Genomic DNA, 57,671 nt, shown 5'->3' with positions numbered 1-57,671 from the left:
ATGGCTTGTCCGACTTGCTGCGGATATATCGCAATATGGCACTAGAATCGGTTAGCGTTAACTCACCATCTTGTAAAAAAGGCACCCGTTTAGTCGGCGATAACGCCGCGCTGGTGGCGTGATCGGTTTCAATAAATTGGTAATCGAGCGTTGACTCAAGTAGCGCAATTCTACAATGGCGAACAAAAGGTGACGTATAACTTCCGTATAGTTTCATATTGTGTCCTTAGTTGGATTACACGCTTTGCTCTAGTGGACCAAAAGCTTGATTAACCGCATTAATAAACGCGACTAATTCACTGCCCATTAAGGCAAAATCTGCATCTAAACGGGCTAATGGGTCTTCTGTACCGACTTCATCATTACCTGCTCTAAATTCTTCAGAAAACTTAAGACGTTTAATCGTGGCATCAGATTGCATTAAAAAGGCAATCGACTGGCCAAAATGTAAGGCCAGTTTGTGTACTTGCTTGCCTGTTGCAATATGAGCGAGCACTTCATCTTCTTGGAGCACTTGTTGCTTAAAGCGTACGATACCGCCTTCATCAGAGTCAGACTTAAGTTCGGCTTCATCTTGCATCTCAAATGGTGCAGGAGCTTCACCCGCTTGTAACCACTGGGTTAACGTCGACTCGATTGGAGTTGCATAACTTAACGGGATCACAGGTAAGCTGCCTAAGGCTTTACGCAGTAATGCTAATAACTCTTCCGCTTTAGTCGCACTAGAGCTATCGACTAAAATCATTTCCAGTTCAGGCATGATAAGTGCGTGTGTCTGGCTACGACGAGAAAATGCCCGAGGCAACAACGTCGTGGTGATTTCATCTTTAATGGTGTCTTTTTCTTTTTTAGTGACTTTACGGTTCTCTTGATCTTCAATCTCCGCCACTTTTTCATCTAAGGCTTCTTTAATCACTTGGCCTGGGAGAATTTTTTCTTCTTTAGTGACACAAATTAAATGACGGTTTTCAGCACTGTGCACTAATGCTTGGCCTTTTTTACCTAAAGCATTTGAAAAACCAAACTTGCTGATGTCTTGGCTCGAACAAGGAGAAAAAGTGAAGTCAGCTAAGGCATTCTCTAATGTTTCGGTATCTGTCGTAAACGGTTTGTTGAAACGGTACAAGGTGAGATTTTTAAACCACATAGAAGGCTCTCATTAATTAACAGGAAAATTCAGTGACAGCAGTTTACGGTATAGAGGCAAAGTGGTAAACCATCAAAAAAACATCAGTCGCAACACAGGTTCAGTCATCAGGATGAGAATTCATTAAACTGTCACATTACAATAACTCAGCTTGAAACCCTTGCTGTATCGAGGTTTCCTATAGGGTTAAATGGTTTGAAACAGTCAGAATGGGGATTTCATCTATCAGTGAAATATTTCTGAAACATTTGCAAGGCAGAATTCATCTCGTTCCGATACAACTAACCCAGAATAACCATGACGATATATGCGTCGAAAGGATGAAATGATGAACGTTTTTTGCAAAACACTATTAGCCTCTGCAATCGCAGCCTCAGTAGCTTCAAGTGCATACGCCGCAGATCCTCTTCAAGTTTACGGTAAGTTAAACGTAACAGCACAATCAAATGATGTTGCTGATGTCACTGAAACGACAATTCAAAGTAATGCATCACGTTTTGGTGTAACCGGTGCGTTTGAGTTAAGCAAATCATTAGAAGCTTTCTATACTATCGAATATGAAGTCAACACAGGTGATGCAAACAAAGAAAACTTTTTAGCTCGTAACCAATTTGTTGGTTTAAAAGGTAACTTCGGTGCTGTATCTGTTGGTCGTAACGACACAATCCTTAAAGTATCTCAAGGTAAAATTGATCAATTCAACGACCTTTCTGGCGATATGAAAACCATGTTTAAAGGTGAAAACCGCATGGCTCAAACCGCAACTTACTACACGCCAGTATTTGGTGATTTCCAAGCGGGTGTGACTTATGTTGCCTCTGGTGATGCAGATCAAGTTGTTGGTAGTAACGTAGAAGGTGAAGATGGCGTGAGTATGGCGCTAATGTACGGTGATGCTGGATTAAAAAGCACACCAATCTACGCTGCAATTGCTTACGATTCAAAAGTAAAAGGTTATGACACTGCACGTGCTACTGTTCAAGGTAAAGTGGCCGGTTTAGTGATTGGTGGTATGTATCAGCAGCAAGAAAAACTAGACAGCGGTATTAAAGACAATGGCTACTTATTAAGCTCAGCATATGACATCAATGATGTTACTTTGAAAGCACAGTACTTAGACATGGAAAATAAAGGTAATTCATGGTCTGTTGGCGCTGACTACAAGTTAGGTAAGCCAACCAAGTTATTTGCTTTTTACACTGCAAACTCATTTGATTCAAACGATCAAGATGACAGCTACGTTGGTGTAGGTATCGAACATAAGTTCTAAATCTGTCGTTATTTGACGGTTAAATCTGCAATCAATAAAAAAGGGCTTTAAGCCCTTTTTTGTTATATCTAAATAACAGTAATGAATTTTTTATGACAAAATGGCGTATTTAATGCCAGAATCAAGCGTTATATCATAAATCTGTAACAAAAATGTCCAATAATAGTCCCGTGGCAAATTAACGTAGAAACCCAATATGACAGCTAGGATTTTAATAGTAGAAGATGAATCAGCAATCCGTGAGATGCTGACATTTGTGATGGATCAACATGGTTTTACGACAGCTGCTGCTGAAGATTTTGATTCGGCGATTGAGTTGCTTAAAGAGCCATACCCAGATTTAATCTTATTAGATTGGATGTTCCCTGGTGGCAGTGGCATTCAATTAGCTAAACGTTTAAAGCAAGATGAATTTACTCGTCAGATCCCAATTATTATGCTGACAGCACGTGGAGAAGAGGAAGATAAAGTCAAAGGCCTTGAAGTCGGCGCTGATGACTATATAACTAAACCTTTTTCACCTAAAGAACTCGTCGCTCGCATTAAAGCCGTTTTGCGTAGAAGTGCACCAACTCGGTTAGAAGAGACTATTGATGTGCAAGGACTGCAACTTGATCCTGTCAGTCATAGGGTGACTGTCGGTGATGCTGTGCTCGATATGGGGCCGACTGAGTTTCGTTTATTGCATTTCTTTATGACCCATCCAGAGCGAGTTTACAGCCGAGAGCAGTTACTCGATAACGTGTGGGGCACCAACGTGTATGTTGAAGATCGCACTGTCGATGTTCACATCAGACGCTTACGAAAAGCGGTCGAAGAGGGTGGACACGATAAATTGATCCAAACTGTTCGCGGTGCAGGTTACCGATTTTCAACCAGAATGTAATTCGTATTGGCAGCGCTAAAAGTTTTGTCATGCTAGACAGAGCTTTTAGAAACGCTTTTTTTGCTGTCTAGCCATAATAGCCTTTTTAGGCTATCTTGTGCTTCGTTGTTAGCCCTAATAATCAGTAACGGCACTGAATGTGTTGGCGGCGTTACTTTCGAATTTAGGTAGCCTATGTTTATCTCGTATTCTGGATATCGCTTATTTTTTCGCTTAGCGATGTTGCTTGTTCTATTTATGCTGGTCGGGGCTTTATTTGACCATGTTGTCGGCGTTATGCTTACGGGGACAATTGTATTGCTCGTGTGGCACTATCGCCAAATCGCTCGGTTAAACTTCTGGTTATGGAAAGATAAAAAGCTTACACCTCCTCAAGGTAGAGGAAGTTGGGAAGGGGTGTTTAATGGTCTTTATCGTTTACAAGGAAAAAATCGTCGTCGTGTAGGTCAACTTGCTACCTTATTGGGCCGCTTTCGCCAAGGAGCAGAAGCATTACCTGATGCTGCCGTTGTTCTGGATGCCGAGCACAATATTTTATGGTGCAACAAATTGGCTCAGCTAATCTTAGGATTTGTTTGGCCTCAAGATAATGGCCAGAGAATAGATAACCTTATCCGCCATCCTGATTTTTCAGTTTATTTAAAAGATGCCCAATATAACGAACCATTAGAAATTCCGTCTCCTGTCTCAGATAAGCGTTTACTTGAAATTCGAGTCATGAGCTATGGTGATCGTCAGTTGCTGCTAATCGCTCGAGACGTTACCCGAATACATCAATTAGAAGGCATGCGTAAAGATTTTGTGGCTAACGTGTCCCATGAATTGAAAACGCCATTAACGGTATTGCAAGGTTATTTAGAAATCATGCAAAGCATGGAGGATGCAAATTCACCTAACCAAAAACCATTATCACTAATGCAACAACAAACGACTCGAATGCAGTCGATGGTTGAGCAGTTGTTGGCATTGTCACGTATTGAAGATGCTGTCGATCTCGATTTATCGAAAATCGTCAATATGACGTTGATGATGGATATTCTTAAAGAAGAAGCTAAAGCTCTTGCTGGTACCGAATATACCTTAGTGTTTAATTGTGAAGCGGGGTTGAATACTCATGGTAATGAGTTGCAATTACGCAGTGCTTGCTCAAATTTAATTTCAAATGCAATTCGCTACACCTCTCCTGGGGGGACGATTGCGGTATCGTGGCGAAGTGTGGCAACTGGCGCACTTTTTTCGGTCAAAGATTCCGGTGTTGGCATCGCGCCGCAACATATTAATCGCTTAACTGAACGCTTTTATCGAGTCGATAATGCTCGCTCGAGTAAAACCGGTGGCACAGGCTTGGGATTAGCTATTGCAAAGCACGCTTTAAACCATCATCACACCGAGCTTAACGTTACCAGCGAGTATGGCAAAGGCAGTATCTTCAGTTTTATCATTCCATCTCATTTGTTAGTGCGACAATAGTTGCAGTCATTAATAAAAAAACAGCATTTATGCTGTTTTTTTATGACTTAATTTTGGCTAATCTTAGTTGAAATTGACTGATATGACTCAGGTACACTTGTGTTGCGAAAGACCGCTTACCAAGTAGGCTTGAGCTAAGCTGAACACATATATCTATCTCGTTTATCTTTGCATTATGCATAGGCTTAAGCTGTTGGTTTTTGTTAGGCTAAACTTTGCATTATCAAACATGTTAGCTGTCTGTGTGGCATTAGCTATCACTAAGCGCTAACAACAAGGGATAACAATCGCTAACAACCGACAACAAGAATACCCGTCATGATACTGTGACATATAGGTTATAAACCTTGCCAGTAAGTGATTAAGGTTTAATTTATCATTTTAAGCTCGCTAAAGTGTATCAATCGACTCAGCGTTTGCCTTCCTCGGTGAGCTTAGGCCGTTATACACATCTTAAGTGCGATAAACTTATACGGGGTAATTTTGTGTCATAAGCTTGTCTTGTCAGCATTATTGTGACAAGTAGTTAATTTAGTTAAGCTGGAATTGGCTATTGTTTATTATTTTACAGGCAAATTTATATTCGCATTGATTTTAAGTGTTTGATATTAATTGTGTTATTTTTTGTATTTGTTCATGTAATACTTTTGAACCTTGTGTCATCTAACTGTCACATCACCGTCATAGACTTGTCATCAATGAGGTCGATACTGACTACGTTTTAAAAACTTAGTACGCTTAATTCTGGAGCATTACAATGAAACTGAAAAAACTTGTCGGCGCAATTACTCTTACAGCCGCTGGCGTATTCTCAGCAGCATCTATGGCTGCTATAGATCCAACTTTACCATCATATGAAAAAACAAGTGGTGTTTCTGGTAACTTGTCTTCTGTTGGCTCTGATACATTAGCAAACATGATGACGTTATGGGCTGAAGAGTTTAAACACATCTATCCAAACGTTAATATCCAAATCCAAGCAGCCGGTTCTTCAACTGCGCCACCAGCATTAACTGAAGGTACTTCTCAATTCGGTCCTATGAGCCGCAAAATGAAGCCTAACGAAGTTGAAGCATTTGAAAAGCATTTCGGTTATAAGCCAACAGCGGTTCGTGTTGCTATCGATGCTTTAGCTGTATTCGTACACAAAGATAACCCAATTACAGGTTTAAGCATTGAACAAATTGATGCTATCTTCTCTTCTACACACAAGTGTGGCGGTAAAGAAATCAACCGTTGGGGCGATGCTGGTTTAGACGGCAACTGGGCAGCTAAAGACGTTCAGCTTTACGGTCGTAACTCAGTATCTGGTACTTACGGTTACTTTAAAGAAAAAGCATTATGTAAAGGTGACTTCCGTGCAAACGTGAACGAGCAACCAGGTTCTGCTTCTGTAGTTCAGTCTGTTTCTCAGTCACTTAATGCCATTGGTTACTCTGGTATTGGTTATAAAACTGCGGGCGTAAAAGCGGTAGCTATCTCTAAGAAAGGTGATAAGTTTATCGAAGCATCAGCAGCCAACGCAGCAGATGGTACTTACCCACTATCACGTTACTTATATGTTTACGTGAACAAGCATCCTAATAAAGACCTATCGCCAATGGATCGTGAATTCTTACGCTTCGTATTGTCTAAGCAAGGTCAGCAAATTGTTGAGAAAGATGGTTATGTTCCATTACCAACATCTGTGATTTCAAAAGATTTAGAGAAAGTCGGTATTACGCTTTAGTTAACTCACTTTCAGTAAACTAAAAAAGGCCTCTTTGAGGCCTTTTTTGTTTTTTAACGTTAAAAAAAATATAAAAAAAAGCAACCTAACTAAGAGGTTGCTGCTATTGCTAAGGGCAATGCTGTTGATAGATTTTTACAACTATCGAATAGGAGAATGATGATGAACAATAAGAAGCTACTTGGTACATAAAAAGTAATTCAAATTCGGTTCATATAATATGACTCATCATTTCTGAGTTAGTTCCCGATGATACTAAAAAAATGCATTTTTATATAAAAATAAGATTGGCAAAATAAGATGTGAGATTAAAACGTTTTATTTTTTAATGATTTGCATTCATTATTATCTAGTTATATTTTTCTGGTTTCTGGCGCTTTATTCGTCTTTTACCCGAAATACATTAAGGCATACATTGTGAATGTGATTTACTTCGCGTTATGTTTTAGGTTTATGCCATTAGTCGCATGGCAAACATCAAGTCTAAATTGATGGCTCATTATTTTGCTTTTCCTATGATCGATATTCCTCTGTGACCCAATACGGCACATTTTGATGATGCTAATGCTATTATCGTTACTGGATTTGATGTTTCTCTGCCAAGTAAGGGTTTTTTGTGACTGCAAAATGGAACGTACAACACGATTACCATTCAAGCGCCAATACGGATGCTTTATGTGTGCATCATCTTGATCTTAATCTCGTGGTTGATTTTGACTTACAGCAACTTATCGGCGTTGCCCGATTGCAATTTACGCGCACCATATCGGCAGTCTCATTAGTGTTAGATTGCCGAGATTTACTCATACATGGTATCACCGACAGTCAGGCTAATCCGTTGTCGTATACTATGAGTGATGTGAGTGACATACTCGGTCAAAAGCTGGTGATAGATGTTGGGGAGCAAGTAGATGAGGTGGTGATTGATTATCGTACATCCACAAACGCTCAAGGGCTTCAATGGCTTACACCGCAACAAACCTTAGGTAAAAAATTACCTTACCTATTTAGCCAATCACAGCCCATCAACGCGCGTAGCTGGTTACCTTTGCAAGATACCCCAAAAGCACGAATAACCTTTAATGCAACCATCAATGTGCCTCAGGGTTTACGTGCGGTAATGAGTGCCGAAAATATCCCTGACATGCCAGATGATGGTGTATTTACATTTTGCATGAATAAACCGATCCCGACACATTTACTCGCGATAGCGGTTGGAGAGCTAAGCTTTCAAGCAACAGGTCCCAGAAGTGGTATTTATACTGAACCCGGCATGCTTGCTGCGGCTGTCAAAGAATTTGAAGATACCGAGTCGATGATCCAAATCGCTGAGTCCATATTAGGACCTTATTCTTGGGGCCGCTATGACATGATTATTTTGCCACCAAGCTTTCCATTTGGTGGCATGGAAAATCCCATGTTAGCGTTTATGACCCCGACATTAATTGCTGGCGATAAAAGTCTTGTTTCAACTGTTGCTCACGAATTAGCTCATTCTTGGACGGGTAATTTAGTCAGTAATGCAACTTGGCGAGATTTATGGCTCAATGAGGGATTTACCACTTATTTTACTAATCGTATTGTAGAAGCGGTTTATGGCGAAGAGCAGGCAGAACTCGAATGGGTTATCGAGTACGGACGTTTGCAAGAGGAAATGGAATCTACTCCCTTAGTCAGTCAAACCTTACCAGCCAATGTGCAAGATCGCGATCCTAATCTGGCATTTAATCGCTTTACCTACGATAAAGCATCGATGTTTGTGCATGAGCTTGAAAGTCGATTAGGCCGAGCTGCATTTGATCGGTTTCTATTTCAATATGTCGATTATTTTTCGTTTAGCGCCATTACTACTGAAACATTTATTGATTATGCCAAGCAAACGCTGTTGGTGGAACATCATGATAAGTTAACGTTATCAGAGCTTAATGAGTGGGTGTATGGACAAGGATTACCCCAATGGTTTATCGGTCCAACTTCAAGCAGTTTAGATAAAGTTGAGTTAGCCGTAGAGGCTGTTATTAAAGGTACTCCAGCAATTGAGTTACAGGTCGATGGGTGGCGAGTTCACCACTGGCAGTATTTCCTCACCCAATTACCTCTAGTGGTAAGCCAAGCGGTATTATTAGATTTAGACGCTACATTTACGTTAACAAATAGCCCGAATGCAGAAATAGCCTGTGATTGGTATCGAGTTGCCATCCGTAATCATTTTGATCCTGTGTTACCTGCATTAAGTGGCTACCTATGCCGTATAGGTCGAGGCAAATTTGTTAGACCCTTGTTTGTTGAGTTACAAATAGCCGGTTACCAACAAGAATTACTCGATATTTATGCAAAAGCGCGCCCTGGCTATCATCCTTCTCTTCAAGTACAGCTAGACAAACTACTGATAATTTAAGTATTAACCTTTTTATTGCGTTGTTTTTGTCAAAAAATGATAAAAAAAATGGCAGCCATATTGGCTGCCAAAATAATGCTTTGCGGGTTGTTATTAACGGTGCGCTAGCGTGTTAATACTTCCCAATAGGGATGATGATGAACAATAAACTGTGTTGCAATAACTTAATCTAAACTGGCGTATGGCATAAGCCGCGTGAATCATTTAGCCGTATAATCAATTAACTCGGGGGATGAAGATTAACTCATTATATGGCAATCATTTGAAACTACATTTTATCCGTACAATTAATAAGACTGGGCATAATCAGGAAAGTTCACTGAAAAAATGATTTTTTTGAATTTATTTTACGTGAGATAAATCGCTTCAGTTATCGATGGACTTTTGCACAGATGCTGATCTCTTTTGAGTGAGCCTTTATCGGAGTGAAGCCAGTATTTTAATCATAACTGCGCCATTAGAGATCGAAATTTAACCTAACTCGCTTGGAATTGTTGAGCTATTAGCATTATTGATGCTGATAAATTCTTTGGGCGGATGATTAATACCATGTGTAAAAGGTTTTCACACATTAATGGCAAAAAAATGGCAACCAATGTGGTTGCCTAAGTCGTTCTTTGTAGGTCGTAATTAACGGTGCGCTAGCGTGTTAATACTGCCTAAATAGGGATGATGATGAACATAAAACGGTATAGCAGTAATAATCCTAACTAAAAACTTGTGATAAGTGATGTCAATAATTTAGCAATAATCAATTAACGCTGATGGAGAAGCTAACTCATTATGCTGCACTTACTTAAACTATATCTTACTCCGTACAATTAATAAGACTGGCTGTCATCAGGAAAGTTCACTGAAAAACCGATTTTTTTGAATTTAATTCATCAGAGTTATATTTTCGGTCTCTTCAGCGTATATCTTTGGGGATAATAGCTAAAGATCATGAGTATATAGGGTTTATATTATGCAATGAGTGGTTTTTTATTTAGTTTATCAATAGGTTGGTTTTTAGCGCTTTAGCTGGGTCTGGTCTCATAAGCTACTTTTTAAACTATTGTGTATGCTCAGGAAGGCGTCGATGTGATGCCAACAGATAAAGATTATTGGCAAATATAAGCTAAAAAAATGGCAACCAATATGGTTGCCTAAGTCGTTCTTTGTGGGTTGTGATTAACGGTGCGCTAGCGTGTTAATACTCGCCAAATAGGGATGATGATGAACAATACACATAAAGCTGTTGTAACAAGTAAATACAAACTAAACATTGGAGAACGGTTTAACGAGTTTGTCTCCTTACTGGTTACATATATTCTGACTAGGGGGATTGGTAAAAGTTCACTCAATGACAAAAAAATTTAAAAATAATTGCTGAGTAAGATTTCGTTAACGTTTATCGCTCAAAGCCGGTAACTAAGATTTAGCGGCAGATAAGCTTATATCAGGATAATGAGGTCATGTAATCCAGAGTGAATGATGTGTTTAACAAACATAAAAAAAGGCAATCAAATGATTGCCTATCGATCGACTTAGCGATCAAGGGGACCGCGCTAGAAGTCCCAGGGAGATGATGAACAAAAGTGAATATCACTGTTACTAAGTTTGAGTACCTGATGGTTAAAAAGTTCAATCTAAATACAATTTTTTATCGAAATAAAGATATAAATTTTATATTTTATAACTATCAGTAGCTTAGGTTTGTATTATTTTTGCTGTTTTTGAGATTTAAATTTGATGGTTAAATTTAAACATTGCAAAGGGATCTAACGCGTCAATTTATTTCTGTCTTCTTGGTAACAGTAAGGCGATTAATATGATATCAATCGCCTAGCGTAAACACCTATTGCGCACGTAATGATAATATTCGAGCATCTGTGGTGCTGATTAAGTGAGCAACTTTTCAATAATAGTATTAAGCTCTTCTGGCTTAGTGGTTGGCGCATAGCGCTCAAGGATATTCCCTTGTTTATCAACTAAAAACTTAGTGAAGTTCCATTTAATAGATTCACTTCCTAAAAGACCTTTGGCAGACTTTTTAAGATGTTGGTACAAAGGATGACTGTTATTACCATTAACTTCAATTTTGCTAAACAGTGGAAATGTTACGCCAAAATTTAGTTGGCAAAATTGGCTGATCTCATCTTCGTTACCTTGTTCTTGTTTACCAAATTGATTACAAGGAAAGCCCAAGATAACTAAACCTCTATCTTTATATTGCTGATATAAATCCTCAAGTGCTTTGTATTGCGGAGTAAATCCACATTTACTTGCCGTGTTAACAATAAGCAAGACCTTATCTTTAAACTGCTCCATGACAAGGTCTTTGCCTTGAATATCTTTTACGCTAATAGAATAAATTGCTGCAGTCATCTGATGCTCCTTTATATGAAAGATAGACTATATTATAAACATGATTAGTTGGCAATTAAGTTGTGGGCAATTTAATTTATCTGTTTGCTTATCAATACTAATTTCAATATAGTTTGCGCATATTTTACTACTAAGAATTAAGGACGGGCTTATGAATGATGTAAAGAACGAACTTAACTCTGAAGATGAAATCGACACCAGTTCGCAACCACAAGCAGATGTCAGCCAAGTGGTACATTTGTTAACTGAAGCAGAAGGTGATGAGCAGGCTGAAATGTTCAGTGAGATCTTAACTGAAGCCGAGCCGGGCACCATTGCTCTATTACTCGAATCGTTACCACTGGATGAGCGTTATGAACGCTGGCAGCAAGTTGATGTTGAAGAACGTGTCGACGTTTTAAACTTAATGCGCGCCGATCCTCGTTTAGGCATTGTAAAGAAAATGCCCGACGAGGAATTAGACTTACTCTTTTCTCAATTAAGTCCTGAAGATCTTATTGAGTGGAGTGATTCGTTACCTGACAATATTACTGATCGTGCATTAGCTCAGATGGGCGAGCGTCAGCGTAAGCACTTCGAACTGTATGATCAATATTCTGAAAATGAAATCGGTCGTTATGCCGATCACCAGATGCTGGCATTAAGTCTTAATTCTACCGTCGCACAAGGACAACGTTTTTTTCGTCGAATCGATTTAGATTGTAATGACCACCTATTCTTGGTCGATAGTAACGATAAATATTTAGGAACAGTGCGGCGTTATGACGTATTCAGAACGGCAGATCTTGACACTCAACTGCACGTCTTAAAATGGGATGACAGCCGAGTTATCTCTGCCGATTCATCTTTAATTGAAGCCGCCGAAGCGATTGAGCATAGTCGTGAGCTTGAATTACCAGTTGTTGATGAAGACGGTATATTGATTGGCCGCATGACATTGCGAACAGCGACAGCCTTAGTGCGTGAACATTATGAAGCACAACTAATGGCAACCGCAGGTATGGATGAACACGACGATTTATTTGCTCCAATTGTCATTGGTGCCAAACGTCGTGCCGTGTGGCTAGGGATTAACTTACTTACTGCATTTTTAGCTTCTGCTACCATTGGTTTATTTGAGAATGTATTGTCGCAGGTTGTTGCATTAGCGGTATTGATGCCCATTGTGGCATCAATGGGGGGTATTGCGGGGAGCCAATCATTAACGCTGATGATCCGTGGTATGGCAATGGGTCAAATTTCAGCTGGTAACGTCATGTCGTTGATGAAAAATGAGCTAGGGATCGGTGCGCTTAATGGCATGCTATGGTCAATTGTCATTGGTATCATTGCGGGTTGGTGGTTTGACGATACGATCATGGGTATTGTTATTGCTTGTGCAATTTTAATCAATATGGCGGTTGCTGCTATTGCCGGGGTGATGGTACCGATGATTTTACAGCGTTTTAATCAAGATGCGGCTTTATCGGGATCGGTTATTCTTACCACTGTGACCGACGTAGTAGGTTTTTTTACCTTCTTGGGATTAGCGACCATACTGTACCTGTAACAGAAATACTCTAATCACTGATTGCTCACGTTTTACAGCATGAACATCCACAATAAATTAGTTTGTCTAAATGGTCTTGAATTGCTCAAGGCCAATTTTTTTAGGCAATAAAAAAGCAAGTTTCAGGCAACTTGCTTTTTAAACTTGATGAGAAAATCCTGATAAATTACTTCCACTTAGCAGGTGCAAACTCCGTTTCAGCATTATCGTCAAAGTAACGTCGTTTAGTATCTCGGCGGCGCTGTTTTACTTTTTTCGACTTCGGTTTTCCCTTGATGTTATCGCCCCATGGCGCATCATCTTCATCAAATTCAAATGAGTGTGACATTTTCAACATTCCAGATAACTGTACCTCTGTTGGTACAGCCTCTTTTTACCTAAAGTTAATAATAAGCTAAAGCGAAATATTTCATCCTTGATGGTAAAAATTATTGCACGTGAAAATGACATTGAGATGACAATTGAATCTTTGCTAAAAATAAATCATCTTTTCTTTGTACGGGTTCATGCAGACAAAATGTTAATTACAGTTACTAAGGTTTTGCAATAGCAATGATCAGTGATATATGGCTGTCTAGCGCGCTAAATGGAGGTCTTGTGATGATTAATACACATTGTTTTGATGTTATAGGCAAGAGTCAATTAGCCGATGCAAAAAAGCTTATCACAGATGCTGGTGTTGTTATTGCTTGGGTAAACGCTTATCAAGTGCATATAGCTGCATTACGCCAATAGTAAATAGCATTTTGTGAACACTGTTTTCATAGATTGTGCGTAACAGCGTCAATCATTATTGAATGCCAAATTAAGCCTAATCACTCTGAGTATCACAAGCGTTATGAAATTATTCTGTGGTTGTTGTTTGCTGATCTAATGCTTGAATTTTATTAACTCTATATCGCTGTGCATCAGGTCCTTTAATCCGCCGGGATTTAACATCTAATAGGTATAAGTGATCTGAATAAACACGGTAAATATGACCACGGTCTAAGATAATAATATTACCGGTTTTATCCCATTTAAAGGTACCGCTTCCTTGAAAGGGAATGTTATCAGTGCCTAAACGGACTGTATAGATGGTGTATTTGTTTGGTTTGATAAGTTCTAGTGTGGTGTCCATACCATCACAGCTTGGGCATGGAAATATTCCATGGTATACACCTTGCCATTGCAAGTCTGTTTTACTGCTTGTTGTGGTATTAATATTAGAAGTGTCTTGTTGGCCGCAGCCAAGTATTATTAGTATGAATATCAACCATACATTTTTCATCTAAAATCCTTTTAGATACAAAATTGTCGTGCATATGACGCTCGGCAGTTCTGGGGTGATTCTTGTTAAGTTAAAAATAAGCCATCTACAAGAGTACTATTTCTCATCATGAATATTGCAATATGATCGATTTAATTTATGTTCAATCGGTATCTCAAGACCCATTTTAGCAGTGGTGCACAGAGTATACTTCTGGTTTTACCATCAACCGATGTGGTGAGCTTATCTATAGATATATCATAAATTTTGAGCCCTAACGTTAAATTTATGTTTTGATGTCAAAAAATTGTTTTATCTCGTCAATTCTGTCCATTGCATCCTGATAGCCTAAGTCTATCAAGGTACTAGTGTAGGTTTTTTCGAATAACAGGTATGACACAATACTTGAATCTGATTGTCGATTAATGCCGAAAAATTTTAATAACGTTTTTATGGCAAACGGCATGTCATCATAAAATCGCTCTGCAATGCGACTTAAATCTTGGCTTGGTTTAATCACTAAGGTATCAATATGGCGTAAGTTTAATGTCTCACGATCTGTGGCGGATATCATTGATAAGGTGTTATTGACCCGCTGTAAACGTTCTAAGTCACTGTTTAAGGTGTCCGAGAAAATCGTATCTAATAAATGGCCGGCAATGGTTGCCGTTTTTGGATGATATTCAAATTCGATAGGGAAGTGTTTGTGAGGACTGTCTAAATTAATCACAAATATTTTACTCGCACCAAGGTGGATCGGACTTGATAATGGTGATAATTGATGGACAGAACCATCACCATAATAGGCCTGATTAAGTTTAATTGATGGAAATACCATTGGGATTGCAGAGCTTGCTAGCAGGTGTTCAGTGTGCAATAAACTACGGATACCAACGCGTCTAGCACGTTGCCAATCTTCAATGTGATCATTACCTTGATAGAAGCTATATGATCGTGAATTGTTGTAGCACGAGCAATCGATACTGACAGCTTTGAGTGCTTTATTACCGATATTGCGATCAATTCTTTTAAAATCAATCAGTTTATTCAACAAATGTCGTAATGGCTGATTATCGAGTAGGCTGCCAGCATCCGGGTTTACTTTATCGTCTTGGAGGCCTTTAATTGCCATTTTCCCCAAATGCCTCAACACTTGCGCAATCGATGCACGATAAACCTGATGGGTTTCAAAATGGCGCCACACCCAATCCAGTTTTTTTATGCCTAAATGGAAGCAAGATGCGTGGGTGGCCAGGGACGTTGCATTAATGGCTCCAGCGGATGTACCGCAAATTATATCAAATGGAACATGATGGTTACGGGGATAAAACTGTACTAGGGCTTTTAATACCCCTATTTGATATGCCGCTCTAGCACCACCACCACCTAATACCAATGCTGTTGATATTGACAAGCTTTATCCCTTAATCTTTTTGATGGACGAATTTCTAGTATGAGTGGTTTTAATGTTATATACCAGTTGTCAATAAGTCGACTATGCTATTTATTGTCTATACTTTAATCTGCTTAAAACATTCGCCATAAGACATAACGATGAGTATTTATTGCATAAAAAAATATCCAGATTAATACTAGATAAGATCTAAGGTGTTTTTTTGCTCGTATATGTATTATTAATGTTAGCTACACGTCATGATTAATGATGTTTTTATGGTCTAAGATGTTGATTTTGAAAATGGCCACTCGTTGATTTTTAGCTAGTATTCAATTGGTAATTCAATTTTAAGGATGGCATGTGGCACTGTTTAAGACAAAATCAGAAGTATCGGTTGATAACGATTCAATCAATAAGGCTATCAGACTTTCGCCTTGGAAAATTGCTATTATCGATGATGAAATTGGCATCCATGATGTGACTAAGTTTGCCTTGGGTCATTTCGAATTTGACGGTAAAAAGCTCGCTTTCTACTCCAGCTTTACTGCTAAAGAGGGCTTTGCTTTACTACGTGATGAGCCTGATATCGCACTCGCATTTATCGATGTGGTGATGGAAAATGACCATGCGGGGCTTGATTTAGTTGAGCGCATCCGTAATGAGTTAAACAACCACAGCACGCGGATTATTCTCCGAACAGGGCAGCCAGGTTGTGCACCAGAAGAAAGGGTCATTAGAGAGTTTGATATCAATGACTACAAGGCTAAAACTGAGTTAACTTCGACTAAGCTTAAATCATGTGTTTATACATCGTTACGCTCATATCGAGATATTAAAACGATTGAACAAAGTCAGCGAGGGATGGAGAAAGTTATTCAAGCTTCTTCATCTGTCTTGTTAAGTCATACCCTGCATAATTTCGGTAGCGCAGTTCTCGAGCAGACATTGCAATTGCTTAATTTAAGTAATTCAGCGCTATATTTGACCAGTTTTCGCGAAGACTTGTATCAAGATACTCAGATGAATTTACTTGCGGCAACAGGCAGTCTGGTCAGTTATCGTGAGATAGATAATGTCGAATCACTGCCCGGTGAAGTTAAAGAGTATATTATTGAAGCCATCACCTTAGGTAAGTCGGTTATTCATGACAATATTTATGTGGGATTTTATAAATTTGGCCTAGATGTCACGAGTATCTTATATCTGCAACATGATACTGAATTAACTCCTTTGCAAGTCAGAATACTAGAATTATTTGCCGCCAATGTCAGCCTGACTTTTGAAAACCTTTCTAGCAAAGAAAATGTCCAACAAACCCAACGTGAGCTAATCCTTATTATTGGTGATGCCATTGAGCAGCGCAGTAAAGAAACCGGTGCCCATGTAAGGCGTGTCGCTGTGATGAGCGAAATGTTAGCTCAATATGTTGGCATGAGTGATGATTTTGTTGAAACAATTCGTTATGCAGCTCCGTTGCATGATGTGGGTAAAATCGGTATTCCTGAGAGTATTCTCCATAAACCCGCTAAATTGACTCCTGATGAATGGGAAATAATGAAAACTCATGCAGAAAAGGGTTATGCCTTGCTTGCTGCATCAAACCGTATTATTGCCAAAATGGGTGCGAGAATAGCCTACACCCACCATGAACGCTGGGATGGTAAGGGCTACCCTCGTGGCTTAGTGGGTAATGAGATACCTATTGAAGGTCGAATCATGGCTATCGTTGATGTCATTGATGCCTTACTTTCTAAACGTAGTTATAAAGAGGCGTGGCCCGCTGAAAAGGTAAGAGATTATTTAATTGAGCAGTCTGGTAATCAATTTGATCCACTTATGTGCACTGCAAGTTTGGCATTACTGAATCAGTTTGTGAAGATTCAACAGGAAATGCCGGATTAATAACTGATACCAACAGATTAAGCTATTTAATATGAATCCAATATGTGAGCGGGTATTGCTAGAAGTCAGCCAGTCTGAGTTGATTGATTTGGGCGATTTAGATTTTGCGTCAACCTTGATTATTAAATCAGTATGTCGTGGGCTGAATATAGGTCGAGCCGGTATTTGGTTATTAACTGACGATAATCAGTCAATTGATTGTTTTTTATTAATCGATAATGACACCAAACAACATAATATTACCTTAACCCGATCCCAGTTCCCCAGTTACTTTAAGGCTCTTGATACAGAGAGAATTATTGCTGCCAGTGATGCTTTGACCGATCCAGCCACATACGAATTCGCTGATATCTATTTGCGCCCTAACGCAATTACCGCAATGTTGGACAGCCCTATTAGGCATGCGGGTAAGATGATCGGGATTATTTGTTGTGAGCATAAAGGTGAGATTAGGCACTGGACCTATGATGAACAAGCATTCGTGAGTTCGTTAGCCGATTTGTATGGCCGTGCAGTCAATGCTAAAAAAGTCAAAGCTTATCAAATTGAACTTGAATCGATTAATAGTGCTTTAGAAACACAAGTTGAGAAAAGGACAGCAGAACTCAAAAGAGCCATCAAAAACTTGCAGATAACTCAAGCGAGCTTGATAGAAAATGAGAAATTAGCCGCATTGGGGAATCTCGTTGCGGGTGTTGCGCATGAAGTGAATACTCCACTAGGTATTTCGGTCACCTCCACCAGTCATTGTATTGATGAGCTCAATAAACTCAAAAAGCATTATGGGGCAGGAGATCTTGATGAACAAAAGTTTGTTGATTTCATGGACACACTGACCGACGGCCTTAATCTTGTCGAACGCAATTTGTCACGAGCCGCTGAACTGGTACATAACTTTAAGCGTACGGCGGCAGATCAACTTGTTATAGAGAAAGAAAATATTAACTTAACCGAGTATTTAGAACAGATTTCATCGCCATTACGACCACTCACTCGTAAGCAAGGCATTGAGCTGAATATTCAATTAGAACAACAGCTGTTTGTTAATTCTTATCCTGGTGCCATCGCGCAGATTTTTACTAATTTAGTCTCCAATTGTTTTAGACATGCTTTTCCTGAGGGATTTCCAGGGAAGAAACGCATTCTCTTAGGCGCAGAGATGTGTGGCGATGAAATAAAAATGTTCTATAAAGATAATGGTAAAGGATTAAGTAAAGACGTTAAAAGTAAAATTTTTGAGCCATTCTTTACCACTGCACGAAATGTCGGCGGTACTGGTTTAGGCATGTCTATTGTGCATAACCTAGTAACACAAAAATTGGCCGGTAGGATTGAGATTGTTTCAGAACTTAATCAAGGTTTTGAAGTCGATATTTATATTAAAGATCTAGATTAAAGATCTCGATTAAAGAGAATTTAAGAATAAAAAAACGCACTCGAAAGTGCGTTTTTTCCATGCTATATCAATAACTAGCCTTTTGCTGCGTTTGTCAAGAAAGCCACAATCTCATCAAATGGAATGTCTTGTTTCTCACCTGTGCGACGGTTTTTATACTCAAACACCCCAGCATCGATATTGCGATCGCCAATCACCACAACATGCGGTAGGCCAATCAGTTCCATGTCGGCAAACATAACACCTGGACGCTCTTTACGATCATCCATTAATACTTCAACACCCGCATCAGTTAAGTCTTGGTAAAGTTTTTCGGCAATGTCGGCCACACGATGTGACTTATGCATGTTCATTGGCAAAATACCTACCGTAAACGGTGCGATAGCTTCTGGCCAAATAATGCCGCGGTCATCGTTATTTTGCTCAATGGCAGCCGCCACAATACGGCTTACACCGACACCATAACAACCCATCAACAGAACTTGTGCTTTACCATTTTCATCTAACACAGTGGCATTCATGGCTTTAGAATAGCTAGTACCAAGTTGGAAGATATGTCCCACTTCAATACCACGAGCCATGGCATAGGTGCCTAGGCCATCCGGCGTTGACTCACCTTCAACAACATTACGAATGTCCGCTGAAGTGATTAAAGGTAAATCACGTTCCCAGTTAATGCCAAAATAATGCTTATCTTCAACGTTAGCACCGGCAGCAAAATCGCTCATTACAGTGACACTATGGTCAATAATAATTGGCATCGTTAAGCCTACAGGCCCGATAGAGCCTGGCCCTGCGCCAACGGCTGCGCGGATTTCCGCTTCTGAAGCAAACTCAAAGGGTGAAGCGACTAATTCAAGCTTGTCGGCTTTGATTTCGTTAAGCTCATGATCGCCACGAATAACTAATGCTACCAATGGTGCTTCTTCCGTTGCACCTTTAACGATTAAGGTTTTAACCGTTTGAGTGATAACGACATCAAATTGTTCAACTAATTCTGCAATTGTTTTGGCGTTAGGTGTATCCACTAACGTCATTGTTTGAGTTGGCTCTGCACGTGTGCCGGCTGGCATTGCTGCCTCAGCTTTTTCAATGTTAGCGGCATAGTCGCTACCTGTTGAATAAGCGATTAAATCTTCACCGCTGTTAGCCAGTACATGGAATTCATGCGACATGCTACCGCCAATAGAGCCTGTGTCTGCAAGTACTGGGCGGAATGATAAGCCCATACGAGTCAGAATATTGCTGTATGCGGTGTGCATTGCATGGTAAGTGCTGTCCATGGTTTGTTGATCTAAATGGAAAGAATAGGCATCTTTCATCAAGAATTCGCGTGCGCGCATGACACCAAAACGTGGACGTACTTCGTCACGGAATTTGGTTTGTACTTGGTAAAGTGTTAGCGGCAATTGCTTGTAAGAACTTAATTCTTTACGGACTAAATCGGTGATCACTTCTTCATGGGTAGGTCCCAATACAAAATCACGATTGTTGCGGTCTTGAAAACGCAATAATTCAGGACCAAACTTGTCCCAACGGCCTGTTTCAACCCATAGATCAGCTGGTTGTACTAATGGCATTAATATTTCGATAGCGCCTGTTTTGTTCATTTCTTCACGAACAATGGCTTCAACTTTACGTAATACACGTAAACCTGACGGTAACCAGCTGTAGAGACCTGAAGCATTGCGACGGATCATACCGGCACGTAACATTAACTGATGACTAATCACCTCTGCATTTGCAGGAGTTTCTTTTTGTGTTGAAAGCAGGTACTTACTAACTCGCATTACCAATGTCCAAAATAGTTGCTATGAATTAGCGTCATTTTAGCACCTGCATTAATGATGTCACCTGCTAATTCGACTCAAAAGCAGGCTTTGTGATGCTTAAATGCCAAGTTTGAGATAGCTAAGTTGAAATAACGTCATTTTTATCGATTTATCCTTGCGTTATCACTGCTTGAGGCTATTTGTCGCGTCTATCGCCAATGACTCGAGCCGGATTACCTGCAACGATGGCGTAGTCTGCTACATCTTTGGTCACAATACAGCCCATACCAATAACGGCGTAATCTCCAATCGTCACGCCATCGACAATACCTGCCTGAGCGCCAATCCACACATCTTGGCCTATTACGATACCTTTTGATGTCGCGGGTTGTTTATAAATGGGTGTAGTAGGTGACATGCCATGATTAAAAGCATAAATGGTGACGTTATTAGCTATCCGTGTTTGGTTGCCTATTGTTATGCCATGACGACCACCATCTAAGCTGCAGCCATGATTGATGGCCACTTCATTACCTAAGGTGATAGGGCCATGCAGAAATACCTCTGCTGCAATCATGCATTGATTACCGATGCTGATATCTCGCCCGGGTTCGGCAAACAGCTGAGCTTGTGGGGCAATAAAACTGTGCTCGCCAATATGAATGGTTTCCAGCTGACTCAACTGCTGTTGAATCTCATCTTGCCATGGTTTTGCCCAGGCTAAATGCTTAGGCTTGAGTGAAAAATACAGCCATGGCATCCATGATAAGCGTCGTTTGTGTTGAGCTTGGTAATCAATTTCTGCCATAGGGTTAATCCTTTAACAATGTCACTTTGGTCGGTTTAAGCTCTAGTACTTCGATACCTTGTGCTGTAACACACCAAAAAATATCTAAATCGTACAATGCAACTTGATATAGTTTGGGATCGTCTTTGGCTTTTTTATACGCGGGCCTAGGGTCTTGGGACAATACACCTTCAATAAGCGCGGCAAGATCTTGATATTGTTGTTGTTGGCTATAAAGATTAATTTGTTGACTGGCTAGGGCTGTATAAGTCAGTGGAACCAAGATAGGTGCATCTTGCGCAATGCCACCTTTTGCATCAGTAATTGCATCGGAAAACGGAACATAGGGCTTAATATCAACAATTGGCGTACCGTCTAATAAATCCATACCCGATATCACCAAACACACTTTACCTTTACGTTGAACCACCCCGTGTAGCTTCACCACTGATTGGCCAATACCATTTGGGCGAAATGTAGATCGTGTGGCAAACACGCCTAGTTTTTCATTACCGCCTAGTCGAGGAGGGCGCACTGTGGTTTTCCAACCTTGGGCTAAATTCTCATGAAAACTGAATAGTAACCATAAGTGTGAATATTGCTCTATGCCTCTGACTGCATCAAGATGATTAAAATCAGGTTCAAACTCAATATAACCGACAGCATTGACTAGTCCCGGTTGACGCGGAATACCAAACTTTTGTTTATAGGGGGTTCTGCATATTGCAACTGCATTTAATTGGCTACTAAACGGCACGCTAGATTGGTTATTAATAGGAGCTGTTTGGCTGTGTTGATCGTTGCCTTGTGTCATGCGGTACCTGAATTAAACAGAAAATAGGAAATGAAAAATCAAATATAAAAAATATTGATGAGTGTGATATGAGCACTCATCATCTATAGGCTGCGAATATACTCTATTGAGTTATTATTTTTTTTCAGCTGTTTTAATCGCTTGGCCAACGCAAAGCGCTCGACTAAAACAACTATTGTCAGCTTCAGTAATCATAAAGCAGCTTTTAACGACAAAACCATTTGCGCCTATGTCTGCTGCAGCTCTTCTGGCATTAGTGCGAGCAACTGACATTTGTGGTGGTGCATCCTGTTTGGTTTCTTGGCAGGCTTCACCTTCAATTAAACCTAATATTTCAAATGTCCCTTTGGGTTGCTCATTACCTTCATATAACTGCACATCACCGACTTTAAAATAATCATTGATGGCTTTACTGTCTAAATTACTTTTGAACGTGTAATCACTGGCACAAGCACTCAATAATAGTGCTATGCCTGAGATTATAAATGCATATTTAAGAGAAAACGTCATGGCCGTAACCTTATTATTAATGGGTAATAGATCTGCAACAGTTAGTTTACCCTGTCTTATGGCGATGATAAAGCAATCAAATGCCACAAAAAAAGAGCTTACCTAAGTAAGCTCTTTTTTATTTTAAAGAATTAACCGTGAGATTATTCTTTAGTTAAAATATTTATTCCATGCCTGGAATTAAAAATTCGCTCATGCTTTTGCCGCTATCAACTTGTTGTTTGAATACGGTTGGCATACGACCTTGACCTGTCCATTGAATTAATTCACCGTCAATGGTGATTTGATATTTTGGTGGACGTGGTGCACGCTTTTTAGTTGATGTTTTAGCAGAGGCTGTGACTTCACCTAAATCTTCGATTGATAAACCACTGTTTTCAATTTGAGCAAGAATTTCAGCAATACGAGCATTACGCTCTGCATTGGCTTCAAGTTCTAATTTTTCTTCTTCTTCACGTTCAGTAATGATCTTTTCTAATTTTGCCGCGGTTTCGCGTAAATCATCAAGAGACAATTCTTTTACTGCAGCTTTAAAACGACGGCCGTGGGTTAGTATGTCTAAAAAATCACTCATTTTGTGTAGTTTCCTAATGATTTATTTATAAAATAAAAAGTTATCAAAGATGTTTTTTAATGTTTCAGGTAAATTTCAGTGCATCATTTGGTTTGTTGTGGTCTTTATTATTAATATAAATAACATTAACTCACTGATTATTACCAAGACAGCTTAATTAATACTGAATATAGCTGTAATAATAGAAACTATTTGTCATTGAATCAAATTAAATCATCTAAATATTGAATAAATTTTAATTAATCACTTGTATCAAATAATTAATGTTCCACAGTTTGTTTTGTTTGATTGCCACCACAATCATAAAAAAAATATAAACAGTCGTTTGACTTTGATTGACGTTAACGTTAACAGGACGTAAAGTTAGCCTATCTTGCATTGGCAAACGCCAGTGTGTTGTCCACATACATTGAAGGTGTAGAAGGAAAACCTATGAAAATATTGGTGCCTGTTAAACGCGTAGTTGATGCCAATGTAAAGGTCAGGGTAAAAGCTGACAACACAAGTGTTGATACGACGAACCTTAAAATGGCGTTAAACCCATTTTGCGAAATAGCAGTTGAAGAAGCAGTTCGCTTGAAAGAAGCTGGCGTAGCCACTGAAGTTATCGTGGTGAGTGTTGGCGCAAAAGCAGTGCAGGAGCAATTAAGAACTGCAATGGCATTAGGTGCTGATAGAGCCATTCATATTGAAACTGATGAAGAATTGGTGCCACTATCAATTGCGAAACTGTTAAAAGCTGTGCAAGAAAAAGAACAAGCGCAGTTAATTATTTTTGGTAAGCAGTCTATTGACGGCGATAACAACCAAACTGGACAAATGTTAGCGGCACTAACTGATATGCCACAAGCGACATTTGCATCAGAAGTAAAAGTTGATGGTGATATGATCACCGTTACTCGTGAAATAGATGGCGGACTGCAAACCCTGAAAATGCCTTTACCTGCCATTGTCACGGTTGATTTACGTTTGAACGAACCTCGCTATGCTTCATTACCCAATATTATGAAAGCTAAACGCAAGCCATTAGACATTATGACTGTGGCTGATTTAGGTGTGAGCTTGAAAACACATCAAACAGTGATCAGCGTAACACCTCCGGTTGAGCGTAAAGCTGGCATTATGGTGTCTTCTGTTGAGGCGTTAGTCGATAAGTTAAAAAATGAAGCGAAGGTGATCTAACATGACCATTTTAGTATTAGCAGAACACGATAATGTGAGTTTGAAAACTGACACGGCCAAAGTCGTTAGCGCAGCTGCCGCCATTGGCGGTGATATTCATATACTGGTCGCGGGTGTTGATTGTTCTGCTGCGGTAACGGCAGCACAACACTTAGCCGGTGTGAGTAAAGTATTAGTGGCTGATGCAACTCAATATGGTGCTCAATTAGCGGAAAACGTTTCTAAGTTGGTCGTTGAGGTTGCGGCTGATTACGAACATATCTTGGCTGCAGCAACCAGTATTGGTAAAGATACATTACCTCGTGTCGCAGCATTGTTAGATGTTTCTCAAATTTCAGAAGTCATTGAAGTGGTCAGTAGTGACACTTTTGTGCGTCCTATTTATGCCGGTAATGCGCTGTCGACAGTGCAGAGTTTAGACGCGAAGAAAGTCATGACTGTGCGTTCTAGTGCATTTGATGCTGTCGCGTCAACGGGCAATGCTGAAGTGGTTAACCTAAGTCAAGCTATTGATGCTCGCACTGAGTTCGTGTCTCAGTCGTTAACTGAATCAGCACGTCCAGAGCTAGGTAATGCAGGCATTATTGTCTCTGGTGGCCGCGGCATGGGGAGTGGTGAAAACTTTGCTATTTTAGAACAGCTAGCCGATAAGCTTGGCGCAGCAGTAGGTGCATCTCGTGCCGCTGTGGATGCTGGCTTTGTGCCTAACGATTTACAAGTGGGACAAACAGGTAAGATTGTTGCCCCTGATCTGTATATTGCTGTGGGCATTTCGGGTGCGATTCAACATCTTGCCGGAATGAAAGACTCTAAGGTGATTGTGGCTATTAACAAAGATCCTGAAGCGCCTATTTTCCAGGTGGCAGATTACGGTTTAGTCGCGGACTTATTTGAAGCCATTCCTGCATTAAATAATCTGCTTTAATGGCATATTATTGACCCCAATTGAGTCATTAGCTTGTTTAACGTGTCGTTCTACTAGCCAATCGTTCAGATTAAAAGGTTTCTACTTGGTAAAGTAGGAACCTTTTTTATTGATATTTTTTATCATATGGATGTTTTTATGAGCAAAGGTGTCAGTCGGGTTATCCAGTTGCCGTTTTTGTATTCAGTGCGATAGTGTGCATTTGCATTAGAAACGTTAAACTAATGCTATTAAATTGTGGCTATAGTTAATAATATTGTTATTTGTGCTGTAGTTTAGGACTTTTTTGCTGGTATAGAGCGTGTGGTTTATGATTGTATGTGCGCGCTGTTTGTAATGGGCTATTTATGATTACAAATACAAAAGTAGAGGTGCATTGCATAATAGTCAGGTTGAATTGGGTGATGCCAATAATTCAACCTAAAAGGATGCAATGCCGAAATAAGTGAGGTGATCGCCCTCATTTGTTGGGCCAGTTCTCGAAAGGGGCTGTACTGTCATAGTGTTTTTATCTATGTGATAAAAATAATGATATTCATATTAAATGGATATTTCTGTGGAGTGCTACTAGATAAGTTAACCCATATACTTTCTGTGTATGGCGAGTCTTATTTCTAGTTTTTCTCTATTCGTATCCAACGAAGAAATAATTAAATTATGATAATAAGTTATGCCGATTCGGCACTTTCTGTTTTGCCACCACTTTTGGCAATTACACTTGCTATTTTAACCCGTAAGGTATTGCTGTCTTTGGGGTTAGGTATTATTTTTGGTGCCTTATTGCTGACCGATTTTTCATTGGTTGGTAGCAGCGAATATATTTTAAGTACAGCGAGTCAGCTCGTTTGGAAAGATGCTGCACTGAATAGTTGGAACGTATATATCTTAGGTTTTTTGGTTGTGCTGGGCATGATAACCGCATTGATCACCGTTAGTGGTTCTGCTCGTGCTTTTGCTGATTGGGCCAAACTGCGCATTCGTAATAAGCGCGATGCTAAGTTAATGACCATTTTTTTAGGCTGTGTAGTCTTTATTGATGACTACTTCAATAGTTTAGTCGTAGGTTCTATTTCAAGGCCTATCACGGACAGATACCATATTTCACGCGCAAAACTTGCCTATATTTTAGATTCTACCGCGGCACCGATTTGCGTTATTTCCCCGGTATCGAGCTGGGGAGCCTATATTATTGCGCTTATTGGCGGCATTCTAACTGCACATGGTTTTGCTGACTCAGGTCATTTAAGTGTCTTTATACAGATGATCCCGATGAACTTTTATGCCGTGTTCTCATTATTATTACTAGTGTGTGTGGCGACGTTCAGTTTAAACATAGGACCAATGCGTCAGCATGAATTAAATGCACTTCGTGGTGAGTTGTATGATGAATCAAAAGGCCAACCACCGGGAGCGGTTACTGATTTACCTGAAGCTGATACCGGTAAAGTGATTGGTTTATTTTTACCGATTGCGATATTAGTATTTGCGACCCTTTATTTTATGGTCTCTAGTGGGGCAGAAGCATTAGCGGCTAAAGAGCAGATGTTTAGTGTACTAGGTGCATTTGAAAATACTGATGTGAGTTCATCATTGTTTTTTGGTTCTATCGTCGGTTTGATTGCGACAGTGTTGTTGGCATTTCAACAGAAAGTAGAGCTGTCTATGTTGCTCAAAGGCATCTCTGTTGGTGCTCGTTCAATGTTACCCGCTATTTATATTTTATTGTTCGCTTGGACGATATCAAGTGTCATTGGTCAGCTTGAAACCGGTAAGTTCATGGCCAGTTTAGCAACTGATAATATTCCGTTTGCGCTATTGCCTGCCATGTTATTTCTATTGGCTGGGATCACCGCATTTTCAACGGGAACGAGTTGGGGAACCTTCGGTATTATGTTGCCTATAGCGGCCGATATGGCGATGGGAAGTGATAGCACCATGATGCTACCTATGCTAGCAGCTGTGCTTTCTGGTGCCGTATTTGGTGACCATTGCTCACCTATTTCCGATACCACTATTTTGTCATCAACGGGGGCGAGTTGCCATCATATCGATCATGTGGTGACCCAGCTTCCTTATGCACTTATCGCTGCATTGATTAGTTTCGTCGGTTATATTGTGCTTGGGTTTACGGGCTCGTTAATGGCTGGATTGATTTGTTGTAGTGCGTTGTTTCTTATCAGTATCCTAGTATTGTACTTTTGGGCAAAAAAGTAATGCTACATCCTTATACTTATGAGTAATAAGCCGATTGATTAAGCTTTGAAAAAATGCCGTATACATAACGAATACGGCATTTTTGTTTGTTGTTGCGAAGTTAAAAAAGGTAATATGGACGGTACTGACTGTCTAACCATTAGGACGCTACATTTTGGCGCAACTGTACTTTTATTATTCGGCGATGAATGCCGGTAAATCAACTTCGTTACTGCAGTCTTCTTATAATTATCGTGAGCGCGGTATGCATACCTTAGTGATGACAGCATCAATAGATAATCGATATGGTATTGGCAAAGTGTCTTCGCGTATTGGGATTGAAACCGATGCCCAGGTGTTTGGTAGTACTGACAATTTAATTGAGCTGATTTCGACATCCAATGACGAGCAAAAAATTCACTGCGTACTGATTGATGAGTGTCAGTTTTTAAGTAAAGAGCAGGTTAGGCAGATAACCTATGTTGTCGATAATCTCGATATTCCCGTATTATGTTATGGATTACGTAATGATTTTCAGGGTGAGTTGTTTTCAGGTAGCCATTACTTGCTCGCTTGGGCAGATAAGCTCGTTGAATTAAAAACCATTTGTCATTGTGGCCGTAAAGCCAATATGGTGGTTCGCCTTGATCATGAAGGTAATCCTATGCGCGAAGGTGAACAAGTGGAGATTGGCGGTAACGAGAGTTACGAGTCAGTTTGTCGTAAGCATTTTCGCGAGTTTTTGTGGGATTAGTTGGCCATTAAAGACGTATTAGAATTACGTTAGCGACCGCTGCAGAATAAACAAAGCCGCTTAAATTAACATTGAAGCGGCTTTGTTATTTGTGTTTTAGGTGCTTATGTTTTAGTTGCTTATGTGGAGATTAAAAGTCAGCTGCTGCGAAATTGACAATGTCAGCACTGCTAGCTTCAATTTGTTTGCGTAAGCTGCGAGTTTGGCTGCCCCAATAGCTCATGAAGAATTTTGCCGTATTAAGTTTAGCTTGATAAAACTCACTTTCTTCAGTACCAGCTTCTAATGCTGCCAATGATGTTGCCGCCACACGGGTCCACATCCAAGCCAGAGCGGTAATGCCAAAGAGTTGCATATATGGCATTGATGCTGCGCCAATAAGGTCTGGGTTTTTACTGGCCGATTGAACAATAAAACCAGTGGCTTTTTCAAGATCGCCCGCAGCGTCCATTAACCCTGCAAGATAGGGCTTCATGGCTTCGTTGCCGGAATTATCTTGAATTAACTGTTTTACCATGCCTGACCATAACGTTAATGCTGCCCCTTTGTCGCTCAGTAATTTACGGCCTACTAAATCCAAAGCCTGAACGCCATTTGTGCCTTCATAAATCATTGCGATACGAATATCACGCACATACTGCTCCATACCCCATTCATTAATATAGCCATGACCGCCATAAACCTGCTGCGCATCTACGCATGCTTTAAAGCCTTGGTCGGTAACGAAACCTTTAACAATCGGTGTAAATAAAGCTGCCAGGGCATTTGCTTGTTTGGCTTTTTCCGGGTCAGTATGACGTTCTACTTGGTCAAGCCATAATGCCTGTTGGCCCATTAACGCACGTGTTCCTTCATTGAAAGACTTTTGCGATAACAGCATACGTCTTATGTCACCATGGACTAATAATGAGTCTGCGGCTTGTTCAGGCTGTTTAACACCACTTAATGCACGACCTTGAATGCGCTCTTTGGCATAAACAAGTGCATTTTGGTAAGCAATATCAGATACGCCTAAACCCTGAATACCGACACCCAGACGTGCTTGGTTCATCATGGTGAACATGGCTTTTAAGCCCTGATGTGGTGCACCAACTAATTCGCCAATTGCGCCATCAAAATGCATGACACAAGTTGAGTTACCGTGAATGCCCATTTTGTGTTCCAGACCCGTCGCACTCAGCGTATTGGCGTCACCTAAACTGCCGTCGGCATTGACTAAAAATTTCGGTACCGCAAATAATGAAATGCCTTTAACACCTTCTGGTGCATCGGGTAGGCGTGCTAATACTAAGTGAATAATATTATCAGCAAGATCGTGATCACCTGATGAAATAAAGATTTTCTCGCCGCTAATGGCAAACAGCTCATCTCCGGCAGGAATAGCTTTAGTGCGCAATAACGCTAAATCGGTACCAGCATGCGATTCAGTTAAGTTCATGGTTCCAGTCCATTCACCACTGACTAGTTTAGCTAAATACTTTTGTTTTAGTGCATCGCTGCCATGGACATGAATAGCAGAATAAGCGCCATGGGTTAACCCAGGATACATAGCAAAAGCCATGTTGGTCGCGGTTTTCATTTCGGTGGCAAAGGTACCAATCACTTCTGGCAGGCCTTGGCCGCCAAATTCAGGATCGCAGGTTAGTGTGGCCCAGCCATCTTCGACATACTGCTTGTAAGCTTGCTTAAACCCAGAAGGGGTGATGACTTTACCGTCAACCAATTTACAACCTTCCAAGTCACCGCTTGCATTGAGTGGCAACATGATGTCGGTAGTGAAGTCGGCGACACCTTGTAAAATCGCATCAGTTAAATCTGCATCTAATTCATCAAAACCACGTAAGTCAGTTTGTTGATAGACATTAAGCAGTTCAGACAGAATGAATTGATAATCACGCAGGGGAGCTTGGTAAATTGGCATAAGGTCATTCCTTGGTTATGGGGTCGTTAAGTTTGGTCGCGGCAACAAGGTATCGTCTTGTTACTGGTCCAATCAGATTATGTTAGTTCAGCTAACATAACTAATTTCGAGTAAAAACTCAGTATTATTTTTACGTAAGCGTAAACTTATTTTGGTGCGTGAAATGTACCGATTTATTTACTCTTCAATATCCGAGTGACTTATTTGTTGTAATACCGTCTTCAGGCTTGGAAAGATCAACAAGTGCTCGCGAAACGATTATCTGAAATGCACATGAATACATAATGGCAACTCTCCGGTCTATAAAGGTTAATACATAAAAATAATCCATAAATAGGGCGCGTTATGAAATTTGTTTGGTCAGTAGTCAGTATATCTGCATTGCTATTATTGTCTTTTATATCCCAAAGCACAGCCGATGCTGCTGCGAAAGTGGATGAGTCTGTTGCTACTAACTTTGAATTAATGACCTCTGATGGCCAATCATTTACTCTGAATGATTACGCCGGTAAACCGGTTATTTTGCATTTTTGGGCTACCTGGTGTCCATATTGTAAAAAGCTGCAACCCGGTTTAGAAAAACTACGACTTAACTACCAACACACTGACTTGCAAATGATTGGTATTAGTTTTAGCGAAGATGCTGGCGCCAATCCAGGGCAGAGTTTGCTCGATCGAGGTATAAAAATGACCACGCTGGTTTTAGGTGATGAGGTTGCTAATTTGTATGGCATAACAGGTACCCCAACAACAGTGTTTATTGACCGAAGTGGCCACATTGCATGGATGAGCAATACGTCTGATCCTGACGACCCTAATTTGGATAAAGCGATACAGTTTTTATTAAAATAGCCATGATGAAAAGCCGAACGTTGTTTGCTCATTTATGATAGGTCATTGAGCCGATTATATTTATTCGGCTTGTTTACTTGAGGTATATTTTAAAAGAAGCGGCCCTATCAGGGTCGTTAGGGCGATAACCATGACTAATATGGCAAACTCTTTGGCTTGAATGACGTCAAGTTGGCGTCCCATCTCTGCAAATACTAATCCTACTTCACCTCTGGGTACCATTGCTGAACCCACAATCATTTTTTCGTGCCAGTTTGAGCTGGCCAACAATCCGGCCATGAATTTACTTGCTACGGCGATAAAAGTTAACCAAGCGAGTAATAGTAAGCCCATGAAGCTCATATCAAGTTGACTTAGATCCAGGCTGATGCCGACATAAACGAAAAAAATTGGGCTAAATAGCTGTACTAGCGGCTTTGCTGATTGTTCCAGTTTGTGGGTATAGCTAAAGGGGTTTTTAAGGTATTGATTAAATGGCGAGGTAAATTGTCGTGACAAGCCCATTCCGACGGCAAAGCCACCTAAAATAGCCGGGGTACCAAACCAATGAGCTAACCAGGCAAATAAGCAAATCATTGCCGTAACGACAAACACTTCATAACCGGGAATGCGTGTTTTAAGGTGAAGCCAGCGGGTTAAATAAATCATCACTCTGACCAGTGGCGGGCTGAAAATGATAAAGCAGGCAATCATGATAAATAATACTAAGGTTGAGCTTACGGCTAATTCTCCAGATGAGGCGAAATTAAACAACACGCTCAGTAGTATCACGCCAACGATATCATCGATAACCGCAGCCCCTAGAATAATTTGCCCAGCCGCACTTTGAGTTTGATTATTGAGTGCTAAAACTCGCATTGAAATACCAATGCTGGTGGCCGTTAATGCGCAACCAAAAAATAATGCTGTAAAAGGAGGTAGAGAAAGCCAATACAGGCTGGCCAATCCTGTGAAGAGTAAGGGTATTGCAATGCCTAACAATGCAACACTTACGGCTTTAGTGCCAGAATGGGCAAGCTTTTTGATAGAGGTTTCACAGCCAATATCAAATAATAAAAAAATCACCCCCAGTTCTGCGATGATGGCTAATGTACTATGAGGTACAACCCAATTGAGTAGTGACGGGCCAATTAATATCCCCGCAGTGACTTCACCCACTACGCTGGGAAATCCTAATCGGTCACTAAGCTCACCTAACAATCTACCCACAACAAGAATGAGAAAAAGTGACATTACAAAGCTGTTTATTGCCATTTATCCTCCTTCAGGTTAGGCAATATGTTATTGATTTGTGTGAACCCAATAAAGTTGATGTTGATCAATTTTAGTTGCGATACTTAAGCACAAACTTACGCTATTAGCTAAGCTAAAGATAGTTACTAGCTCACGTTTACTGAGTTTCTAATCGCAGAATACAAGGCAATGTTTGATAAGTATAATCTTAATATTTACATATACTTGTCACGGTATGAATATAGAAAAGATCTGAAATAAGGAGGTTTATATGAACAAAATGTTTGTTATCGCACAAATGGAACAAGCGCATATTGATGCAGTCGCGATTGGATTATCATTAGCCAAGCAGATGAACAAGCAGGCTGAAGTTTTTGCTTATACTTACGCCTATTTAAGTGGCACAGACAGTGATCAACCACGACTTGCTGGAGTGGTGCAAAAGCAGTTAATGCAACAACAAGAAGCGCAACTTCAGCAGCACTTAGATTCGCTTGATGCCGAAGATGTGCCGTTACATGTGATATGGAGTAAGTATCTTTTTGAACATGCTTGTCATCACTCTGCTCGCCATAGCTTTGATCTTATGGTTAAAGCTGTCCATCATTCTGATCATTATCTGCCTACTGATTGGCAGTTAATTCGCCATACCAAAATCCCACTATTACTCCTTACAAACAACCCACTTAATACCGGTAACACCACGCTAATTTCAATCGATTTAGGTACTAAAAATCCGACTAAGCAACGGCTTAATGACGCCGTTATTGCTAATGGCCTGCAGCTTGCTAAAGCGACTGGAACACAGTTGCATGTGGCTTATGTGTTACGAATTCCGCAAATTGTTCGCGACATGGATTTGCTCGACATTAATGCTTTAGTTAAAAAAGCGTATGCAGAACATCAGCAAAAAATTGCTGACATAGGAGTTGACGCTGATTGTATGCATATTATCTCAGGTGAGCCTGAACTGTGTCTGTTTGAACTGGCATGTCGGTTAAAAAGCCAATATTTTGTGATTGGTGCGCGGCAACGGCAAGGATTACTAGGGCGCATTATTGGTAATACAGCGGAATCTATTTTGAGCCGGATGCGCAGTAATGTGTTGGTGATCCCAGCAGAAGATTAAATCGACAATATCACGACTCATAGCGTCGCCATTTAAGCCTATTTCATCGTTGAAAAATGCTCATTTAAACCATAAAACTGCGCATTTTTTCCTTGAACTCAGCATAAATGGCTTAGCCTGTGCATTTACATTTTGATATTCACATCTCAAAGTAGAAAAGGGGCTGAGTCGCTACAGTAGTCATATTAGATAAAAGTATAAAAAAGCCCGCATCATTAAGTTAAATTGGCGGGCTTGGTTGATCTTAACTGTTTAATAGAGATTAAAAGGTCATTTCCGGTACGTGGTCTGGTACCACTAACTTACCTGCTGTTTTAGCAACAATTTCATCAACCGTCACACCGGGCGCGCGTTCAAGTAAATGAAACGCACCATCTTTAATTTCGATAAAGGCTAAATCAGTCATCACCCGTTTAATACAGCCATAGCCCGTTAATGGTAACTCGCAGGTTGATAATAGTTTCGAGTTGCCGTATTTGTCCGCATGCATCATGGTGACAATAATATTGTCGGCGCCCGCGACTAAATCCATGGCGCCGCCCATACCTTTAATCAGTTTGCCTGGGATCATCCATGAGGCGATAGAGCCGTTCACATCCACTTCAAATGCGCCCAGTACCGTGAGGTCGACATGGCCGCCACGGATCATGGCAAAGCTTTCTGCTGATGAAAAGAATGACGCGCCTGCAACCGCGGTTACCGTTTGCTTGCCAGCGTTGATAAGATCGGCATCGATGTTGTCTTCGGTAGGAAATTCGCCCATACCCAGTAAACCATTTTCAGATTGCAACATTACTTGTATGCCGTGTGGAATATAGTTAGCGACTAGGGTAGGGATACCGATACCTAGGTTAACATAAAAGCCATCTTGTAATTCTTTTGCTACGCGCTGGGCGAGCTGTTCTCTGGTCAGTGCCATGGTGTTGTCTCCCTTATTTCGCCGCTGGTGCTGTTTTGACAGTGCGTTGCTCGATACGTTTTTCAAAGCTAGCTTTGATCACGCGATCGACATAAATACCCGGTGTATGAATATGGTCTGGATCGAGTTCACCAGGTGCAACAATTTCTTCGGCTTCAACTACGGTAATTTTACCTGCGGTGGCCATCATCGGATTAAAGTTTGCTGCGGTTTTGCGAAACACTAAGTTACCCATAGTGTCCGCTTTCCACGCGCGAATTAAAGCAAAGTCAGCGGTCAATGATTCTTCTAATACGTAGTGACGCCCTTTGATTTCACGGGTTTCTTTACCGTCGGCAATCGGCGTGCCGTAACCTGTGGCGGTAAAGAATGCCGGAATACCGGCGCCGCCGGCACGGATTTTTTCAGCCAGTGTGCCTTGCGGGGTTAAGATAACGTTGAGCTCGCCGGATAACATTTGCTGTTCAAAGGTGGCGTTTTCTCCTACGTAAGAGGCAATCATGGTTGAAATTTGGTGCTGTTTCAGTAACAGTCCTAAGCCAAAGTTATCAACCCCAGCATTATTTGAAATGGCGGTTAAGCCTTTAACATCCATAGTCACCATATGATTAATTAAGCCTTCAGGAATGCCACACAATCCAAAGCCGCCGACCATAATGGTCATATCATCTTTCAGTCCTGCTAGCGCTTCTTCATAGCTGTGGACGACTTTATTGAAACCTGCCATCTTGTTGTCCTTATCGTTATATTTATATCAATGGTTAGCGCTATACAGTGCTAACCATGTTGAGTATATGTGATTATGTTCTGATTGCATTTGCTACTTTGGACCCATTGCTGCGCCCCAATGCGCGGCTAATGGTATCGCCTGCGAGTGCAAGCTTGTTCAGATCTATGCCGGTATCTATGCCCATGCCATGGAGCATGTAGACCAAATCTTCTGTCGCTAAGTTACCCGATGCGCCCTTTGCGTAAGGGCAGCCACCAAGACCCGCAACTGATGCGTCAAATACGCTAACACCGGTTTCAAGGCAGGCAAGAATGTTGGCCAGAGCTTGGCCATAAGTGTCATGAAAGTGCAGAGCTAATTTATCCACTGGCACGACATTCGCAACGGCTTCAACCATTTTTCGAGCATCATTTGGTGTGCCAACACCTATGGTGTCGCCAAGGGATATTTCGTAGCAACCCATCTGGTAAAGGATTTCAGATACTCTAGCGACTTCGCTGACGTTAATATTGCCTTCGTACGGGCAACCGAGTACACAAGATACATAACCACGTACGGCGATATTATGTTTTTTTGCTTCCTCGATTAACGGCATAAAGCGAGCAATTGACTCATCAATTGAGCAGTTAATATTTTTTTGACTAAAGCTTTCAGACGCTGCACCAAAAATAGCCACTTCATCTGCGCCAGCAGCCAGAGCCAGTTCAAAGCCTTTTAAATTGGGCGTCAAGGCACTGTAAACCACGCCAGGGTGACGATTAATTTGACCTCTAAGTTGATGAAACACGGCATCGGAATCGGCCATTTGTGGCACCCACTTAGGTGACACAAAGCTGCCTGCTTCAATTCGCTTAACACCTGCATCGGCCAGTTGTTCAATCAGTGTCAGTTTGTCTGCCGTTGTTACCGGCACTTCATTTTGCAAACCGTCACGGGCACCGACTTCAAAAATACTGACTTTAGTGGGTAACATTTACGCTTCCTCGACGCTGGTTTCAGTCACTAATGGCTCAACATTTAATAGTTGAGCGCCATCGCTGACAAGTTCACCGCTTTGGAAATAAAACTCACTGACTACACCATCAAACGGTGCTTCAATGGTGTATTCCATTTTCATCGCTTCCATCACCAGTAAACCTTGACCCGCTTTAACTTCATCACCTACTTCCACTAAATGCGTCACTACGGTGCCATTCATGGGGGCTTTGAGCTTATCGGCATGGTTAACCACTTCGCCAGCGACTTGAGCCAATATCGCCTTAAAATGATAACTGCCAGACGGCAAGAATAAAGTGAAATCATCGCCTTGATGGCTGACAGGGATTTTACTTTTATGACCGTTAATTTCGGCTAATAGTAAATCGGCTTTGAGTTCACCGGCTAACGTTAGTACTTGGTCGTGTAAACACAGTTGATACTGTTCGCCAATGGCGGTGAGTAATAAATCATGTTGCTGAACATCGGCTGCGGTATCAGTTAATAGCGATACGTGATGCACGCTAGAGCTGTTTAATCTAAAGCCGCTGACTAAACCCCATGGTGAATAAGGATCGGCACTGTTGATTGCTAATGCTTTAGCCGCTTGCTTACGTGACAACACCTGAAAAAGCCCTGCTAGCGCTAAAGCTGTATCGGCTTCAACGGCCGCATCACCAATTAAGGTGTCGCCATAGCGTTCAATAAAGTCAGTACAGAAATCTGCAGCAGCAAACGCTGGGTGTTCGGCAATGTTAGCTAAAAATTCGATATTATGTTTAAGGCCACTAATTTGGTATGACTCTAGCGCATGCACTAAGCGTTGTAATGCGCGAGGGCGCGACTCATCCCACACAATCAATTTAGCAATCATTGGGTCATAAAAGTTACTGATAATATCGTTTTCACGAATGCCAGAATCAATACGCACGTGACGATTTTGCTCTGGTTCACGTAAAAAGTTGAGCTTGCCACTGGCTGGTAAAAATTCGTTTTGCGGATCTTCAGCGTATATCCGCACTTCAAATGAATGACCATGAATGCGCACTTCATCTTGGCTCAGTGGCAATTCACCACCACTGGCGACCAAAAGCTGCCATTTAACCAAATCTTGGCCAGTGACCATTTCAGTTACTGGGTGTTCAACTTGGAGGCGAGTATTCATTTCCATGAAATAAAAGCTGTTGTCGGTATCCAGTAGAAACTCAACGGTACCAGCGCCGACATAATCAATGGCTTTGGCGGCTGCAACGGCAGCGTTACCCATCTGCGCACGTAACTCATCAGATAAACCTGGAGCAGGCGCTTCTTCAACCACTTTTTGATGGCGACGCTGAATAGAGCAATCACGATCTGACAAATAAATGGCATGGCCGTGGCTGTCAGCAAACACTTGCACTTCAACATGGCGCGGCTGACGTAAGTAGCGTTCCATCAAGAGTTTGTCATTGCCAAAAGACGAGATGGCTTCACGGCGCGCTGATTTAACGGCTTCTAGGATTTCACCGTCGTTTTCTACGATACGCATCCCTTTACCGCCGCCGCCATAAGCCGCTTTAATCAGTAACGGGAAGCCGATAGCTTTGGCCTGAGCAATTAATGTGGCATCAGTTTGATCGTCGCCGTGATAACCCGGTACGAGCGGCACATTGGCTTTAGACATGATGTTTTTGGCAGCACTTTTACTGCCCATGGCATCAATAGCGTCGCTACCTGGGCCAACAAAAGCGATGCCATTTTGTTCACATTTACGTGCAAACTCAGCATTTTCAGACAGAAAACCATATCCAGGATGAATGGCTTGTGCACCTGACTTTTTGGCTATCTCAATAATTAAATCGGCTTTTAAATACGAGTCAGCAGGAGCACTGCCGCCCAAATAAAACGACTCGTCTGCCATGGCAACATGACGGGCGTCTTTGTCAGCATCAGAATATAAAGCAATGGTGCGTACGCCCATGGTTTGTGCCGTTTTAATAATACGACATGCAATTTCACCACGGTTTGCTATCAGTAATTTGGTAAACATTATTGTGCTCCTTGTGGATCAGATTTGACGGTTTGCCATGCGGGGGCTCTTTTTTCAAAAAAGGCATTAAGGCCTTCTTGTCCTTCATCTGATACACGAATTCGAGCAATTTGCTCGCTGGTATAATTGAGCGTGGCGTCATCAATAACGCCATCTTCTAAACGCGATACTAAGGTTTTTACCCAAGCCATGCCCTGAGGGCTATTGGCATTAAATGCCGTGATAAAGGGCGCTGCGGCAGCATCTAGGTCATCGTTAATCTGGTGGATAACTTGATGGCTTAAGGCTACATCGGCACTAAAGCGCTCTGCCGTTAGCATAAAGCGACGCGATTGACGATTACCCATGGCGCGCACCACATAAGGACTGATTACTGCGGGGATAAGACCGAGTTTAACTTCGCTTAAACAGAAGCTGGCACCCGTTGTCGCAATGGCAATGTCGCAGCAACAAATTAATCCTAATGCACCACCAAAGGCAGCACCTTGAACCAGAGCGATAGTGGGTTTTGGGAATTTGTCGAGTACATGCATTAATTTGGCAAGCTCGTGAGCGTCAGCAAGGTTCTGGCCAACGTCCATTTTTGCTTGTTTACGCATCCAATTAAGGTCGGCGCCGGCACTGAAGTTTTTGCCATTGGCACGTAAGATCAGCATGTTGCATTGGCTGTCATTAGCAAAGTTTTTGATGGCGTTGATCATTTCGCTGATCATCACCTCATCAAAGGCATTATGCACTTCAGCCCGGTTTAAGATCAGTTGGGCAACACCTTGTGATATCTCACATTCAATGTGTTTATATTGGCTCGTTAACATTGTTACTTACTCCTAGTCAGTTGAATTAGCCGCATCAATTACATGCGGAACACCCCAAAACGGGTATCTTCAATAGGAGCATTTAACGCCGCCGATAAGGCTAAGCCGACTACGTCACGGGTTTGCGCCGGATCAATAATGCCATCATCCCAAAGACGGGCGCTGGCATGATACGGGTGGCCTTCTTTTTCGTATTGTTCAACTATCGGTTTACGAAATGCTTGTTCATCTTCAGTAGACCATTCAATCCCTTTTCGGGCTAAACCATCGCGGCGCACTGTTGCTAACACGCCAGCAGCTTGTTCGCCGCCCATCACTGAAATCCGCGCGTTAGGCCACATCCACATCATGGTTGGTTCAAATGCGCGACCACACATGCCGTAGTTACCTGCGCCATAACTGCCACCGATAATCACAGTAAATTTAGGTACATTGGCACAAGATACTGCGGTGACCATTTTGGCGCCGTGTTTGGCAATACCTTCGTGTTCGTACTTTTTTCCGACCATAAAGCCGGTGATATTTTGTAAGAACAGTAATGGGATTTTGCGTTGGCAACACAGTTCGATAAAGTGAGCGCCTTTTTGCGCCGACTCAGAAAATAAAATACCGTTATTGGCTACAATCCCGACCGGATAACCATGAATGCGTGCGAAACCACACACTAAGGTTGCACCGTAATTGGCTTTAAATTCGTCAAAGTCAGAATCATCAACGATACGGGCAATCACTTCTTTAACGTCGAACGGCTTTTTAAGGTCAGTGCCGACAATGCCGTACAATTCGTGGATATCAAATTGTGGTGGTTTAACCGGACTTAGTAGGCTTTTGATTTCTTTTTGATGATTCAAGCGCAATACAGCACGGCGAGCAAGTTCAAGTGCGTGGTCATCATTTTGCGCCAGGTGATCGGCAACACCGGATATTTTAGTGTGCACTTCTGCGCCGCCGAGCTCTTCTGCACTGACTTCTTCACCTGTTGCTGCTTTCACCAGTGGCGGACCTGCTAAAAAGATGGTGCCTTGATCTTTAACAATAATAGATTCATCTGCCATAGCAGGCACATACGCGCCGCCCGCGGTACATAAGCCCATTACCACAGCAATTTGAGGGATGCCCTTGGCCGACATTTGTGCTTGGTTATAGAAAATTCGGCCGAAATGATCGCGGTCTGGAAAGACTTCATCTTGGCGGGGTAAATTCGCGCCGCCAGAATCGACTAGGTAGATACACGGTAAATGGCAACGGCTAGCAATATCTTGAGCACGTAAGTGTTTCTTCACTGTGATCGGGTAGTAGGTGCCGCCTTTTACGGTGGCATCGTTGGCGATGATCATGCATTCAACCCCACTCACGCGACCAATACCAGCAATCACACCTGCAGCAGGCACTTCTTCGTCATACACTTCATAAGCGGCAAATTGCGATAACTCTAAGAAGGGAGAACCTGGGTCAAGCAGCTTTTCGACACGCTGGCGAGGCAATAATTTACCGCGCGACAAATGACGTTCAAGGGCGACCGGGCCACCACCTTGTGCGATTTGTGCTAGTTTTTGTTGAAGATCATTGACTAATAACGCCATGCTGTCTGACTTGGCTTTAAATTCGTCACTGCGAGGATTGATGCGGCTGCTCAGTTGCGTCATTTCTATGTCCTTAATGAAGCAAAAATAGGGGCTTGATAAGGGCGACAAGATACGCTTGATATGTCGCCCTACTGGGGCAAGTGTTACTTACTTTGACTCGTTAAATAATTCGCGGCCAATTAACATGCGGCGAATTTCTGAGGTACCTGCACCAATTTCGTAAAGTTTGGCATCACGCAATAAACGGCCAGTGGCATACTCGTTGACATAACCATTGCCGCCGAGAAGCTGAATTGCGTCTAGGGCCATTTTAGTGGCAAGTTCTGCACTGTATAAAATAGCGCCAGCGGCATCTTTACGCGTGGTTTCACCGCGGTCACATGACTTGGCGACGCTGTAAACATAAGCGCGGGCGGCATTCATACCCGTGTACATGTCGGCTAACTTGCCTTGCACTAGTTGGAATTCACCGATCGATTTGCCAAATTGTTCACGTTCATGAATGTATGGCACCACTATGTCCATACAAGCCGACATAATGCCTAGTGGACCGCCAGCTAATACAACGCGCTCGTAGTCTAGGCCGCTCATAAGCACTTTTACGCCATTATTGAGGCCGCCTAAGATGTTTTCTTCAGGCACTTCACAGTCTTCAAACACCAACTCACAGGTGTTTGAACCGCGCATACCTAACTTGTCGAGTTTTTGGGCTTGGCTAAACCCTTTCGATCCACGTTCAACGATAAACGCGGTAATGCCATGTGCGCCTTTATTTAAATCGGTTTTTGCATAAATCACATAGGTGTGAGCATCTGGACCATTAGTGATCCACATTTTGTTGCCGTTCAAGATGTAGCGATCGCCTTCTTTACGAGCATGCAGTTTCATTGATACTACATCGGAACCGGCATTGGGTTCACTCATGGCTAAGGCACCAATGTGTTCGCCACTGACCAGTTTTGGTAAATATTTGGCTTTTTGAGCCTCATTACCATTACGGTTGATTTGGTTAACACACAAGTTTGAATGGGCACCATAACTGAGACCAATAGAGGCAGATGCTCGGGAAATTTCTTCCATTGCCACCACATGGGCAAGATAACCCATGTTGGCGCCGCCATATTGCTCATCAACGGTGACGCCAAGTAAGCCCATATCACCTAATACTGGCCATAATTGGTTAGGAAAGGCGTTGTCGATATCGACTTGGGCGGCCATTGGGGCAATCTCGTTAGCGGCAAAACCACGAACAGCGTCACGTAACATGTCTACATCTTCACCTAAACCGAAGTTTAAGCTGGTATATAAGTCGCTCATTTGTTTGTGTCCTGTTGAATTTTATTATGTGCTGCCAACGCTTTTTATGGGCGTTTTTGGCAGTTTTGTGTCAGTTTTGGCTTAATTGAGTAAGCCTTTTACAATTATTAGCTGTTATAAATTGATTACTTTATTTTTCTCGTCGCATTGTCAGTCAGTGCCGCTTTACATTGTTGCTCGGCAGAATTGAGCTCCATTAGCACCACTTTAATGTCATCCATTTGCTGTTGCAGAGCCGATTTTTTCTCATTGACTAAGTCAAGCATGGTGTTGAGTTGGGTTGAGCTGCTTTTATCTGCATCATAAAGTTCAAACAGACGGCGTGTTTCTGCTAATGAAAAGCCAAGGCGCTTGCCGCGTAAAATGAGTTTTAAACGCACGCGATCTTTGAGGCTGTATATGCGAGTTTGTCCGCGACGCTTAGGTTTGATCAAGCCTTGGTCTTCGTAAAAACGAATACTGCGGGTGGTGATATCAAATTCTTTTGATAAGTCACTGATTGAATATGTTGATTGAGTGCTAGTGGTTGTGCTCATCATGTCACCAAAAGTGTTTCTTTTGATGCAAGATATATGAAGTTTACGTAAAGGTAAAGTTTGAGAGGTGGTTATTGGCTGCGTGCATGTTAATTTTGCTTGCCACTAGAATGTTATTATACCTTAACTGTTTGTTATATTTTGCAATTTATTACCATGGTTTTTTTACTATTATCGATTAAATACTTAGTTGAATGCTAAGGTTTTTTTGTTGGTTTTAGAGCTTCTTATCCCTTTGTCTAATAGGGGTATTTGATGAATTCTGTTCATAATCACTGCAATACAAGCTGATTAACGGAGAGCAATATGGCTGATTTAGGACTATCAATGCATGCACAATCGATAGCCGAGCCCGAAGTGTTTTGGCAACAAGCTGCACAGGCCATTAGTTGGGACCAAGTGCCAAAAACCGTCTTAGATGACAGTAACAAGCCTTTTTATCGATGGTTTGCCGATGGCAAAATGAATACCTGTTTTAATGCATTAGACCGCCATGTCATTGCTGGTAGAGGTGATCAAACGGCTATTCATTATATTAGCCCTGTAACGCATCACGAATATTCAGTGAGTTATCAATCAGTTTTGGCGCAGGTGAAACGGCTCGCTGGACTGATGATATCGTTAGGAGTTACCAAGGGCGATAGAGTCGTTATTTATATGCCGATGGTACCCGAAACGGCTTACGCCATGTTGGCGTGTGCAAGGATTGGCGCAATTCACTCAGTGGTGTTTGGTGGTTTTGCGGCCAATGAGCTTTCTACACGAATCAATGATGCTAAACCGAAATTAATTCTCTCAGCTTCATGTGGTATTGAACCTTCTGGTGTGGTGCCATACAAACCTCTGCTAGACGACGCATTATCCCAAGCGACTCATCAAGTCGATCATTGTATTATTCTCAATCGCACCGAATACCAAGCTGAGCTAACTTCACCTCGAGACCTTGATTGGTACAATGCCCTAGTCGATGCGCCTGATGCTGAATGTGTATCGTTGGATGCAACCGACCCTTTATATGTGCTTTATACATCAGGGACTACAGGTCAGCCTAAAGGTGTGGTGCGTGATAACGGCGGTCATGCAGTTGCTTTAGCATGGTCGATGAAACATATTTATGACATTGGTATTGGCGATGTGTTTTGGGCGGCATCAGATGTTGGCTGGGTAGTAGGGCACTCGTACATCGTTTACGGGCCATTATTAGTAGGTGCGACAACCATAATGTACGAAGGGAAACCGATAGGCACCCCTGATGCTGGCGCTTTTTGGCGGATAATTGAACAGAAGCAAGTTCGCAGCTTTTTTACTGCGCCAACGGCCATTCGTGCTATTAAACGGGAAGATCCTCAAGGCGACTTCATCAAGCAATTTGATTTAAGCTGCCTTAAGCAAATGTACTTGGCCGGTGAGCGCTGTGATCCAGATACCCTAAATTGGAGTCAGCAGCATTTAGGTAAGCCAGTGGTTGATCATTGGTGGCAAACAGAAACCGGTTGGCCAGTGGCAGCTAATTTGATGGGCACAGATCCAATTGAAATTAAAGCTGGTTCTCCTGCGCGCGCGGTACCTGGGTATCAAGTGGAAATCCTTGATGCGATGGGACAACAAGTGGCGCCCAATGAAAGCGGTAACGTGGTGATAAAGCAACCGTTACCTCCTGGCACACTAACGACTTTGTGGCAAAACGATAAACGCTATATCGACAGTTACTTGTCTATGTATCCAGGGTATTACTTGACTGGTGATGCAGGATATATCGATGAAGATGGCTACTTATATATTATGAGCCGCATTGACGACATTATTAATGTCGCCGGACATCGTTTATCCACAGGCCGATTTGAAGAAGTCTTATGCCAGCACGATGCGGTTGCTGAGGCAGCGGTAATTGGTGTGCAAGATAAACTAAAAGGCCAAGTGCCGCTTGGATTAGTTGTACTTAAAAATGGCGTTACTATGTCTGATGAGGCTCTTTATAAAGAGTTACTGGCACTAGTACGTCATGAAATTGGCCCCGTAGCTTCCTTTAGGCTTGTGAGTGCAGTACAAAAACTGCCAAAAACTCGCTCTGGGAAAATATTACGAGCCACCATGCGTAAAATTGCTGATAACAATGAATATACAGTTCCAGCAACCATTGAAGACCCGATGACGCTAGATATTATTCGCACAGCATTAACTAAGATGGGTTACGCGGATGCACTGGCTAAAGAATTAACTGTTTAGTGTGTAATCCCATGCCAATTAAAGTTAACCAATGACATTGTGTTGATGAAAGGTAACCTCAAAAAGCGAGCATAATTAGCTCGCTTTTTTATTTGCAGATAAATACTCGTGATAGTTTTGAAATCCAGTATTGTGATTATTATCTGCTATTACAGCAAACACAATTTAATATTAAGCTCACGCCAGCTTTGGGGCGATTTATCGATTAGGTGTGAAAGCTGGACTATGTGTCATGCAGAGGGGCAAACGCAAGGTGTAGACGTTATGCATCAATTAAAATAAGAGATAATGGGTCACTAAATTATCGCTTTATGTGTGACATAACATAAGGTTTAACAGGTTGAAACTGCGAAGTTTCAACCTGTTGTTTTGTCAATATCCTGTCTTGAAACAGGTTTATACTTTTAAGGTGAGACAGAATAGGTCGATTGCCATCTTTATAAGCTTAAAAATATTGATATTTAATAAATTTTTGTTGATAGGTTAGTACTAGATTGAGAGGCATGTTTTTTATTAAGTTATTGTCTTTAATAATGAATAGCTACTTTAAATTTTATTAATATGTAGTATCCTGCTTTATTAGTACAGACGATAGCCATTTTGTGACTGTAATTTAGTTACAAGAATCGTTATAATTGCCACCCAAATGGATTCGCACTACGCGATTAATCTCTGTGACCTGTGGAAACATACACTATGAATAACCACACCCAACAATCTCACGTCGGCGTTATCGGCCTCGGTGTGATGGGCAAGAATCTCGCATTAAACATTGCTGACAATGGCTACCATGTCGCTGTTTTCGATTTAGATACTCCAAAAGTCAATGCTGCTGTGGCTCAAGAACAAAGTGAGCGCAAAGCAAATACCGCCCCCCGCATGTCCCCATGTAACAATCTTACAGAAATGCTGGCCAAATTAGTTGAACCTCGAGTGATCGTGTTATCTGTGCCTGCTGGCGCACCAGTTGATGGTGTGTGTAAATCGTTAATTGAAGCAGGTATTGAAGCTAACGACATTGTTATTGATACAGGCAATAGCTTGTGGACCGATACCGTTGATCGTGAAGCTCACTATAAAGGCCAGTTTATTTTCTTTAGCTCGGCGGTTTCTGGTGGTGAAGTGGGTGCACGTTTTGGACCATCGTTAATGCCAAGTGGTGACGAAAAGGCTTGGCATTATGTTGAGCCTATTTGGAAAGCTATTGCGGCTAAAGTTGATCCAGCAACAGGTTTACCGATTGAGCGTTTTGAGCCTGGTAATCCGGTCACTGAAGGTGAGCCGTGTACGACCTATATTGGTCCTGCGGGTTCTGGTCATTACGTTAAAATGGTTCATAACGGTATTGAATATGCAGATATGCAGCTTATTTGCGAAGCATATCAATTACTCAGTGACGGTTTAGGCCTATCTGCCAATGAAATCAGCACCATATTCAATGGTTGGAATAAAGGTATTCTTAACAGCTACCTTATGGGCATTAGTGCTGAAGTCTTGCAACAAGCCGATCCGTTAACGGGCAAACCTTTAGTTGAAATGATTTTGGATAAAGCGGGCCAAAAAGGCACTGGTTTATGGACGGCAGTGAGCAGCTTACAAATTGGTTGCCCAGCGCCAACAATTGCTGAAGCCGTTTATGCGCGTGCTGTGAGCACCCAGAAAAACTTGCGCATGCAGTTAAGCTCTAAGCTTGCTGGCCCCGCACCAATCAGCTTTAGTGAAGCTGACAAAGCTGAATTTATTGCTAATCTTGAAGATGCTTTATATTGCGCTAAAGTGTGCTGTTATGCTCAAGGCTTTCAACTGATGGCGATGGCAGAAAAAGAGCAAAGCTGGAGTTTAGATTTTGCTGAAATCGCAAAAATTTGGCGTGCAGGTTGCATTATTCGTGCGACTTTCTTGCAATCAATTACTCAGGCTTATCAAGAAGATGCAAATCTTGCAAACTTATTGATGGCTGATATCTTTAGCCAAACATTGTCGCAAAAACACCTTAACTGGCGTAAAACAGTTGCTGCATCAGTTATGCAAGGTATTCCTGCTCCCTGTATTAGTTCGGCTATTGCCTATTACGACAGTTATCGCTGTGAAATGCTACCCGCTAACTTGTTACAAGGTCAGCGTGACTTTTTTGGTTCGCATACTTTCGAGCGTACGGATAAGCCAGCAGGTGAGAAATATCATTTAGATTGGAGCGCTAAAGAGCGTACTTTATCAAAAGTATAATGGCTCTTAAGCTTAAAGAGGCGCCTCATTTACAATGAGGCGCCTTTTTATTTTTTAATAAATAGATTTATCGCAGTGAGTGAAAGAACAGAGTTAACTAAGCGAAAAATACAGGCCAACACTGAACAGTACACTGAAAATCATCGTTAATTTTGCTGTTTGCCCAAGTATTGGGTTTAATGCTTCACCGGTATTGTTGTGAAATTCGCGGCTGAGATTACGCGCAATAATTAACGATGCTCCCGATAATAATACGGGTAAACCTTCGAGGGCTCCGAGTAAAAATCCGGCAATAATGATACCAAAGGGTAAGTAGACAAAGCTTTGATATAGCACTTTAGCTTGCGCTTCACCAATCCTCACTGCAAGCGTGTTTTTACCGGCTTTAGTATCAGTTGAAATATCTCTAGTATTATTGACCAGCATGATAGCCGCATTAAAAAAGCCAATGGCGCAACCGAGTAACCACGAGGTCATGGTGGTGGTTCCTGCTTGTAAATAGTAACTGCCAACAACGGCTACCAAACCGAAAAATACAAATGCAGCTATTTCACCTAATCCATGTGATGCCAGTGGGTAGGGGCCTCCGCTATAACATAACGCGCCTAAAATAGAGGCGACAGCGAGAATCGCAATAGGCCAGCCACCGTGCACTATCAATAACGAACCGACTAGTAATGATGTAATCAGGCAGCTAATCATGGCATTTCGAACTGATGAGGGGGCTAGAATACCACTTTGGGTGACTCTAATAGGACCGATACGTTCTTCAGTGTCTATACCATTTTTAAAGTCAAAGTAGTCGTTCGCGAGATTAACTGAAATTTGTAGTAATACCGCACATAACATTGATGTGAAGGCAATAAGTAAGCTAAATTGTTCGAGCCCAATGGCCAGCATGTTGCCAATTAATAATGGACCAATTGCCGCTGGTAGCGTACGAGGTCGGATAGCCATAAACCATGATTGCATTGAGCTAGGTTGCATAATATTGTGAGACGCAGTGTTGATTAGTCATGTCTAATAGCATATCAAATATTCATTTAGACTGCAGATATGAATATTTGCGTTGCATCACTATTTTACGATTTGTCATTAGATAACTGAAATTCACTATTATCATCGAATAAGCTAGAAAACATCAGCTTAACTGAGGTAACCTTAACGTTAATCCATGTTATAGAGAAGGTGTTATGAGTCAGGTATTAAACGATTTACTGTCATTATTGTCACTTGAGAAGATTGAGCTAGGTTTGTTTCGTGGTCAGAGCCAAGATTTAGGCTTTGGGCATGTGTTTGGTGGCCAAGTGATGGGACAAGCGTTAAGTGCTGCAAAACAAACGGTGAGCGAAGACCGTCATGTACATTCATTACATTCATATTTCTTACGTGCCGGTGATGAAAAGTTACCGATAATTTATGATGTTGAAAATATGCGTGATGGTGGTAGTTTTAGTGCGCGCAGAGTAAAGGCTATTCAGAAAGGGCGACCGATTTTTTACATGACCTGTTCATTCCAAAGTGTTGAACAAGGCTTTGAGCATCAAGATGTGATGCCGGATGTCCCGGGACCTGAAGGTTTATTAAATCAGCAAGAACTTGCAATGACAATGCGTGATAAAGTACCTGCGCAAATGCTCGAAAAGTTTATGGCTGATTCTCCGATTGAAATGCGCTTAGTTAATCCTCTACATCCCATTACACCAAATGCGACAGAGCCTAAACGCTATGTATGGTTACGTGCCAATGGACAAATACCTTCGGATCATAGTATTCAAGAATATTTACTGGCTTACGCATCGGATTTCAACTTTCTAGCCACAGCTACTCAGCCACACGGGGTGTCTTTTTTAACACCAGGTATGCGCATGGCCACTATTGATCATGCTATGTGGTTTCATCGCCCATTTAATATGAGCGAATGGCTACTTTATTGTATTGATAGTCCTAATGCTGGCGGTGGACGTGGGTTTGTTAAAGGACAGTTTTTCGATCAGCAAGGACGTCTTGTGGCTTCTGCCACACAAGAAGGTTTACTCAGAATGACCAAGTAGGATGCTAAAGATGATTTTATTTAACAAAGGGATTCAATTCGCGCTAGTGGTTTTGATTGCCATGATGCTCAATGGTTGTGTGACAGTTGAGCCTGAAAAACCGGTAATCGTGAACGGTTATGCTGGATATGCCGAAAAGATTGCTTTGCCACAGGGGTGTAAGATCAATATTGCCTTGATTGATTTTAATACTCCAGGTGCGATTATTTCTCAAAAAAACTTTGATATTGCCAGAGCGCCTGTTCCATTTAAATTTACTTTGCCTGCCAACCTCATTAACAGTGGAGTCGATTATGGTGTGGTGGCAATGATCACCTATCAAGGCAATGCAATTTTTCAAACTTATGATAAGTTTCGTGTGATCAATAACGGTCAATTTACCACTCAAGTGTTAATGAAACGTGTTAAATAGCCACTTCGTAATCTCGCTCACAAACTGTTATCCCCGCCATTGATTGATTAACGTGGCGGGTAGTAATCTTTTGCTACTTTAATGTGTTGTTTAGGTTGTTTATGCCAGAGCTGATCTTGAATCATCGTTCGGATGCGCAAACGCGCTTAATTTGGGCTTTGTGTATCGCTTCTATTGTGGTTTATATTAATTTGTACACAGTGCAAGGCATGCTGCCGTCAATTGCTGAGAATTTTGGCGTGTCGGGTGCACAAGCGACTTTGGTGCTTTCTGTTACCAGCTTTACCCTAGCATTTTCATTGCTTTTTTATGCCGTGTTGTCTGACAGAATAGGGCGATTAGCCCCGATAGTGCTCAGTTTATGGCTATTAGCAGCATCGAATATTTTGTTGGTTTTTGCCCAAACGTTTGATGATTTACTTATGGTGCGCTTGCTACAGGGGATTTTGTTAGCGGCGGTGCCCGCAATTTCGATGGCATATTTTAAAGAGCAATTGGCGCCTTCTTTTATGCTTAAAGCCGCAGCAGTATACATAATGGCTAACAGTATGGGCGGCATTGCAGGGCGAATTTTTGGCGGTTTAATGGCACAAAACTTGTCATGGCAATCGTCTATGGGGTTGGTTTTTGTGGTAACGCTAATAGGGGTTGCTTTGGTGACATACTTATTACCACGCAAAGAGATAAAACCTACAGTGATTAAGCAGAAAGTGTCTTTACTGCGTAAGGTAAAACAAGACATCGATGGTTTTATGTTTCACTTATCTGATCCGCAAATGCGTTTGGCCTATATGGTTGGTGGCTTAGCCTTTATGATGATGGTCAATCAGTTTAGCTTTATTCAGTTACATATAATGGCTGAGCCTTATGGGTTAAGTCGTTTTAATGCAACCTTGATATTTTTATGTTACTCAAGCGGCACTTTTGCGTCTTATTTGTCAGCTAAGTGGATTATGCGATACGGTTCTATGCCATTATTTAGAGTGGCATTATGCTTAATGGTTGCCGGTACTTCATTGACCTTAGTCGATACACTGGCTGCCATTGTGATTGGCTTTTTGATCAGTGCTTGTGGATTTTTCCTAACTCATAGCTGCTGCAATTCGTTTGTTGCCATTCGAGCAACCAGTCATCGAGCTAAGGCTACGTCACTTTATTTATGCTGTTATTACCTTGGGGCCTCCTTAGGCGGACCTTACTTAATGTTGTTTTGGCATAAAGCAGAATGGAATGGGGTGGTAGTGGGTTCTATGACGCTTTTGGCATTGTTACTAGTCGCTATTTGGCGTTTAGGAATACATCAACAGCATGCTGCTGATGTATCTATCGCCGATTAACAGGTTAATTCTCGATAAACTGTTTACGGTCTAAGTCAAATTTGCGCATTTTGTCGTACAAGGTTTTACGGGGGAGCTCGAGCTGTTCCATGGTTAATTTTATGCTGCCTTTATTATGACTTAAGGCTTCTTCAATCAACATACGCTCAAAAAACTCTACTCGCTGCTGCAACGACATACTGGTATGTATGGTTGTATTGCTTTCTAGATTACCAGCAAAAGCGGCCTCAGCGCCCAGTAGAACATAGCGTTCAGCTAAGTTACGTAATTCACGCACATTACCCGGCCAATCATGTGCGGTAAGCACCATGGTTTGTGACGTATTTAAGGCAATAAGTGCTTTATGGTATCGAGCCGATGCAATTCTAGCAAAGTGTAAAAACAGCAGTGGAATATCTTCTCTTCTATCTCTTAGCGGCGGAATAACAATAGTGACCAAGTTAAGACGATACAATAAATCTTGTCTAAATTTGCTTTCTTCACACAGCTGCTGCAAGTTTAATTTTGTTGCAGCAATGACTCTGATATCTAAGTCTATTGGTGTGTTTGAGCCTAGCCTTTCAACTTTGCGGTCTTCCAACACGCGTAATAATTTCACCTGCAACGCCATTGGAGTACTTTCTATTTCATCTAAAAGTAGTGTACCGCCATTGGCATATTCGAATTTGCCGATACGGCGTTTGTCTATGCCGGTAAAAGCGCCTGATTCAGCACCAAAGAGTTCGCTTTCTATGAGATTTTCAGGAATAGCACCACAATTAATTGCGACAAAATTGGCTTTGTTACGGTAGCTATGGTCATGTAAATATCGGGCGACTAACTCTTTACCCGCACCGGTTTCACCTTCAATCATAATATCGGCGGGTGTATCTAATACTTGGTCTATAAGGTGGCGCATTTTCATTACGCTCGGACTGTTTCCTAAAATACGCGGGCCAGGAGCAATGTGAGATTCAAGTTCGCGTTTAAGCTTGCGGTTTTCTAAAGTTAACGATCGCTTATCTAGAGCCCGTTTGGTGACATCGAGTATGTGTTCGTTATTAAAAGGTTTTTCGATAAAGTCGTAGGCCCCTTTTTTCAGTGCGTCGACAGCCATTGCTATGTCACCAAAGCCAGTTAACAGTACAACAGGAAGATCACTGTCTTGTTGTTTCAGTTGTTGTAATAAACTCAATCCATCAAGTAATGGCATATTGACATCAGAGATCACAATACCTGGCCAGTTAGCGGTAATGTGACTGGAAATAGACTGTGGGTCTGTGGTGGCTAAGGCACGAATATTTTCGAGTTTGAATAATTGTTGCAACACGATACCAATATGAGGTTCATCATCAACAATAATGACTTGATAATCGTTGATGTCTTGTATTTGAGTCACGTTTAGACTTCCTCACGTAAATAAAGAGGCAAAATAATATGGAAAATAGCGCCACCTTGAAGGGCGTTTTCGACTGTAATAGAACCTTGCATGGATTCGATAATCCGTTGCGAGATGGACAAGCCTAATCCTAATCCCTGACGTTCGCTGGTGGTATAGTAAGGTTCAAAAATTTTGCTCATTTGGCTTTCTCTCACACCCGGACCACTGTCTTGGATACTAATGTTTACCTTATTATCGCAATAGACTTCGATACGTAATTTTCGTTCGGTAGATTGTTGCATTGCGACAATGGCATTACTGATAAGATTAACCAATACTTGCTGTAATCGCACGCTGTCACCCCAGATTTGACACTTACCCTGTAGGAGTTGCAACGACAGTTTTATACCTTGCTTGTCTATTTCAGGTTGAACAATTGTTAATGCTTGCTCTATCGATTTTGTTATATCAGTGGCATTGTCTTTACCTTGAGACTTACGGGTAAAGCTCTTAAATTGGCCAATAATATCAGCCAATCTATCGGTTAGTTCGATCATGATTTTGATGTTATTACCGGCATCGTCAAGCATATTTCGCCCGATGAAAGTTTGGGTATTTTGTGCGTAACTTCTTAGTGCTGCCAGAGGTTGATTTAGTTCGTGATTAATACTGGCTGAGAGGCTGCCTATGACGGTCAGCTTTGCAGCTTGAATAAGTTCGTCTTGAGTGTCTTTTAATTGGGTGTTGGCTTGCTCAAGCTCTAAGGTGCGCTCTTTTACCCTTTGTTCAAGTTGATTTTGTGCTTGACGCATTCGGCGTAAATTTTTACGACGTTCAATGTTATAAAGAATAAATAATGCCAGTAATAAATATAGCGTGGCAGCCAATAGCAATATCTGTGGCAAAGACTCATATAAGGGCTTCATTGGTGCAAGTACATGAACGTTCCAATTGGCATTAGGCATAAATTGATGACGTTCAAGGTATTTTTTTTGCCCCTCAAAGGATGATATTTGGTAAACCTGAGCAGCATGGGAGTTACCAACCTTAAAGCTAGGATTGACACTAAGCTCACCAATGGGTCTATTGGCGTAACGTTTTGAAGAGTTGAGTGCAAAACGTTTGGCCTGTGTCAGCGGTGATAATGAATTAAATCGCCAGCTATTGATGCTTGATAGAAACACGATATTGTCTGGATCGCTGATCATAAATTCATATTGGCTTGCGATGGCAATGCCACTACTTTGTTGTTCAATTAAGCCAATATCAACTTTCACAACGACTACACCCAAGACTAGACCATTGTGATAAACCGGGTTAGCAAAATAGAAGCCGCGCTTATTTGATGAAGTTCCGACGGCATAATAACGTCCTGATTTACCTGATATCGCTTCGATAAAGTAGGGTCTAAATGAATAGTCATGATTAATAAAAGAATTCGGCTGATCCCAATTGCTGGCGGCAATAGCGACTCCGAGCGCATCGGTCAGGTAAATATCAGATGATTCGGTGACTTGCTGTAATTCAGATAAATAAGCGTTCAGCTTTTCAATAGTTTGAAAGTTTTGTTGATCGAGTAACCCCTGTTCTAATATAGGGTTTTGTGCCAGTACGGCTGGAATATTCTCGTAGTGTGACAGTGCGTTATCGATAAAAATAACCAGTTCATTGATTTGCTTCTCAGATTGCTCTGCAATATTTTTCGTGCCTTGTTCAAGTACATACCAATAAGTCATTTTAAGAGTGAGTAATAATCCTATGATGAGCATGATGCTTACTAAAATATTACGTTTCTTGATGGTAAAAAATGAAAGCATGAATATTACCAATTAGTTGTGGTTATTTTGAGTCATGAATAAAAAAACGAGCCTTAATCAAGGCTCGTTTATAATACGCGAATTATCAAGCTAGTAGCCGTTTAATTTGTCTATATATTCCGGTAAAAATAGTGAAATTTGTGGAATATAGGTAATTAACATCAAGAAACCGAGTAATAATACCAACCAAGGTAAGCATGACTGAATGACCCATCCCATACTTTTACCCGTTATTCCCGCGGTGACAAAGAGATTGAGTCCGACGGGGGGGGTGAGCATTCCTATCTCCATGTTAACCACCATAATGATCCCTAAATGGATAGGGTCTATACCCAGTTGCGTTGCGATAGGGAACAGAATGGGCGCCATAATGAGCAAAATGGCAGAGGGCTCCATAAAGTTACCTGCGGCTAACAACAGTAAGTTAACAATGATCAAAAATCCCCAGGCAGGCAAACCTAATCCGACAATGGCTTCTGCAATAATGTGCGGAATGCGTTCGGTGGTTAACACGTGCGCAAATAGCATGGCATTAGCAATAATAAATAGCAGCATAATACTGACTTTTGCGCCGTCACGAACCACATGACGAATTTCTTTGTCGGTAGGTGTTTTTATCACAGCAAGTAACATGTAGCCGATATTGCGAAATGAGGCTCCGATTAAAGACTCTTGTTGATTACGCCAAGCCACATTTTTAAGTGGCCCAATATCTCGATATCCAAATACCGCAATAAAGTAAGCGTATACACAGGCTACTGCTGCAGCTTCTGTAGGGCTGGCGATACCACCATAAATTGATCCGAGTACAATAATGATAAGTGCTAAACCACCAAGAGCTTTAGCACTTGATATCGTTAGCGCTTTTACGCCAGGAAAAGGGCGTGAAGGTAGCTTTTTTATTCTTGCCACAATGTAGATGGCCAGCATTAAAATACAGCCCATCATTAATCCTGGTATCAGACCTGCCATAAACATTCTAGCAGCAGATACTTCAGTTGCAGCTGCATAAACCAGCATCACAATTGAAGGTGGGATTAAAATACCTAAAGTTCCTGAGGTGGTAATCACTCCAGCAGCAAATTTTTCAGGATATCCAGCTCGTACCATGCCAACAATTACAATTGAACCAATTGCAGCAACAGTGGCAGGTGACGATCCTGATACGGCGGCGAACAACATACAAGCCATAACGGAGGCCATAGCAAGACCACCGCGGATATGACCGACACTGTCCATAGCGAAGTCGATAATACGCCTAGCGACGCCACCAGTAGACAAAAATGCTGACGATAAAATAAAGAATGGAATAGCTAATAAAGTGTAATGTTCTGATGTTGATTCATATAGTTTAAGCACAATTGAGGCGAGTGAGTCGTTTGAAAACAACAAAATCGTCAACATGCTTGAAAAGCCTAAAGCAATAGCAATCGGCATACCAATCATCATACATATAAACAAAGCGATAAAGAGTGTGGCTATAGTCATTATTTCGCGTCCTTATCATTTTCTCGTTGTTGTTCGGATGATGTGGATAGCGCTGCTTCATCAATTAAATGCATACTGTCTTTAGCTTCATCGGCCAATTGAAAGCCGACTGCTTGGTTTTTTAGAATAGCGATAAACAATTCTATAAAGCGCCAGGTGAGCATTGAAAATCCGATAATGAGAATACTTTGAGATAACCAAATCGGCACGGCACCATCGTCTACATCGATGCGCAATGTTTCCCAAGCAAAATCGGGATCTAGCTGTTGAATTAACCATACTGGAAAGTCGATATCTTCCATCGGGATACCAATTTGGTACATTTGACTAAGGTAGTCCCAAGCCCCTTTTAAAAACATCGCACAGTAAATAATGCAACATAGACATGCAAAGATCGCTACCGCTTTCTGAGGTTTGCCTGACAATTTAGACACAAAGGCATCAACGCCAATATGTGCACCCACTTTGACACCATAAGACATGCCAAATAGTACAAACCAGCCACATAAGGTTAGGGTGAGTTCTTGGATCCATAAGAAACCGGTATCGAAAAAGAAACGAGCAATAACTTCGCCAAAAACGAGCAATGTCATTAATGTAATCAAAAGATTAAGAAAGCCTTCTTCAAAATAACCAAATAGTCTTGAAATCACGGTCATACTCCTTAAATAAAAAAGGGTGGTACTAACGCTGAATGCATTCAGTACCACATCAAGTATTTAGACTATTTAGTGTTAGCCGCGACAGCAGCATCAATCATGTCTTTGCCAATTTGATCTTCAAACTTAGCCCAAACTGGTTTCATAACATTAATCCACTGTTGGCGTGCAGCAGGGGTTAACGTGACGAGTTCAGAACGCTTAGAGTCAATAATCGCTTGTCTATCTTCATTATCTTTTTCTGAGGCAATTTTGTTGCCAAGGGCAATCGCTTCATCAAGAGATGACTTAAAGATGGCACGTTTTTCTGCTGGTAAGCCTTTCCAGAAGGTATTTGATGTCACCACCATATAATCTAAAACACCGTGATTACTCTCAGTGATTTGACTTTGCACTTCATAGAATTTCATTGAGTAGGTATTTGACCAAGTATTTTCTTGACCATCAATTGCGCGGGTTTGTAATAAAGTAAACACTTCAGAGAATGGTTTTTTTACTGGAATGGCACCAACAGCATCAAACTGAGCTGCAATCACGTCAGAGGCCATGATACGAAACTTTTTGCCTTTAGCATCTTCTGGTAATGCTAATGGATCGTTTGCTGAAAACTGTTTCATACCGTTGTGAAGATATCCCAGACCAACAACGCCTTTACGGTTCATTGAGTTAAGTAATTTCTGGCCTGATTCTGATTGCTGAAAACGATCAACCGCTGCCATATCTTCAAATAAGAAAGGTAAATCGAAAATCTGTAGTTTTTTGGTAAAACGCTCAAATTTAGACAATGATGGTGCAACAAATTGCACATCGTTTAACAGTAATGCCGCCAGCTCATTGTTATCCCCAAATAACTGTGAGTTTGGGAATACGTTAACAATGTATTCACCTGGTAGGCGCTGTTCAACTAACTCTTTAAATTTCAGCGCCATCTGTCCTTTTGGCGTGTTCTCTGCAACCACATGCGAAAATTTAATTTCTATCGGTTCAGCAAAGACATTAAAGCTCGCAGCAAGGATTGAGGCAATCGTTGCTAGCTTAGCCATTGATTTTAGAGGTCGAGTAAAGGCACTTGTTGATTTTTTCATATAATTAACTTCCTTTTTTTTTAGTGTTTTATTTTTCCTCAGCTGGTGACTTGCTCCAGAACAAGTACGCCATAAACGCTTATGAGGATAGTTAAAACATAGCAAGCATTGGGCCAGAATGTTAATTATTTGTAACTGCATGATATTTATTAATTTAAATTTACATAGGGAAAATAGGAATCATTTTGTGTGTGGATAGTCACACACATTCAATAAAGCAATGGGTGGAATGTCACACATTTTCTTATGATGTTATCGAGATCTAATAAGTGGGGGAGTAGCTGATGAATAAATTACTGAAGATTGAGTAAGGTTGATTATGTATTCTTGGTAAACCAGATAATCAATGATATCCATATCTCGATAGAATAGACAAGAAATCGCAAATACAAAAAAACCACCATGAGGTGGTTTTTTTGTTTTTAATGCAAAAATGATATTAAGCATTAGTACCAATATTAATTGGTGGAGCTACACGGGATCGAACCGTGGACCTCTTCACTGCCAGCGAAGCGCTCTCCCAGCTGAGCTATAGCCCCAAATTTTAGTTAATAGACACCAAAATTTGAAAAATATGGTATCCCATAGGGGATTCGAACCCCTGTTACCGCCGTGAAAGGGCGGTGTCCTAGGCCTCTAGACGAATGGGACACAGTTGATACGTTATACTCTGTATCGAGTGAATACTCATTGGT

At 41.3% G+C, this 57,671-nt stretch carries 47 protein-coding genes, 2 tRNA genes and 1 riboswitch (1 of these 50 cut by a window edge); of the genes, 20 read left to right on the top strand and 29 right to left on the bottom strand.

Going from position 1 to position 57,671, the window contains the following annotated elements:
- Both H5123_RS12115 and rdgC read right to left on the bottom strand, forming a co-directional pair.
- Positions 1–217, bottom strand: partial view of a glutathione S-transferase family protein gene (locus tag H5123_RS12115; protein WP_182698113.1) — the 5' portion only. The gene continues 341 nt to the left of window position 1, outside the view; the window shows 217 of its 558 coding nt (coding positions 1–217); the start codon lies at positions 215–217; the stop codon falls past the left edge of the window.
- A gap of 18 nt (positions 218–235) precedes the next feature.
- Complete coding sequence (rdgC, locus tag H5123_RS12110) at positions 236–1,147, bottom strand: recombination-associated protein RdgC (RefSeq protein ID WP_182698112.1); 912 nt, start codon at positions 1,145–1,147, stop codon at positions 236–238.
- Between the two features lie 325 nt (positions 1,148–1,472).
- Here rdgC and H5123_RS12105 point away from each other — a divergent pair, with 325 nt between their 5' ends.
- The 5 genes from H5123_RS12105 to H5123_RS12085 all read left to right on the top strand — a co-directional run bounded on the left by H5123_RS12105 (position 1,473) and on the right by H5123_RS12085 (position 8,900).
- A complete protein-coding gene (locus tag H5123_RS12105; RefSeq protein WP_124017970.1) occupies positions 1,473–2,417 on the top strand; it encodes a porin in 945 nt (314 codons plus the stop codon).
- 196 nt (positions 2,418–2,613) lie between these two features.
- Positions 2,614–3,303, top strand: a complete 690-nt coding sequence (gene phoB, locus H5123_RS12100) for a phosphate regulon transcriptional regulator PhoB (RefSeq protein ID WP_011638217.1) — start codon at positions 2,614–2,616, stop codon at positions 3,301–3,303.
- Positions 3,304–3,477: 174 nt separating this feature from the next.
- On the top strand, positions 3,478–4,773 hold the full coding sequence (gene phoR, locus H5123_RS12095; protein ID WP_124017971.1) for a phosphate regulon sensor histidine kinase PhoR: 1,296 nt from the start codon (positions 3,478–3,480) through the stop codon (positions 4,771–4,773).
- Between the two features lie 757 nt (positions 4,774–5,530).
- On the top strand, positions 5,531–6,502 hold the full coding sequence (locus tag H5123_RS12090; RefSeq protein ID WP_124017972.1) for a PstS family phosphate ABC transporter substrate-binding protein: 972 nt from the start codon (positions 5,531–5,533) through the stop codon (positions 6,500–6,502).
- A 616-nt stretch (positions 6,503–7,118) separates the two neighbouring features.
- Complete coding sequence (locus H5123_RS12085; RefSeq protein WP_182698111.1) at positions 7,119–8,900, top strand: M1 family metallopeptidase; 1,782 nt, start codon at positions 7,119–7,121, stop codon at positions 8,898–8,900.
- A 1,881-nt stretch (positions 8,901–10,781) separates the two neighbouring features.
- Here H5123_RS12085 and H5123_RS12080 read toward each other — a convergent pair.
- The gene (locus H5123_RS12080; protein WP_182698110.1) at positions 10,782–11,267 is read right to left on the bottom strand and encodes a glutathione peroxidase; all 486 of its coding nucleotides are present in this window, start codon (positions 11,265–11,267) and stop codon (positions 10,782–10,784) included.
- Positions 11,268–11,418: 151 nt separating this feature from the next.
- Between H5123_RS12080 and H5123_RS12075 the strand changes: the two genes are divergently transcribed.
- Positions 11,419–12,816 (top strand): magnesium transporter, encoded by a 1,398-nt coding sequence (locus H5123_RS12075; protein WP_124017975.1) that lies wholly within the window; start codon positions 11,419–11,421, stop codon positions 12,814–12,816.
- A 166-nt stretch (positions 12,817–12,982) separates the two neighbouring features.
- Here the strand turns inward: H5123_RS12075 and H5123_RS12070 are convergent, their stop codons facing one another.
- The gene (locus H5123_RS12070; protein WP_124017976.1) at positions 12,983–13,144 is read right to left on the bottom strand and encodes a small highly charged protein; all 162 of its coding nucleotides are present in this window, start codon (positions 13,142–13,144) and stop codon (positions 12,983–12,985) included.
- Positions 13,145–13,413: 269 nt separating this feature from the next.
- On the opposite strand from H5123_RS12070, the gene H5123_RS12065 reads away from it, so the two are divergent.
- Entirely contained in the window at positions 13,414–13,551 is a 138-nt protein-coding gene (locus tag H5123_RS12065; RefSeq protein WP_182698109.1) for a hypothetical protein, read from the top strand.
- A 109-nt stretch (positions 13,552–13,660) separates the two neighbouring features.
- Here H5123_RS12065 and H5123_RS12060 read toward each other — a convergent pair whose 3' ends face one another.
- Positions 13,661–14,086: a copper resistance protein NlpE gene (locus H5123_RS12060; protein ID WP_182698108.1), complete on the bottom strand. Its 426-nt coding sequence runs from the start codon at positions 14,084–14,086 to the stop codon at positions 13,661–13,663.
- A gap of 265 nt (positions 14,087–14,351) precedes the next feature.
- Positions 14,352–15,479 (bottom strand): patatin-like phospholipase family protein, encoded by a 1,128-nt coding sequence (locus tag H5123_RS12055; RefSeq protein ID WP_182698107.1) that lies wholly within the window; start codon positions 15,477–15,479, stop codon positions 14,352–14,354.
- Between the two features lie 342 nt (positions 15,480–15,821).
- On the opposite strand from H5123_RS12055, the gene H5123_RS12050 reads away from it, so the two are divergent.
- Together H5123_RS12050 and H5123_RS12045 are read left to right on the top strand one after the other, a co-directional pair.
- Complete coding sequence (locus H5123_RS12050; RefSeq protein WP_124017979.1) at positions 15,822–17,363, top strand: DUF3369 domain-containing protein; 1,542 nt, start codon at positions 15,822–15,824, stop codon at positions 17,361–17,363.
- 31 nt (positions 17,364–17,394) lie between these two features.
- A complete protein-coding gene (locus H5123_RS12045) occupies positions 17,395–18,759 on the top strand; it encodes a sensor histidine kinase (RefSeq protein WP_182698106.1) in 1,365 nt (454 codons plus the stop codon).
- A gap of 74 nt (positions 18,760–18,833) precedes the next feature.
- On the opposite strand, the gene H5123_RS12040 is transcribed toward H5123_RS12045, so the two are convergent.
- The 5 genes from H5123_RS12040 to H5123_RS12020 all read right to left on the bottom strand — a co-directional run bounded on the left by H5123_RS12040 (position 18,834) and on the right by H5123_RS12020 (position 23,216).
- Positions 18,834–20,549 carry a proline--tRNA ligase gene (locus H5123_RS12040; protein WP_182698105.1) on the bottom strand — a complete coding sequence of 572 codons (1,716 nt, stop codon included), beginning with the start codon at positions 20,547–20,549 and terminating at the stop codon, positions 18,834–18,836.
- A gap of 178 nt (positions 20,550–20,727) precedes the next feature.
- Positions 20,728–21,339, bottom strand: coding sequence for a DapH/DapD/GlmU-related protein (locus tag H5123_RS12035; RefSeq protein WP_124017982.1), 612 nt, complete (start codon positions 21,337–21,339; stop codon positions 20,728–20,730).
- Positions 21,340–21,343: 4 nt separating this feature from the next.
- Entirely contained in the window at positions 21,344–22,132 is a 789-nt protein-coding gene (gene tsaA / locus H5123_RS12030; RefSeq protein ID WP_220487626.1) for a tRNA (N6-threonylcarbamoyladenosine(37)-N6)-methyltransferase TrmO, read from the bottom strand.
- 114 nt (positions 22,133–22,246) lie between these two features.
- On the bottom strand, positions 22,247–22,642 hold the full coding sequence (gene rcsF / locus H5123_RS12025) for an Rcs stress response system protein RcsF (protein ID WP_182698104.1): 396 nt from the start codon (positions 22,640–22,642) through the stop codon (positions 22,247–22,249).
- 163 nt (positions 22,643–22,805) lie between these two features.
- On the bottom strand, positions 22,806–23,216 hold the full coding sequence (locus tag H5123_RS12020) for an H-NS family nucleoid-associated regulatory protein (protein WP_124017984.1): 411 nt from the start codon (positions 23,214–23,216) through the stop codon (positions 22,806–22,808).
- 432 nt (positions 23,217–23,648) lie between these two features.
- Between H5123_RS12020 and H5123_RS12015 the strand changes: the two genes are divergently transcribed.
- The 4 genes from H5123_RS12015 to H5123_RS12000 all read left to right on the top strand — a co-directional run bounded on the left by H5123_RS12015 (position 23,649) and on the right by H5123_RS12000 (position 28,270).
- Positions 23,649–24,398, top strand: a complete 750-nt coding sequence (locus tag H5123_RS12015) for an electron transfer flavoprotein subunit beta/FixA family protein (RefSeq protein WP_124017985.1) — start codon at positions 23,649–23,651, stop codon at positions 24,396–24,398.
- A gap of 1 nt (position 24,399) precedes the next feature.
- Positions 24,400–25,323: an electron transfer flavoprotein subunit alpha/FixB family protein gene (locus H5123_RS12010; protein ID WP_182698103.1), complete on the top strand. Its 924-nt coding sequence runs from the start codon at positions 24,400–24,402 to the stop codon at positions 25,321–25,323.
- Positions 25,324–25,681: 358 nt separating this feature from the next.
- Positions 25,682–25,898: riboswitch (Lysine riboswitch) on the top strand.
- A gap of 82 nt (positions 25,899–25,980) precedes the next feature.
- On the top strand, positions 25,981–27,537 hold the full coding sequence (locus tag H5123_RS12005) for a Na+/H+ antiporter NhaC family protein (RefSeq protein WP_220487625.1): 1,557 nt from the start codon (positions 25,981–25,983) through the stop codon (positions 27,535–27,537).
- Between the two features lie 154 nt (positions 27,538–27,691).
- Positions 27,692–28,270, top strand: a complete 579-nt coding sequence (locus H5123_RS12000) for a thymidine kinase (RefSeq protein WP_124017988.1) — start codon at positions 27,692–27,694, stop codon at positions 28,268–28,270.
- A gap of 130 nt (positions 28,271–28,400) precedes the next feature.
- Here the strand turns inward: H5123_RS12000 and H5123_RS11995 are convergent, their stop codons facing one another.
- A complete protein-coding gene (locus tag H5123_RS11995) occupies positions 28,401–30,191 on the bottom strand; it encodes an acyl-CoA dehydrogenase C-terminal domain-containing protein (protein WP_182698102.1) in 1,791 nt (596 codons plus the stop codon).
- Positions 30,192–30,536: 345 nt separating this feature from the next.
- Between H5123_RS11995 and H5123_RS11990 the strand changes: the two genes are divergently transcribed.
- The gene (locus H5123_RS11990; protein ID WP_182698101.1) at positions 30,537–31,043 is read left to right on the top strand and encodes a TlpA family protein disulfide reductase; all 507 of its coding nucleotides are present in this window, start codon (positions 30,537–30,539) and stop codon (positions 31,041–31,043) included.
- Positions 31,044–31,103: 60 nt separating this feature from the next.
- Here the strand turns inward: H5123_RS11990 and H5123_RS11985 are convergent, their stop codons facing one another.
- On the bottom strand, positions 31,104–32,297 hold the full coding sequence (locus H5123_RS11985; RefSeq protein ID WP_182698100.1) for a cation:proton antiporter: 1,194 nt from the start codon (positions 32,295–32,297) through the stop codon (positions 31,104–31,106).
- Between the two features lie 250 nt (positions 32,298–32,547).
- Here H5123_RS11985 and H5123_RS11980 point away from each other — a divergent pair, with 250 nt between their 5' ends.
- On the top strand, positions 32,548–33,405 hold the full coding sequence (locus tag H5123_RS11980) for a universal stress protein (RefSeq protein ID WP_124017992.1): 858 nt from the start codon (positions 32,548–32,550) through the stop codon (positions 33,403–33,405).
- 262 nt (positions 33,406–33,667) lie between these two features.
- On the opposite strand, the gene H5123_RS11975 is transcribed toward H5123_RS11980, so the two are convergent.
- From H5123_RS11975 to H5123_RS11940, 8 genes are all read right to left on the bottom strand, one after another.
- Positions 33,668–34,324 carry a 3-oxoacid CoA-transferase subunit B gene (locus tag H5123_RS11975; protein ID WP_124017993.1) on the bottom strand — a complete coding sequence of 219 codons (657 nt, stop codon included), beginning with the start codon at positions 34,322–34,324 and terminating at the stop codon, positions 33,668–33,670.
- Positions 34,325–34,337: 13 nt separating this feature from the next.
- Complete coding sequence (locus H5123_RS11970; protein ID WP_182698099.1) at positions 34,338–35,051, bottom strand: CoA transferase subunit A; 714 nt, start codon at positions 35,049–35,051, stop codon at positions 34,338–34,340.
- 73 nt (positions 35,052–35,124) lie between these two features.
- Positions 35,125–36,027 carry a hydroxymethylglutaryl-CoA lyase gene (locus H5123_RS11965; RefSeq protein WP_182698098.1) on the bottom strand — a complete coding sequence of 301 codons (903 nt, stop codon included), beginning with the start codon at positions 36,025–36,027 and terminating at the stop codon, positions 35,125–35,127.
- The gene (locus H5123_RS11960) at positions 36,028–38,058 is read right to left on the bottom strand and encodes an acetyl/propionyl/methylcrotonyl-CoA carboxylase subunit alpha (RefSeq protein ID WP_182698097.1); all 2,031 of its coding nucleotides are present in this window, start codon (positions 38,056–38,058) and stop codon (positions 36,028–36,030) included.
- Entirely contained in the window at positions 38,058–38,873 is an 816-nt protein-coding gene (locus H5123_RS11955) for an enoyl-CoA hydratase-related protein (RefSeq protein ID WP_182698096.1), read from the bottom strand. Before H5123_RS11955 ends, H5123_RS11960 begins: the two co-directional genes overlap by 1 nt.
- Positions 38,874–38,911: 38 nt before the next feature.
- Positions 38,912–40,519 (bottom strand): carboxyl transferase domain-containing protein, encoded by a 1,608-nt coding sequence (locus H5123_RS11950; protein WP_124017998.1) that lies wholly within the window; start codon positions 40,517–40,519, stop codon positions 38,912–38,914.
- A gap of 87 nt (positions 40,520–40,606) precedes the next feature.
- The gene (locus tag H5123_RS11945; RefSeq protein WP_124017999.1) at positions 40,607–41,776 is read right to left on the bottom strand and encodes an isovaleryl-CoA dehydrogenase; all 1,170 of its coding nucleotides are present in this window, start codon (positions 41,774–41,776) and stop codon (positions 40,607–40,609) included.
- A 125-nt stretch (positions 41,777–41,901) separates the two neighbouring features.
- Entirely contained in the window at positions 41,902–42,312 is a 411-nt protein-coding gene (locus tag H5123_RS11940) for a MerR family DNA-binding transcriptional regulator (protein ID WP_124018000.1), read from the bottom strand.
- Positions 42,313–42,618: 306 nt separating this feature from the next.
- On the opposite strand from H5123_RS11940, the gene H5123_RS11935 reads away from it, so the two are divergent.
- Positions 42,619–44,538, top strand: a complete 1,920-nt coding sequence (locus tag H5123_RS11935; protein WP_124018001.1) for a propionyl-CoA synthetase — start codon at positions 42,619–42,621, stop codon at positions 44,536–44,538.
- A 696-nt stretch (positions 44,539–45,234) separates the two neighbouring features.
- Entirely contained in the window at positions 45,235–46,764 is a 1,530-nt protein-coding gene (gene gndA / locus H5123_RS11930; protein ID WP_182698095.1) for an NADP-dependent phosphogluconate dehydrogenase, read from the top strand.
- Between the two features lie 93 nt (positions 46,765–46,857).
- Here the strand turns inward: gndA and H5123_RS11925 are convergent, their stop codons facing one another.
- On the bottom strand, positions 46,858–47,751 hold the full coding sequence (locus tag H5123_RS11925) for a 1,4-dihydroxy-2-naphthoate polyprenyltransferase (RefSeq protein ID WP_182698094.1): 894 nt from the start codon (positions 47,749–47,751) through the stop codon (positions 46,858–46,860).
- Between the two features lie 206 nt (positions 47,752–47,957).
- Here H5123_RS11925 and tesB point away from each other — a divergent pair, with 206 nt between their 5' ends.
- The 3 genes from tesB (at position 47,958) to H5123_RS11910 (ending at position 50,567) form a co-directional block, all read left to right on the top strand.
- Positions 47,958–48,818, top strand: coding sequence for an acyl-CoA thioesterase II (tesB, locus tag H5123_RS11920; protein ID WP_124018004.1), 861 nt, complete (start codon positions 47,958–47,960; stop codon positions 48,816–48,818).
- 10 nt (positions 48,819–48,828) lie between these two features.
- Positions 48,829–49,230 carry a YbaY family lipoprotein gene (locus H5123_RS11915; protein ID WP_124018005.1) on the top strand — a complete coding sequence of 134 codons (402 nt, stop codon included), beginning with the start codon at positions 48,829–48,831 and terminating at the stop codon, positions 49,228–49,230.
- 101 nt (positions 49,231–49,331) lie between these two features.
- A complete protein-coding gene (locus H5123_RS11910) occupies positions 49,332–50,567 on the top strand; it encodes an MFS transporter (protein WP_124018006.1) in 1,236 nt (411 codons plus the stop codon).
- A gap of 4 nt (positions 50,568–50,571) precedes the next feature.
- On the opposite strand, the gene H5123_RS11905 is transcribed toward H5123_RS11910, so the two are convergent.
- The 7 genes from H5123_RS11905 to H5123_RS11875 all read right to left on the bottom strand — a co-directional run bounded on the left by H5123_RS11905 (position 50,572) and on the right by H5123_RS11875 (position 57,627).
- On the bottom strand, positions 50,572–51,945 hold the full coding sequence (locus tag H5123_RS11905; RefSeq protein ID WP_182698093.1) for a sigma-54 dependent transcriptional regulator: 1,374 nt from the start codon (positions 51,943–51,945) through the stop codon (positions 50,572–50,574).
- Positions 51,946–51,947: 2 nt separating this feature from the next.
- The gene (locus tag H5123_RS11900) at positions 51,948–53,744 is read right to left on the bottom strand and encodes an ATP-binding protein (RefSeq protein ID WP_182698092.1); all 1,797 of its coding nucleotides are present in this window, start codon (positions 53,742–53,744) and stop codon (positions 51,948–51,950) included.
- Positions 53,745–53,834: 90 nt separating this feature from the next.
- Entirely contained in the window at positions 53,835–55,232 is a 1,398-nt protein-coding gene (locus H5123_RS11895; RefSeq protein WP_124018009.1) for a TRAP transporter large permease, read from the bottom strand.
- Entirely contained in the window at positions 55,232–55,891 is a 660-nt protein-coding gene (locus H5123_RS11890) for a TRAP transporter small permease (protein WP_165870169.1), read from the bottom strand. Before H5123_RS11890 ends, H5123_RS11895 begins: the two co-directional genes overlap by 1 nt.
- Before the next feature lie 65 nt (positions 55,892–55,956).
- Positions 55,957–56,976 carry a TRAP transporter substrate-binding protein gene (locus tag H5123_RS11885; protein ID WP_124018011.1) on the bottom strand — a complete coding sequence of 340 codons (1,020 nt, stop codon included), beginning with the start codon at positions 56,974–56,976 and terminating at the stop codon, positions 55,957–55,959.
- 463 nt (positions 56,977–57,439) lie between these two features.
- Positions 57,440–57,515 (bottom strand) — tRNA-Ala (locus tag H5123_RS11880).
- A gap of 36 nt (positions 57,516–57,551) precedes the next feature.
- Positions 57,552–57,627 (bottom strand) — tRNA-Glu (locus tag H5123_RS11875).
- Between the last annotated feature and the right edge of the window lie 44 nt (positions 57,628–57,671).

Source organism: Shewanella sp. SR43-4 (assembly GCF_014163845.1).
GTDB lineage: Bacteria > Pseudomonadota > Gammaproteobacteria > Enterobacterales > Shewanellaceae > Shewanella > Shewanella vesiculosa.
Note: the sequence above shows the minus strand (reverse complement) of the source record. Positions and strands in the feature narration are given on the sequence as shown.

Coding starts and splice junctions, on each gene's coding strand:
- rdgC (WP_182698112.1), bottom strand. CDS start 1,147: ATGTGGTTTAAAAATCTCACCTTGTACCGTTTCAACAAACCGTTTACG.
- H5123_RS12105 (WP_124017970.1), top strand. CDS start 1,473: ATGATGAACGTTTTTTGCAAAACACTATTAGCCTCTGCAATCGCAGCC.
- phoB (WP_011638217.1), top strand. CDS start 2,614: ATGACAGCTAGGATTTTAATAGTAGAAGATGAATCAGCAATCCGTGAG.
- phoR (WP_124017971.1), top strand. CDS start 3,478: ATGTTTATCTCGTATTCTGGATATCGCTTATTTTTTCGCTTAGCGATG.
- H5123_RS12090 (WP_124017972.1), top strand. CDS start 5,531: ATGAAACTGAAAAAACTTGTCGGCGCAATTACTCTTACAGCCGCTGGC.
- H5123_RS12080 (WP_182698110.1), bottom strand. CDS start 11,267: ATGACTGCAGCAATTTATTCTATTAGCGTAAAAGATATTCAAGGCAAA.
- H5123_RS12075 (WP_124017975.1), top strand. CDS start 11,419: ATGAATGATGTAAAGAACGAACTTAACTCTGAAGATGAAATCGACACC.
- H5123_RS12070 (WP_124017976.1), bottom strand. CDS start 13,144: ATGTCACACTCATTTGAATTTGATGAAGATGATGCGCCATGGGGCGAT.
- H5123_RS12060 (WP_182698108.1), bottom strand. CDS start 14,086: ATGAAAAATGTATGGTTGATATTCATACTAATAATACTTGGCTGCGGC.
- H5123_RS12045 (WP_182698106.1), top strand. CDS start 17,395: ATGAATCCAATATGTGAGCGGGTATTGCTAGAAGTCAGCCAGTCTGAG.
- H5123_RS12040 (WP_182698105.1), bottom strand. CDS start 20,549: ATGCGAGTTAGTAAGTACCTGCTTTCAACACAAAAAGAAACTCCTGCA.
- H5123_RS12035 (WP_124017982.1), bottom strand. CDS start 21,339: ATGGCAGAAATTGATTACCAAGCTCAACACAAACGACGCTTATCATGG.
- tsaA (WP_220487626.1), bottom strand. CDS start 22,132: ATGACACAAGGCAACGATCAACACAGCCAAACAGCTCCTATTAATAAC.
- rcsF (WP_182698104.1), bottom strand. CDS start 22,642: ATGACGTTTTCTCTTAAATATGCATTTATAATCTCAGGCATAGCACTA.
- H5123_RS12020 (WP_124017984.1), bottom strand. CDS start 23,216: ATGAGTGATTTTTTAGACATACTAACCCACGGCCGTCGTTTTAAAGCT.
- H5123_RS12015 (WP_124017985.1), top strand. CDS start 23,649: ATGAAAATATTGGTGCCTGTTAAACGCGTAGTTGATGCCAATGTAAAG.
- H5123_RS12010 (WP_182698103.1), top strand. CDS start 24,400: ATGACCATTTTAGTATTAGCAGAACACGATAATGTGAGTTTGAAAACT.
- H5123_RS12005 (WP_220487625.1), top strand. CDS start 25,981: ATGATAATAAGTTATGCCGATTCGGCACTTTCTGTTTTGCCACCACTT.
- H5123_RS11995 (WP_182698102.1), bottom strand. CDS start 30,191: ATGCCAATTTACCAAGCTCCCCTGCGTGATTATCAATTCATTCTGTCT.
- H5123_RS11990 (WP_182698101.1), top strand. CDS start 30,537: ATGAAATTTGTTTGGTCAGTAGTCAGTATATCTGCATTGCTATTATTG.
- H5123_RS11985 (WP_182698100.1), bottom strand. CDS start 32,297: ATGGCAATAAACAGCTTTGTAATGTCACTTTTTCTCATTCTTGTTGTG.
- H5123_RS11980 (WP_124017992.1), top strand. CDS start 32,548: ATGAACAAAATGTTTGTTATCGCACAAATGGAACAAGCGCATATTGAT.
- H5123_RS11975 (WP_124017993.1), bottom strand. CDS start 34,324: ATGGCACTGACCAGAGAACAGCTCGCCCAGCGCGTAGCAAAAGAATTA.
- H5123_RS11970 (WP_182698099.1), bottom strand. CDS start 35,051: ATGGCAGGTTTCAATAAAGTCGTCCACAGCTATGAAGAAGCGCTAGCA.
- H5123_RS11965 (WP_182698098.1), bottom strand. CDS start 36,027: ATGTTACCCACTAAAGTCAGTATTTTTGAAGTCGGTGCCCGTGACGGT.
- H5123_RS11960 (WP_182698097.1), bottom strand. CDS start 38,058: ATGTTTACCAAATTACTGATAGCAAACCGTGGTGAAATTGCATGTCGT.
- H5123_RS11955 (WP_182698096.1), bottom strand. CDS start 38,873: ATGTTAACGAGCCAATATAAACACATTGAATGTGAGATATCACAAGGT.
- H5123_RS11950 (WP_124017998.1), bottom strand. CDS start 40,519: ATGACGCAACTGAGCAGCCGCATCAATCCTCGCAGTGACGAATTTAAA.
- H5123_RS11945 (WP_124017999.1), bottom strand. CDS start 41,776: ATGAGCGACTTATATACCAGCTTAAACTTCGGTTTAGGTGAAGATGTA.
- H5123_RS11940 (WP_124018000.1), bottom strand. CDS start 42,312: ATGAGCACAACCACTAGCACTCAATCAACATATTCAATCAGTGACTTA.
- H5123_RS11935 (WP_124018001.1), top strand. CDS start 42,619: ATGGCTGATTTAGGACTATCAATGCATGCACAATCGATAGCCGAGCCC.
- gndA (WP_182698095.1), top strand. CDS start 45,235: ATGAATAACCACACCCAACAATCTCACGTCGGCGTTATCGGCCTCGGT.
- H5123_RS11925 (WP_182698094.1), bottom strand. CDS start 47,751: ATGCAACCTAGCTCAATGCAATCATGGTTTATGGCTATCCGACCTCGT.
- tesB (WP_124018004.1), top strand. CDS start 47,958: ATGAGTCAGGTATTAAACGATTTACTGTCATTATTGTCACTTGAGAAG.
- H5123_RS11915 (WP_124018005.1), top strand. CDS start 48,829: ATGATTTTATTTAACAAAGGGATTCAATTCGCGCTAGTGGTTTTGATT.
- H5123_RS11910 (WP_124018006.1), top strand. CDS start 49,332: ATGCCAGAGCTGATCTTGAATCATCGTTCGGATGCGCAAACGCGCTTA.
- H5123_RS11900 (WP_182698092.1), bottom strand. CDS start 53,744: ATGCTTTCATTTTTTACCATCAAGAAACGTAATATTTTAGTAAGCATC.
- H5123_RS11895 (WP_124018009.1), bottom strand. CDS start 55,232: ATGACTATAGCCACACTCTTTATCGCTTTGTTTATATGTATGATGATT.
- H5123_RS11890 (WP_165870169.1), bottom strand. CDS start 55,891: ATGACCGTGATTTCAAGACTATTTGGTTATTTTGAAGAAGGCTTTCTT.
- H5123_RS11885 (WP_124018011.1), bottom strand. CDS start 56,976: ATGAAAAAATCAACAAGTGCCTTTACTCGACCTCTAAAATCAATGGCT.